Source organism: Methanosarcina sp. UBA289 (assembly GCA_002496565.1).
Classification (GTDB): domain Archaea; phylum Halobacteriota; class Methanosarcinia; order Methanosarcinales; family Methanosarcinaceae; genus Methanosarcina.
On record DAKJ01000018.1, the window covers coordinates 115,344 to 173,014 of the forward strand.

Below are 57,671 nucleotides of genomic sequence, written 5' to 3' on the forward strand. Positions count from 1 at the left end.
CCGGAGTTCCAATAATCCAGGCATCTGCCCAGATCATTTTGTCATAGAGCTCGGCTGAAATATCATCTTTGTGAATGCAGCCTTCCTTTGTCCTTATACAGAAGTCACAGTGGATGCAAAAGTTCAGCTTTTTCCCTTTGGACGAAAAGTAATCGGTTTCTGCGCCATATTTCTCCTCTGCAATCTTCAACGCTTCCCGGACCAGAAAATCAGTTGCCATATTCCTGGGACTTCCGGATATTCCGAGAATCCGTATCGGTTTGGCTTCGGTTTCTTGCATGTCCCCCTCCGAATTATAAGTAAAAATTAATTATATGCAAATATGTCTTTATACTGGTACGTTTTTCGGGCAAATAATTTTATCCCTGAATAAATTTATACTTAATCTTTTAATTTTTACTATTTATACTTTAAGCTTATGTGAACACTAGGGAAAAGAAGTAGATAATCTAAGTCTCAAGAATAGATCTATTCTTTGTGTAAATTGCCATGTCAATCAAGGTATGTTGAAGGCTCTTTCACCGAGAAGTTAATCTATATATTCATAAAGCTGACGTATTATAAATTCCGAAAACTGGCCGACTTGGTATTTCCTGAAATATTGGCTATAAAACGCGATACACATCAGAAAATGAAAATAAGTATTATGCAGTTTCATAAAATACGTTGTTTAGACACAATGCATGGTTCGAAAAAGGAGCATTACAAGAAATACTGTTAATGGTAATGTAAAAAGCCAGAAATCTTTATAATTATGTAAACCTAGAAATTCACGTAAAATAGCTAATTTTTAACTTCTGATCCAAAGACATAGAAAATAAATTGGTTAAATCCCAGTTAACGAACTGAGAGTTTTCCAATAAATAAAACTTCTTATCCACAATTTTCAATTCTGTTATTGTGGATATTTACGTTGGTTTCTTTTGTGTTTAAGCGTACTACTGCAGGGGCAGGTAGGTCATGGAAATAGTTGCCGGAAGCTTCTATATTTTTAAGAGATCCCTGCAATTCTAAACCTGCGTATCCGCCACCAGATGTTGTACATTCATTGTTCTTCATTACTCCGTCGGTAACGGAGTCGAACCGAACAGACGAATTAGTTCGGTTAATAAATTTACAATTTTTAACTGTAATACCATTTACATGATAGGCATATATACCATCATGCCCGCATTTGTTTACAGTTACGGAATCTATCAATACGTTGCTGGATTTTGAGATAAGCATGGCATCATTACATCCATTCTGGAATGTAACATTCTCAATTGTTAATCCGTTGCAGTTTATTATAGTTGCCATGTTATAGCAGGAAGTTCCGAGCCTGACGCTAGAATAATAATCGGACTGGCTACCATCAACAGTTATATCTCTGATTGTAACATCGTTTGCAGAACTGCCTCGAACCATGAGCATAGCTTTCTTTTCTGCAATACTGCTTTCACGCCCACCCCAGACTGGTAGTCCTTTGGCGAGCTTAATCTTTGTACCTGAATCTCCTTCAAGGATGGTGTTGCTACCAATCCGAAGAGAATCGGTTATATCATATGTGAATGGGCCTTTAAGGTGAACAGTTGTGCCAGGGTTCCGTGCAGCAGATTCAAGCGCCTGGTTGATCTGGACGTCATCAGCTTTTCCATCACAATTGAAGTCTCCACTTCCGTCTCCGGCAACAGTTACCACCTGTGTACTCGAAGCGCCTAAGGCAGCCGGTACAGTTGTTAAAATAAGGCATGTTACCAGGAATAGGGTTCCTAGTTGTCTTTTTAGCATCGTATCACCTTTGGGTTGGATTTTTATAGGGATATAAGTGAAATCAAAACGTATACAGTAGTACTCTTTCCCAAATAATTCTCAAAATTCCATATTACGTGCTCGTAATACTTACTTTTCCGAACTAATCTAATCAGGTAGGGATTTTAGAATTCTTCAATAGAATTCCCTGATCAGGTCGGCTCTGTACGGGTATTTAAGATTCCATTACGTCTGCGTAATATTTTTCGAACCTATCCAATTCGGTTCTCTGCGATTTAGTGGGGCGGACACGTTGCACACAGAGTCTCCACTCTCCAATCACTATAGGGATTAGTCACTGGAGGGAGCCGGAAACTAGAAGTTTTGGCTTCTATAAATCAAAACTTGCTATTGACCACAGGATAGCAGCCTTCTGGTCAATACTTTCCATTAATTACGGCCCTTAGCCAGATCAACTCTCTTTTTTTAAAAGATTTCATTCATCATTGTTGAATTCTTGAGTTGACACTTCTGGTTAAGTGGTCCTATTATAAAATATTTTGGGTACTTTATTAAATAAATTTACGTAGTGTGTTATTATTTAAGAGCTTAAAGTGATAAAGGAGTTAAATTTTGCTCGTGATTTTGTATATATTGTTATAATTACGATTAAATAATCAGTATCTAATTTAAAAGAGAGTGATAATTTAAATATATACGTATCTATTTTAAAAATGCACTGGAATAAAAATAGAAATATGGTCATAATATTAATGCTTTAATAAAAACGAGTTTGGAAGACATAGCGCATAGGATCTCAAAAACCTTGGAGACCATATTGGGATTTTTGCCTTGCTACTTAACTGAACTTCGAACATTAAAATATATACAAATAAGATAAAATAAAAATATTACAAATTAATTCTTTATATCAAGTTGTGTAACTTATGAATAAATTATGGAGAATTATCCAGAGTTAATTAGTCAAAATAATTTGGCAAAATTTGAATGAATACAGGTAGGAAGCAAAGCAAAAAATAGTTAATTATTGAGATGCCTTGGTTTTAAGGATATTATAATACAAAACATTTAATAAATATTTTATGACCAATTCATTAGAGAACCTCTAAAGATTTAGAAAGATATTGTTAAATCATAAGGAGATTTCTCAGCATGTGTGGGAGAGCTGAGTCTGGACAATTAATTCTCAGTTATTAACTTTCCTCTCTTTTAGCCATTTTTCTCTCTTGTTACTAACTTTATCTAATAATATTGACATAATTTTATTTTTAGATCTTCCTTACCAGAAACCCAGAAACAGCAAGACTTTAAATTATTTATCGCAAGCGATATGAAGGAAATTCTCATGAAAATAGATACAAAAAGTTTAGTTTGCCAAATTCTCAATGAACATTGATATGCAATTAAAATTAGAATACATTTTACTTCTATAACTATATATTGGGGAGCACTTTTAATTATATAAAAAATAACGCTATAAATCAATAAGTAAACTAGATTGTTACATATAAATCAAAGTCATATGAATTTGTGTTGTTATAATAAAATCAGAAAAGACTCAGGCTTTGTTAATTGCATATGGTGGGGTAAAATGAAAAGCAGATTATTTTCGATATCATTAGTTCTCATGTTTTTGATTCTGATATCAACAGTGGCTTCAGCCGAAAAATATACAAAAATTGGAAATGGGTCTGAGCCTGCTATCGATGATGGTAAAGTAGCTTGGACAAATAATGGTGTTATTCACGTTTATGACCTTACAACCAAAAAAGAAACTACAGTTAACTCTTCCTCAGCATCTCATCCAGCGATTTCAGACAACAAGTTAGTTTGGCATGACGATAGCAGTGAAGCCCCCAGGCTTACTGTGTATGATATAAAAACCGGAACTAGGTCTCACATTACAAAAGACGTAGACAACAGCAGCGTTCCTGCTATTTACGGAAGTAGGATAGTCTGGAGTGCAGATTCTTACATTTACGTACGCGACATATCTACATCCACGCAGACGAAAATAGCAGCTGGAAACAATCCAGACATTTATGCTAACAGGGTCTCTTATGATTCTTATTCTGCTGAAGATACCCCGCAGATTTACGTATATGATATTAACACTAAGGAAGCAATCGATGTTAGCCAGTATGGCGACAACATGTTTTCACATATTTATCGCGACAAAGTAATATGGTCGGATTTCTACACTAGGCTGGGTAATATCCGTATGTACGACATTACTACCGGGAAACAGACCGAAATTACATCAGGCGATGATAAGACTGGTTATGATACTGGTGGTCCGGCTGACATAAGTGGCAACAAAGTTGTGTATTTGAAACACAACGACCTTGCAAATATGGATTTAGGTGATCTATACGTATATGATATAGATACCGGAGAGAGCAAACAGTTGACCTCTGGAAATACCGCACAAACCCCGGTTATAGCCGGAAACGTTATAGTATGGTCCGATTCTGGCAGTATATATATGTTAAACTACTGACAGGAGTCAGCACTGAAGCGAGGAGAAAATAATCAAATAATCAAATAATCAAATAAAGTATCGACTTGACTGCTTGTATTTTGAATTATGCGCAAAGGAAGAAACAGCTTCTCTTTAACGCTTTCTTTCAATTTTCTTATAATAAAACTAGACCGTTCAACAAGTCATCACGGCATGCTTTTTTCCAATATAAACCTTTTGCCAGATTCAAAAGAATCATTTTCTTAAAAAACTCCTTCTCTTTCAAATGGTTAAAAACGGTATAACTTGAAATTAAGGTTGTCAATGCCAGTTTTTGGAGAAAATATTTAGGAGTTGATCTTTGTTAAGTGGTTCAGGCTTGAAAATAATGAAAAATACAAGGAAAAATGGACAGGAAAATGTTATCAAGAGAATTATATACAATTAGTTTAATACAGTTAAATATATATAGACTCTTAAATACTGTTATGTGAATTCAGTAAAGGATCATAATTAATATCCATTATAATGGATATTAATTATTATTTAAATGAAGTACTTTGGGGACAAAAACGGACCCATTTACCAATAGACAGTAATTAGGAGTAATTTGAGATGAAATTCGGAATCGAATTTGTGCCGAGCGATCCTGCCTTAAAGATCGCATATTACGCAAAGCTCTCAGAACAACAGGGATTCGACTATGTCTGGATCACTGACCACTACAACAACCGTGATGTGTATTCCACTCTTACCGTTCTCGCCCTAAACACTAACAGTATCAAGATCGGTTCCGGTGTTACAAACTCCTACACCAGAAACCCCGCAATTACTGCATCCAGTATTGCCTCAATTGCCGAAATCTCAGGCGGCAGGGCAGTTCTCGGTCTTGGACCCGGAGACAAAGCAACCTTCGATGCTATGGGCATCGCATGGGAAAAGCCTCTTGCAACCACCAAAGAAGCAATCCATGCAATTAGAGATTTCATCTCAGGTAAGAAGGTTTCCATGGACGGAGAAATGATTAAGTTCGCTGGTGCCAAGCTTGCCTTCAAAGCTGGAAATGTCCCAATTTACATGGGTGCACAAGGTCCCAAGATGCTCGAACTTGCCGGTGAGATCGCAGATGGTGTCCTTATTAATGCTTCCCATCCAAAGGACTTCGAAGTTGCTGTCGAACAGATTAAGAAAGGAGCCGAAAAAGCCGGCCGTGATCCGAGCGAAGTTGATGTTGCAGCATACGCTTGTTTCTCAATTGATAAGGACCCCGTAAAGGCAGTCAATGCAGCAAAAGTAGTGGTTGCTTTCATTGTAGCAGGCTCCCCTGACCTTGTTCTCGAGCGCCATGGAATTCCGGTGGAAGCAAAGAGCCAGATAGGTGCAGCCATTGCCAAGGGAGACTTCGGGGCTTTAATGGGCGGACTTGTTACACCTCAGATGATCGAAGCATTTTCTATCTGCGGAACTCCCGAAGACTGTATAAAGAGGATCAAAGACCTCGAGGCAATCGGAGTTACCCAAATTGTTGCCGGATCTCCGATCGGTCCTGACAAAGAAAAAGCAATAAAACTTATAGGTAAAGAAATCATTGCAAAGATGTAATTTTATTACATCTTCTTATATTTTTAAATATTTTATATTGAATATCTTGCCGTAAGGCAAGTAAATTGAGGTATTGGAGGGAACTGATTGCCACCAAAAATTGCAGAAGTCATTGAGCATGACATATGCGCAGCTTGCGGAGCATGCGAGGCCGTATGTCCGATAAGGGCTGTAACTGTAAAGAAGGCGGCAGAAATTCGTGACCCAAACGATCTGAGCCTGTATGAGAAAGGGGCTGGATATTTAGTCTGTGAAGGTTGTTTAACCTGCAGCAGAATCTGCCCAGTGGTAGACGGCTTCATCGAGAATGAACTTGCAAATGTGCGCAAGTTTTTTGCTGCCAGGTCCAAAGATAATATCGGCAGCCAGGATGGAGGAGTTACCAGTGGAATCCTTAAATCTCTTTTTAAACAGGGAAAAATCGATTGTGCCATAGGAGTTATTCGAAACGAAAAATGGGAATCTGAAGTAGTTCTATTGACAAGTGCTGAGGACGTAGAGAGAACAAGAGGAACCAAGTACACTTCTGACCCGGTTGTAGCAGCCCTCAGAGAAGCCTTACAAAAATACGATCGAATTGCAGTTGTTGGGGTCCCCTGCCAAGCTCATTCTGCACGGCTGATTCGAGAGAATGTAAGCGAAAAAATCGTTCTAATTATCGGATTACTCTGTATGGAAAGTTTCCATCATGATGTAATGCTTGAGAAAATAATCCCGGAGATTATGAAAGTCAAGATAGAAGATGTCAGGAAGATGGAATTCACCAAAGGTAAATTCTGGGTCTACACTAATGACGGTGAGGTTCACTCCGTGCCTATTAAAGATGTAGCCAAATACGCCCGCAACCCCTGCCATCACTGCTGTGACTACACTTCGGTCTTTGCCGATATTTCTGTAGGCTCTGTTGGTGCTCCAGAAGGATGGAACTCAGTCTTTATAAGGACCGAGATCGGAGAGGAATATTTTGAGATGGTTCGCGAAGAAATGGAGATCATGGAAGATCCCAAACCTGGCCTTGAACTTGTCGGAAAGCTTATTGATATGAAGCGTAAAAATAATGCTGAACACTTTAAGGAAGTCTGTAAAGAGTTTAGCTTTGAGACCGGAATCCGTAACGAAACGGTCTGAATTCATAATATTGAGAATATAAGGTACAATCAGAGGATGGGACCCGGGATGGTGCGAGCTTTTTATATTGGACGTTTTCAACCGTATCATTTCGGGCATCATGCCATAATTAAGCAGATTGCGGAAGAAGTCGACGAACTGGTTGTAGGAGTAGGAAGTGCCCAGAAAAGTCACGAACCCACTGATCCGTTTACGGCAGGGGAAAGAGTGCTGATGCTATACAACGCACTTGAAAATCTCCCTATTCGACACTATGTTCTTCCCATTGAAGACGTCAGGTACAACTCAATCTGGGTTCACCATGTCGCGTCTCGGACACCTAATTTTGAAGTGGTGTACTCGAATAATCCACTGGTTATTCAGCTCTTTAGAGAAGCCGGATTTTGTGTAAAAGAATCTCCTCTTTATATCCGGGAGAGATACTCAGGGACTGAAATTCGGAGACGAATGATTGCAGGGGAAAAATGGGAGCACCTTGTTCCAAAGTCAGTTGTTGAAGTTATCAAAGAAATAGATGGAGTAACTCGTCTCAGGAATGTGTCCGCCAGCGACAGCAATTCTTCGTTATGACATTTTTGTAATTTGATAATAAAGAGGGCTCTTTCTGTTTCCTATTCATTCCTTGTTGACAGTGTTACAATTTGCTGTAAATTTGAAGTCAAGTTTCTTGTGTATCTTGTGGAAAATTGAGCTTCCTTGGATAAAAAAATTTCATATGAAAGATCAATTTTCCACGGTGACATTTTGAAGTTAACAATTTACAGAAAAATAGGCACGCTGCCGATAAATAAACTGAATCGTTTGTGTTTATTTGCAGTACACTGAAGATATTTAGAATCAAATACTAGTTATAGCATGAGAAAGGACTAAAAATGTTCAAATAGTTTGAGAAATGTTTAAACTGGTTCACATAATAGAGAAAGTTTTTAATAAAAGAAGATCCTATTCCTATTTGTGTACTCTTGAAACTTTTTCATAAAATTTGGGACCTTAATTCTCTGTGTTTTGTGAAAATACACTTTAACATTTAACCTTTATTTAACATACTAGGTTAATTACTGCAATCAGTACTATAACTAAACACATTGACAAGTACCTGTTTTTAGAAAAGTTAAAAGTACATGAAATATCAGAACAAAAAGTTGAATATTAAACTGTTTGTTAAGAAATATCGTAGAAAGATCACTCAATCATATGAAAATATATCTTCCTGATAAATCGGGGGGTTTAATCCGGAAGAGCATATTTTCATTACCTGTAAGAATTGGATTTTAAACCAATAGCTTTGAAAATTTTATGGTTGAGTGAATACTATGGAGGATATATAATGCAAAGAAGTATATTCAAGACAATATGTATTTTTACGCTAGTCTTCTTTGTCATGTCAATGACAGGAGCTGCTGCTGCATTTGACACCGCATGCAGCAAGAACAAGTGTAGAACAGATGCAAGGAACGATGTATTTACATGTAATTGTAAATCTAAATCCTGTTGCTATAATGTGCTGAGTAATGACAAAGGATGCAACCTTAAAGTTACATCTACAGGATGTTTTACTACCAAACTGGGCGGCAAGGTCTGTATGCAGAGTAACGGTAAATTCTGCTACACAAAGCCAGCAAAATGCAGTAAATCTTGCACTGACAGTTTTAGATATTGTACAAAAGGTAAGGATGGAAAAACCGATTGTGCAACCGTTACGATAAAAGTCAGATGCTAAAAATATCCTTCAGGCGATTGTCCTGACTGTTGTAACTAAGTAGTTTAAGGGAAAAGGAAGTGTTAATCTTCCGGGGATCTAATCCCCACATCCCTTACCAATTTCCTTCTGTTCTTAATTCAAAAACAATTAAGTTAAGAATAATTAAGGAACCAAATCAATCCAATCAATTGATCCCGGTTTATACTCGGACAGTTCTTCTTCATTGCCGTTTAAAATATGATCTACTATTTTTTCTATATCCTGTCCTGTTTCTTCAATGCTTTTCCCTGTCGTATTTATTTCAAAGACTTTCTCACACCATTCAAAGGCTTCAACCAAGATAACATCGAGAGCTTCAGCCTCAATATTTTCTCTTATTTTCTCTTCCGAATAGCCGCGTGCTTTCAGCCTTCTTTCCAATTCAGGAGGGCATACTCTGAGTACAATCACAATGTCCGCGATGTAATGGGCAAGATGACTCTCAAGAACTATTACCTCATTTTCCTTTCCACCAATAATTTCTTCAAGGCGCTTCCTGACAAGTTCCATATCCGCAATAACCGCATCTCTCTCCACATCGATCTCGGTGTAAAGATGCTCTTCTTTGATCATTTCGTTAAGGTGGATTATTTTCCAGTGCCTTTTTCTTTCAAGAAACTTACTTACTGAGGTTTTTCCAGTCCCCGGAGTACCGGTGAGTCCTATTAACATGGGAGAAAAGAACGAGTTTATATCAATTATACTTAATGCAGCCATGAAAAATTATTTGAGAAAAATATTACTGAGTATTTTCATACAAATTATTTCATATGGTTAGATCATAACGATGTCTGTTGTCTTTTGCTTTTTCAAGTTGGAAGTCTAACCGTTTATTCTTTAACGGTTTTTCTACAATTTGATAAAGAATAAAAAAGAGTGTTTTAAAGATAAAACTTGAGAAAACGACCTCAATAAATATTTCCTATCAAGCTGTATTTCGCAATCCAAACCATTTTATTCTTTCAAAGTTCCGATAACAGGATAATCCTTAAATATTTCAGGTCCGTGAGGGGCCTCGTCCATTTCTTCAGTAAGGTCTTTTCCTGCATCATGAAGTCCCTGGTGAGTACCACCCTCCCATAAATAACTGTCTGAGACATCATAGACCTGACCCTGATAGGCAATGTACATCTTACCATTTTTACCATTATGTTCTGCAAGTTCTTCAAGTGTGTACTCTTTCATTTTCCATACCTCCATTTTAATATTAATAATTCATGACCAAAACCTTCAGTTTTAGCTATAGTCATACATTTAACATTCTTAACATCTCATTGATCTCAGTAGTAGGAAGCTGACATTGATAATTCTGGCAGACGTATGCGGTAGCTTTTCCCTCTATAGGGACCTGTTCTTTCGCATATTTTGCCAGAGTTGTAATTTCAGGGTCCTTTCCTTCAGGTCTGAAAACCAGCACTTTATTAGGAATGAAGTAAGCCCAGAGCTCTTCGAGCATGTGTTCAGTGTCCTGAGATTCATGCTTTCCAGTAATTACCACTTGATAAGTTGGACCTAAGCCAAAGTCAAGTGCTGATAAGAACTGAGTATACCCAGAGGGTATTTTTCCAACGAGATTTGAAAAAGCTCGTTCCAGCCCTTGAGATCTATCTTCCAGTTTAGGATTTGCAGTTATTCTAGAAAGTCTAAGAAGATTCAGCATCTCAATAGAATTGCCTGAAGGTATGGCTGCGTCCGCAAACTCCTTTTTCCTGAAAATAAGTGATTCGCTGTCATCAGCCGTAAAGAAGAAACCCCCCTGAATTGGATCCCAGAAATGTTCGAGAAATTCTCTGTTGAGGCAAAGGGCTGCTTTAAGATAATTCAGTTTAAATCCTGCCTCGTAAAGTTCAATGAGTCCATGTATGAGGAATGAATAGTCATCGGCAGTTCCGGAAATGCCGGATTTTCCTTCTCTATATCGGTGAAGCAATCGTATATCAGGACTGTAAAGACTCTTGAGAATAAAATCTGCAGCTCTTTCGGCAGCTTTCAGATACTTCTCATCTCCAAAGACCTGAAAACCTTTTGCAAGAGCTGCAATCATAAGTCCATTCCAATCAGTCAGAACTTTGTCGTCTTTTGCAGGTCTTTTACGTTTATTCCGGACTGATAGGAGCTTTTCTTTAGCCAGCTTTACCCGGCTCTCGACTTCATCAACTGGAATTTTTAATTCGGAAGCCAGGGCTTCGAGAGAATGGGACATATAAAAAATGTTAGTTCCGGTCTTTTTACCTCTTATTTCTTCTTCGAAGTTACCTACTTCACTGAGATTAAATACTTTTGTAATCAGTTCAGAATCCTCAGGGCTAAGAACACTTCGGACTTCTTCTAAAGTCCAGAGATAATACTTTCCTTCCTCTCCCTCAACATCAGCATCTTCCCCGCAATAAAATCCACCTTCCGGAGATGTAAGATCTCTTAATACATAATCGAAAATTCCCTCTGCTGCTTCCCTATACAGTTTCTTTCCGGTAACCTGATATACTTCTGTATATGCAGTTGCGATAAGAGCCTGGTCGTATAGCATTTTTTCAAAATGTGGGACAATCCACTTATTATCTGTAGAGTAACGGTGGAAACCCGAACCCAAATGATCATGGATTCCTCCCCTATACATATTTTCCAGTGTATATTCAACCATGTAAAGAGCTTCGGGATTCCCGCTGCGTCTCCAGTAGCGGAGCAAAAAGAAAATTTTGTGTGGAGTAGGGAATTTGGGAGCTCTTTCAAAACCACCGTATTCATTGTCAAAAGAAGTCAGCAGTTCTTCGTAAGCTTCCTCAATTATTGATTCTCCTATGCACTCTCCTGCGGATTCGGAAATCATATTCTGGATAGTAGATGTGATTTTTTCAGCTGACTCGAGGACCTCTTCGTGCTGTCTGTTCCAGATCTCTTCTATTCTGGGCACGAGTTCGAGCATCCCAGTCTGGCTAAAACGGGAATTTTTGGGGATATATGTTCCTGCAAAAAAGGGCTTCATATTAGGAGTCATAATAATATTAAGAGGCCATCCACCTCTTCCAAGAATTATCTGGCAAACTGTCATATAAATATTGTCAATGTCCGGCCGTTCTTCTCTGTCTACTTTTATGCAAACAAAAGCCCTGTTCATGAGTCTTGCCACCTCTTCATCTTCAAAAGACTCATGAGCCATTACATGGCACCAATGACAGGTGGAATATCCAATTGACAGAAAAATAGGTTTATTTTCTCTCCTGGATTTCTCAAAAGCTTCTTCTCCCCAGGGATACCAGTCAACAGGATTATAGGCATGCTGGAGGAGATACGGGCTCTTTTCATTTATTAGACGGTTAGGCTTTCTGTATTCTTCTCCCAGTAAAATCCCTCCGGCTTTTCTTCAGATGTATATTTCTTGCCAAGAAAGCATTCCGTTTTTAAGCACTTTGGCTTTTCCTATACATTCCCTTGGTAAGGAAGTGACAGTCACTATTGCCTCCGCGCCTGAGGAAAATGCAACAACAATTATTCTATCTCTTACACTCACAATTTCCAGTGATTTTAAACAATACTGGAAATAACCTTGCACCAAATTTGCAAGTATGAAATATTTTGATTCCCCGGCTCTCCGAAAATAAGTTCTGCAGGAACGCAGATTTAACTTGTTAATAGTATCCATTCTAACTCCCCTGATTTAAACCGATATCTATAGATTTCATTATAAATCAATGACCAATTCTGGAGTGAACTAGTTTATCCCCAATATAATGATAACCTACTCAAGCTTTCTGTAAAGCTTGCAAATTGAAAAATTAGGTATAGCCAAATTTCCCCACTTTAAATATTCATCCCCTGAATATCAATATATCGGTATTCTAAGAGATTATTGGTATTCTAGGAGATTATTTTTCTAATATATTAACAAGTTAGACAGGCTGTTTTAGAAAAAATGTAGTCAGGGAACTTGTTAAATATAAATATTCGTTTCATTTTGGGTTTCAATACTTTAGTTCAGAAGAAAATAATTTTACTGACACGGTACTTTCATTCGATATTCCATATAACTATTGATTTGCAGAATATATCAGGAGATTCCTTGCTTCTTTATTGACTGGAGCTGTCCAATTTCTTCGGTTTTTTCTTCATAATTTCTTACTCCTAAGAAATTTACAACCCTTAAAGCCCTATATGACTGCTCCTGCTTTTTCTCGGCTTTCCTAGCTTGATATACCCTTATAGAACGAAAAAGGTCGATTTTTCGGAATTCTGGCCAGAAAGGAGCACAGAAGTAAGCCGCACATTCACTTCCATTAGCCTGCCAGGGAAGGAAATTCGAAACCCTTTCATCGCCACCAGTGCGGATGACAAGATCTACATTCGGAACGGAGACTCCAGTGGCGGGATAGAGATGTTTTGAGATAAGGTTTTCATCCACATCTTCAAGAGAGAGTTCCCTACTGGAAATACAACTTGCAATATCACGGACTGCCTGAATGATATCCTGCCTGCCTCCATAGGCAATAGCAACGTTAAGGTGAAACTTCCTGTATTTTTCCGTAGCTTTTTCTATTTTTTCGATTGATTCATTCAGAAAAGCAGGTAATTTTGACCTATCTCCTATAACGCGAACCTGCATTTCTCGTTCATGTGTCCTTGGGTCAGAGTAGATTTTCAGGAACTTTTCATTGATGAGATTGAATAGACCGTCAACTTCTTCTTCGGAGCGCTGAAAATTTTCCGTAGAAAAAGCATAAAGTGTAAGCTGCTTTACCCCTATCTCATAACACCACTCAATTACCTTTTCGGTAACTTCTGCGCCCATTGCATGCCCGAAACTTCGAGCTTTTCCCAGCTGCCCCGCATATCTACGGTTCCCATCCATAATCACAGCTATGTGATGCGGAATTTCTGAATTCAGAATCTTTATTTTGAGTCTTCGTTCATACTCATCATAAAAAACACCGAAGATGCTGTTTTTCAAAGAGCGAAGTCCTGCCTTGAAGATTCCCTTGTTGCTGGGTATAATTCTTAAATTTCTAATACGTTTTCCTCCTGAGAATATCCAGAGGTGATAAATATCCGCGTAGATTTTTATTCTTAACGGAGACTCATATCCTCTCTTGTCCAAGAGATTAATATTTCTTTTGCTTAAAATTCTATTTTTCCGAAAAATATACCTAATATCTTATTCAGTTACATATGTTCTTTTGTTATATTTACACTATTAGGGTAGTGTTAAATCAACATGTCATCGAGAAATTATGTCATATAATGACTAGTTATTCGCAGAAAATTAAACTTGTGAGTATAAAAGGATTCTGCTGAGCATTCAAAGTCGATCAAGATCACCCAATTTAACCATTTCTAGTGAATATAAGATTCTTTTTAAAATAATATCACAGTTCATTCTTGGTTAATAATTGCCAGATATTTCAATAAAGATCACAGAGTCACTTATTCTACGAAAAAACAATCAAGTGACTAATAGATGAAATCTGGCACTAAAAAATACTCATCCTTTCTTTATGAAAATAGACAGAAAGTTTATCAAGCATGCACTCATTATATTAATTGGGAAGGAGGGGTATTAAATGTTAACATATCCTAAGCTAGATTTTACTCTTAACAAATTCAGGCAACTATGCTGTTCAATGGAGAAAAAATATAATTTTATCACTATGAACGAGTACGTGACTGCAGGTGATCAGCTTCCCGAACGTTTCATATTGATGCGTCATGACGTAGATAGAGCGGCAAAGAATGCACTCAAGATTGCAAGTATAGAAGAGGAGTTTGGCATACGAGCAACCTACTACTTCAGAACCTCTAAGAAAACTTTTGTTCCCAAGATTATAAAAGATATTGAAAAGATGGGACATGAGATCGGATATCATTATGAAACTTTGAGTAGGACAAACGGAGACCTTGGGAAAGCAATCAAATTATTCGAGAAAGATGTGAATAAATTTAGAAGTATCTGTAACCTCAAAACTATCTGTATGCATGGTGCCGTACTGTCTAGACATGACAGTAGAGATCTATGGAAATATTATGATTTTAGAGCTTATGGACTTACCGGAGAGGCCTATTTATCTGCCGGGAAAAATCTCAATTATTTCACTGACACAGGTAGAAGCTGGAACTCAAAGAATAACTTGAGAGACTTCATTCCCGGTAAAACCGAACAGATCTTTGCTGAAACAACTGATGATCTTATAAAATTGATTGAGAGTCAAGAAATAAGAAATTTCTATATTTCACTTCATCCGGAAAGATGGAAATCAAATGTTGTCAACTGGGGGATATACTGGTTACAGGATTTTGTATTTAATTCTGGGAAGAAAGTTTTGACAACGGTGAGAACATGACAGATATTGCATCTAACATTAGGTGCGAAGACTGGAAAAAATTTTTAGACAATTTTAATACGGCTAGTATTTATCATACTCCAATGTGGAAAAAATTTTTAGAAAATACATTTGATTATGACCCCCAATACCTTTTTGCAAAAGATGATTCTGGAAATTTAATAGGGTTATTACCTTTGTTTTATGTTAAAAGTAAATTAACAGCTAATAGATTATGTTCTGCACCTTTTTCTCATTCTTGTGGATGCCTTGGTTCTGAGGATTCCAAAAATGTCCTTCTCGATGAGGCAATAAATAGGTATTCAAAATTAAATGCTTCTTATTTTGAGATTAGGAATTTTGTAGAAGGATTAAAGCATCAAAATTCGTTCTCCACTTATATATTAGAACTATCCTCAGACATCGGAGAAACGTGGAATAAGCTAGATAAAGAAAGCGTCAGGAGAGCGATTACAAAATCGAAAAAGATGAAGGTAGAGGTTAACGCTGGGAAAGACTTAGAGGATTTAAAAGATTTCTATGAACTTAATTGTATTAATAAAAGAGAAAGTGGAGTACCCTGCCATCCCTGGAAGTTTTTTAAAAATATGTTTGAGTTCTTGGACGGAAATGTATCTCTTTACACCGCAAAATATAACGACATGCTCATTGCCGGTGGCGTTTTTTTGTATTATTCAGATACGGTGATTTATGGATATAGTGCCTCTCATCCTGATTATCTTAACTTTTATCCCAATAATGCATTCATCTGGAAAAGTATAGAAGATGCATGTGTAGATGGGTATAAATATTTCGACTTTGGCCGTGTGTCTTACGACAACAAAGGATTAATAAATTTCAAAAAAAGATGGGGAACAGTTGAAACAAAATTATATTACAGTTATTATCCGCAAACTCCAGAGACCTTAGCTGGAAATCGAGAAACCCTTAAATATAAATTAGCAACGAGCGCGATTCAGAAAATGCCATCGATATTTTACAAAAAGTTTAGTGACAATGTGTTTGAATATTTTGGGTGAAATTATGAGAATTGTTATTTGTATGAATCATCCTGGCCATGTACACCTATTTAAAAATTTTATTTGGAGTATGCGGAAAAGAGGACATGAAATAATAATTGCAGCAACTGAAAAGGATGTATCATTCAAATTATTAGACAACTATGACTTCAATTACATCAATCTCGGCAGTTATGGAACTTCCTTAATGCAAAAGCTAGTGAATTTGCCGATAATTGACTTGAGATTGTATAAAGAAGTTAAAAAATTTGGTCCAGATATATTTGTAGGAATGGGATCTATTTTAGCAGCTCATGTTTCCTTTTTACTTCGCAAAAAATGTGTAATTTTTGAAGATACAGAACATAGTACAGAGCAAATCAGGCTCTATCTACCTTTTACTGACGTTGTCTGTACCCCATCATGTTTCAAAGACAACCTTGGAAAAAAACAAGTGAGGTACAATGGTTATCACGAATTAGCATATTTGCACCCAAATTATTTCACGCCAAACTCAAATGTCCTTAGAGAACTTGGACTTAAAGAGAATGATGTATTCATAATTTTGAGATTTGTATCATGGAATGCAACACACGATCATGGACATACTGGCTTGACGTTTGAGGATAAAAGAAATGCTGTAAACGAGCTTAGTAAGTATGGACGTGTTTTCATAACTTCAGAAAAACCTCTTCAGAAAGAATTTGAAAAGTATCGAATCACAGTTTCACCTGAAAAAATTCATGATCTGTTATACTATGCAACTCTTCTTTATGGGGAAAGTGCAACAATGGCTTCTGAGTGCGCTGTGCTGGGGACGCATGCTATCTTCTGCGATTATGCAGGAAGGGGATATACGGATGAAGAAGAGAAGTATACACTTGTGTATAATTTTCACGATGAAAACACAATGGGAAAGGATTCTTTAGTCAAGGCCTCAGAATTATTGAATGATCCAAATATAAAGCAGAAATCAAGAGAAAAAAGCAAGAAACTAATTTCGGAAAAAATAGACGTTACTAAATATATGGTAGAATTTGTCGAAAAATATAACAACACATGATTAGCTCCTAACAATACAACATTTTTGAGGAAATGGTATGTTTCAAAGAGCTTTATTTATATTTGCCCATCAATTGGCAGAACCTAAATTTTATCCAACATATAAAAAGCTTGTTGATTCTCAATGGAAACCTTACTCTGAACAAAAAAGGGATCAGGAAAAACAGCTTAAAGAGATGATAAATTTCGCATATAAAAATGTCCCCTATTACCATAAATTGTTCAATAATCTGAAATTAGACCCTTCTAACATCAGGACTATTGATGACCTCGAAAAGCTTCCGATCCTAACTAAGGATATTATCAAGCAGAACTTAGAAGCTTTCAAGCCAATTAATCTGGACTCAATGAAATATTATCCAAACGCGACAAGCGGATCAACAGGTACTAATCTTCAATTCCGACTGTTAAAGTATGATCGATTCCTCCATGGTGCCTTGTTATATCGTGGATGGGGCTATGCAGGCTATGAATTGGGGGATAAGATGGTGTTCCTTGCAGGCTCCTCTCTGGATATTGGATACAAGCCTTTTGTTGTTAAAAGAGCTCATGAGATCTCAAGGAACATCCGGAAGTTCTCTTCATTTGATATGGGTATTGAAGATATGCAGCAGTATGCAAAAATTATCAATTCATTTAAACCCAAATTCATAAGAGGCTATGCTTCTTCGATCAACTTGTTTGCAAATTTTCTCGATGATAACGAGGTTGATATCATTAAACCTCAGGCAGTTTTTTCAACTGCAGAAAAATTAATGCCTAATATGCGGGAAAATATCCAAAATGTGTTTGGATGTAAAGTGTATGATGCATATGGATTGAATGATGGAGGTTTAGGTGCCTATGAGTGTTCTGAGCACAGTGGCCTGCACATTGACACGGAACGAAGTATCATGGAAGTTGTAGATGATAACTATCAGCAATTGGAAAATGGGGTTGGAGGAATACTGGCAACAAGCCTTCATAATTATGCGATGCCTTTTATCAGGTATGATACAGGCGATATCGGTCATATTATCAGTGATAGTTGTGGGTGTGGGCGTGGTTCTAAATTATTAAAAGAAGTTATGGGGAGAACTGCTGATTTTCTGTTAACTCCTGAGGGAAAATATGTACACGGATATTTTCTTCTATATTGTGTGGAAGATGGAAAAGGTATAAAGGAATTTCAAGTAGTACAAGAAAAAATTGACAAACTTGTCATTAAGATCGTGCCAGAAAAGGAGTTTAATGAGGCGCATCTAGATGCTATTAGGGAAGTAATCAGAAAGAAGTCTAATGGATGGGAAGTAGAATTTAGATATGTTGATAAGATTGAGAGGACTCAGGCTGGGAAGTATAAACTTGTGAGAAGTGAGTTGCAATTATGAAATCTAACAATTTACTCGTAATATCCAATGATTTTCCAAATGCTGATAATAAATACGTAAGAGAAATTTTCGTAAAAGAGCAAATCATGTTTCTCAAAGAGTACTTTGAGAATATATACGTAGTATCACCAATTGCAATCGGAATGGAATTTCTAAGAAAAACACATTATGAAAATTACAGATTTGAGAATATTCATGTATATTTTCCAAAATATTTTAATTGTCCCTTATTTTTTAAATATTGTCGAGATGGCTGGATATATTTTGAAGAGAAAGCTATCCAAAAATTAATTAGAGCAGAAAGTTTACAATTTGATTTAATTCATGCTCATTTTACATGGCATTCTGGAGCAGTCGCTGTCAAGGTAAAGGAAAAATATAATGTTCCTTTGGTGATCACTGAACATACTTCCCAAACATTCACTGATGCCATAGAAAAAAAAGAGACTCAGTTCATCCGATCATGGAATTTATGTGATGCAATAATCCGTGTTAGAAAAGGGGACATCCCATTATTCGAAAGGGTTGGAATTCCTTTGGATAAGGTGTACTATATTCCAAATGGTTATAGTCATAAATCTTTTTTAAATTTAGATTCACAAAACAGCAGAAAGCAACTTGGATTGCCTTCGAATATCAAAATAATATTGAATGTTGGGAATTTATATGATGAAGCAAAAGGGCACAAATATCTCATCGAAGCCATGAATATAGTTATAAAGCAGAGAAAGGATGTACTATGTTTCATAGTGGGAGGAGGAATATTAGAGACTAAGTTAAAAAAGCAAATTCTTTCGACAGGTTTGGAAGACTATATAAAGCTAGTTGGTAGCAAGCCATACACTGAAATTCCTTTATGGATGAATGCTTGCGATGTGTTTGTTTTACCGAGTTTAAGTGAAGGAAACCCAACAGTAATGTTTGAATGTCTGGGTTGTGGAAAGCCCTTTGTCGGCACGAAAGTTGGTGGAGTTCCAGAAATTATCGTATCAGACGACTATGGGCTTCTTAGCGAACCTGGAGATCCGAATGAATTAGCGAAGAATATTTTGTCCTCGTTAGATACATCTTGGGATACTAAAAAAATTAAAGAATACTCTATTCAGTTTACTTGGGGCGTCGTAGGCAAGAAAATTTTAAAAGTTTATTCTAAAATCGGCGCTACAAGTCTTCGGTTATGTGTGGACTAATGCTAAAATGCTCTATTTTCACAACAGTTACCCAAAATTATTTTTGAGATGAGGCTAGAATTGTGTCAACTTTTTTTGGCGTTCGAGAGATAGGTTAATTGTTGTCCCGGAATAATACTCAGGAAAGAAAATTCTTTTACCAGAGACCAATGAGAAGCTCCTTATTTACACCAGTTTCAGGCAATGAAGGTTATTATGAAACCAGGTATACAGTGGAACAGTAGTTAACAACGAAATTTGGATATTAAGCAAATTTTACTGAAAATTAGGCATACTACTCTAATGAATTGATTCTGATCATTTAATAAACGATAAGGGGAATTTTTGATGTTATTTATAGAGATCGCGCCAATAATCATATTATTGACTTTGATTATTTCGGCATTAATTGCGGTCAAAATTAAAATTTCAAGCTTCTCCACTATTGATGTAATTTTTGCGATTCTTGGGACGATATTAGGACTAATAATAACCTTCTTGAATTTGATCTATAGCAATAATTACCTTATCACAATAGGACCTCTTGTTACAATTGCATCTCTTCTGCATCTAAAATATCGAAGCAAATTGTTAGCCAATAGCATAGACCTAAATATGTACCTTAATAATCGGGCACTGAAAATTATCCAAACTATTTACTGGGTTTGTATTTTAATAGCATTAATAAGCTACTATCAAGCAAAACCCTACCACCGTCCTGCAATATTCTTTTTCAGTATATCACTCGCTGTCAGTTCATTAGGACTGGAAATTCTGTCGCGCACCTATGAAAAAGACATTCAACTCTATGCTTTGATTTCGAAAATACTTATACTATCACTTATTCTTAGATTCAGTGCTTATTTTATATCACCCTATCCGGTTGGTTCCGATCCATGGAGACACGCAGATTTGATAAAAGGAATCTCCATTTACGGGACTATTTATTTACCCCAGATAAGTGAATATTATAGTAATTATCCTTTGATGCACCTCTATGCATCCATCTCAGGCCTTATTGGAAACCTGACTACAAAAGATGCAATGTTTATCATAGGAATGGTTCTTACAATTAGTACTATTTTTATATATATAATTGTTAAAAAAATTACAAATAGTATTCCTCTTGCATTGTTTTCAATGTTACTCATAAATTTTTCAGATTTCCATATCCAATGGAGCATTCAAATAATAGCTATGAGTTTTGGAATTGCAATATACGCGATGACAATCTATCTTTTAATTGAGCAAAATGAGAAAATAACCCCAATATATAAAATATTAACAATTTTAGCTATATGTATCATAACTTGGACTCATACAGTGTCATCATTTATTTGTATAGTATCACTAATTTCGTTATACATAGGATCTTTCATTTATGAGCGTTTATATGCAAATAAATGCAATTATGCCAAACTAAGAGTAAATACTACTCTTTTTACATTTTTTTTATTAATATTGACCTGTCACTGGACGGATCCAAAATATCCTTTTTTAAAAGGAATAACAACAGTACTGATCAACTCATTATCAATGGACGCTGATTTCTTGGGAAGGGGACCAGTCTCGAATGTAGGAGACTCCTGGTTCTCGATCCTTGATATCCTTGGTTTTCTTATTTTGATCTTTTTTGGAGTTATTGGAAGCCTGCACAGTTTATCAAAAGAACATCAAACTAAAACTAAAGTCTCTTTAATCTTCATGCTTGTTGTACTCTTTTCAATCTTTTTTATATTTCCTGTGATGGGGATCCGTAATATATTACCATATAGATGGCCGGCTTTTATATACACGACTTTTGTATTGTTTTCCGGAATTGGAATATTCAAAATTAGCACCATTTTTAAATATAGACATCACAAAGTTGTTTTTATCTCGATGCTGCTAATACTATTTTCATTTTTCATGATAACGAACTCTGTTACAGATATGGATTCACCCGTTTACGGAAAAAATCTCAACCAAAAAATGATTTGGACTGAATCTGAAATGGAAATGTTTGCAAATATTAATAGTTCTTCCGATGATATCATTGTCTCAGATTTACAGACAACTGAGAATATATTCATAACATACTTGAAGAGAGATAACGTAGCGACGTATTTACTAACCCCGAGAGGAGTTTTAGATTGGGAGTATATGGGAAACAAAGTATTAACTTGGAGAAAAACAAGTTTAAACAGACCTGTGCAGGTTAAACCTTATGAAAGTCCAGATATGCTACTTGGATCTGATTTTAAACATAAACTCGACAATAACTATCATGCGATATATAACAGTGGAGAAGCTAAAGAGTACTTAGGAGTTAATAATAGATAAATTTCAACAGATATAGTTTTTAGAGCTGACTTCGTGTAGCATCAACGTAGATTTAGTATTTTCATTATTCAATATATAAATAATTGATAAGTTGAGATACTAAAAGATACACGAACTTTTTGGTTAAAATCACAAAGAAGTTATCTGTTAATTAATCTCTTGCATGAATGCTATCTATAACAGATACACTAACGTTATATTTTATATTATTTTTATGATCTGTTGTAAAAACGGAAAAATTCTTTAGATTCCTCATTTAACCAAAGGTGTATGGTAGGACTTAATATTACTGTCAGGTATTCCCAAGTATTTTTTAGACGTATATTTATTTACAAAATACATATTTGTCAAAGTTGTGAACACCAATGAAGCAGATGTGGCACATGCAGCTCCAATAAGGCCAAATTTTGAAATTAATATAACATTCAGGATTGTATTCAATCCTGCACATATGACACTTATCTTAAATATAATCTGAACTTTTCCAATACTTGCAAGACAAGTTCCTATAGATACATACGCTGCATAGATAGAATATCCTATTAACAGTATCAACAAAGGAGGATATGCAGGAATAAACTCATCTGTGAATATTATTCTGATTAAAGTCTTACCAAAAATAATCATTATTAAATCGATAAATAATATAATAAAGACAACTTTGGTCACTGTTTCTTTTATTAGACTCCTTATGCTCTCGATATCTCTTTTTCCGTAAAATGTCGCGATCAAAGGTGTTGTTACTCTCTGAATTGCATCTGGAATTAGCGTTAATCCTTGGATAAATATGATAGCAACCGCATAATATCCAACATCTGTTGCATTCATAAAATAACCAATCATTAAGCTGTCAATCTCTGTGCTAATAATTCCGATGGAGTTTGTAAGGACAACATAGAATCCAAACAAAGAAAACTCTTTGAGAATCTTATTCGCAAACTTTTGAGTTACCTTGAGGTAATTTCGGATAAATATAGGAGAGACCAAACCCACCAGTATTGTGGGAATAACAAAGCCAAGTACTGCACCCCTAACATTCATATCCAGTGAATGTACAAAAAAGACGGTAAAAATGAGTATAGATATACTCTGGGTAATGTTCATAATGGCGTACCGTTTCATATCCATCAGGCCATTTAAACTCCCGATGACAGCTTTCTGAACGGCTATAAATGGAAAGCAGAGTGCTGTAAATTTTAAAAGATTTATCATAGAAGGATTGTGGAAGAATAGAGTAGAGATTATATTGGACAAAATGTATAAAAATAAGCCCATAACAGATCCGCTTACTATGGATCCAAGAATTCCTGCTGAAATAAATTCTTTTATCTCTGAAAGGTTATCGCGATATTCAGCAATGTATTTGGTTAGAGCTGAACCAATCCCGAATCCTGCAAACTGCATGCCAAGCATGTAAATAGTAAAGATCAATGTATAAATACCAAGTCCTGATGGCCCTATCTCCTTACCAAGCATAATTCTTAGCATTAGATGTATAAAAGAAGCTGTGATAAGACTGATGAGCGACCACTGAAAATTCTTCATGGTTTTATTTAATTTCAGCTGGAACATAGATTTAACCTTGAAAAGTTAAAAAATAATCCTTTGAAAGTTTATACATATAATCGCTCAACGGGTAAAAAAACTTAACTCTGTTGGTTCAACTATTTTCCCTTATTATAGATGCTTCTTATGGAGGTCATAGTTTTATTGAAGAATAATTATTTCAACCCACATAAAACAACAAATATCCAAAAACAGTTTTCAGGCTTTCTTCTTCCGTGAGTTAATTTTGTAATGTCAAGTAAAAAAACTACAGATAACTATCCAACCAAAGGATAAATACAATGGAAAAATTCCCATATTTAAAGAGCTTTTTAGAAACTCCTGCCAGAGATTTGACTCTGAAAGCACGTATTTAAAACTTAGAAGTAAACCCAACTCGACTAAAGCTAAATAATAATATTCAGGAAGATAACATTTAGTGCCTATTAATGTTGTACTATATGACGATGTATTGTATGATATTATGGTTGTATGCATCAGATCCCAGCTTTATAAATAAAAATTTATTGAATTATAAACTTTTAACGTTACTTCTTTTGATTTTATTAATCATTAGTTGACTTCCAGAGCACTTATTTTTTCAAATTTAAGACCATATTAGAATAAAACAAACTCAGACTTTATATGTGGGATGATTCCGAAGGCAAATATATTTATGAAGCCATGCGTCATTGCAATAAGAGGAAGACTTCTTGTTTTTTGGAACAAATATCCAATTAAAAGTCCTACAAAAAAGGCGTAGAAAATTTTATATAGATTTCCGCAACCGGAGTTCATGAGTCCGAAGATTAAGCTTGCAAAGATCAGACCACTCCAAGATCCATAGATTTCCTCAAGTCTTGTCTGGAGGATCGACCTGAATATGATTTCTTCTATAACTCCGACAAAGAGGATCATTACGATTGTGAGTTTTAAGATATTTATAATAGAAAGATCTGGGATAAGCTGAGTTGCCGGTATGATAGAGTATTCTATCTGTCCTAAAATGAGGCCAATGAAAATCGAGAGTAAGAAATAACATATTATTTTTTTGGATTTCAGTCCTAGTTGATTATATGTAAATTTCTGATTAATTGCAAGAATGGTTATAGGAATTATCATTGAAGCATAAATAAATACAAAGGAGAGAAGGATGACTTCAGAGAAGACAGGTATTGAGAAGTTAATAAAACGAAGGATTGGAAGTAGCAACAAAGCTTGACAGACATTGCAGATTTCTTGATCTTTTAAGAATATGGAAATAAGAGATAAAACTGCTAGTATACCCGCATATAAAAATAGCGCATCTTCAATTTTTCCATAGTAAATCAAAAGTTCTGGAAGGAAGATTAGAAGAAGGATAATACTTGTAAAAGCTTTTTTTCTCAGAAATATTGATTTTTTCGGATTTTTTACTTCTGGGTTTTCTACTAATTTTTTAAAAAATTTGACTTCTTCGATACAGGTTGTCAAATTTAGCTTCTCCATAATTTCACCTTAAAGTTAAATGCCCAGATATAAAAGTACATATTACTCTACAAAGGGAATTTTTTGATCTCATTCTTTAAATATCAGAAAACGATAGACGTATTACTGCAAATAAATTAGTATTCAGTTATACATTTACTAAATTTAGATTTTTAGTTATCTGGTGCTCTTATGTTTAGGTACTATTCCAATAACTCCTACAACTTTTTATACTTTTTGCTTCTGTTGTAGGTTGTGGACACCTACCTTGCAGGAATTACCTATGATTTTGAGAATCTTTGTGTTATCTCACGTTCTAGGCTTCTCTTAACACATAAGTACTTGAAAAAGGAAGTTTTCGGACTCTCTTCGTGATAGCTCTCTTTAAAATCAGAGTCCTATTTCGGATATTAGAATAGAATTTATTTGATTGCATGAAAGAAACTACCTAGAATAATTAGATTACTTATATTTCATACATGAGAGTATTTAATATCAGTTAAGAGACTATGTCACTCTTTCCTAAATAAATAAGAGCCAATTAAGTGATGTAGCAAAAATTAGTATGCAATAAGAACAGTGTCTTCTCTGATTAGATTTTGAAAACCTTCAGATTTTCAACCTATTCAGTTTTTACTATAAGTAAATCAGAATATACCAAAGCAAGATTCAAAGCCTTGGTTACTTCATTCTTTTCGCGGTTTCAGTAAAACAGATAAATAATTAGAAAATTATCAACTAAAAACGGATAACAATAAATGTGGCTCAGTAGTTTTCAAGCACGGAGCCGACAATATTTTTATAATTTTCTTTAAGGGAATAGACGTTGTGATCTCCAGTGACATTTATGCTCAGAATCCCGAGCCTTGTGTTCATAAGCCCGACCATAGCCGAGACTCCACGGTAGCTTACTTCAAAATTTCCTTTATCCAGGTAATCGTAAACTTCACCGGTGGTGAACTTGTCTCCGGTCAGGAAGAGATTGAGCACAACCTTGCGTATCCCGTTTTCATCCCTGCCGAGATACTTAATCAATCTCGCTCTTACCCTTTCTTCCGCAGTTTGCAGTTTCGGACACCTCAGTTAATGATTGAATTATATTGATTTAGCATTATATTGCCCACTATTTTTTAGTTATAGAAGACATGCAACCTCATAGTAGGGGCGCTAAGGAACGAATACCCTATATCCTTATCGTTTATATATTTTAGGATTGCTTTTTTGTATTATTTATATAAAATATAAATTTAATATTAATACAGAGTTTTTAGCACACTGTTATCAGTAAAATAATCCACATTCTTTGCAGATTAAAATCCTCTGATCTCAACACCCAAGAAAGTTCGAGAATTGTAAAGTATGTTGAAGAAGTAAGAACTATCCATACTAAATTTAGATATATAAATTTTAGCATAAATGACAGAGGTGTATCATATAGAAAGCTAGAATTCCACCACACCTGAACTATATTTATCAACTCTAGAGTATTTCTCCGACAAGCTTGAGGTGAAAGAAGCAGAAGTTATTCTTGATCTTACCCTTCAATCCCTTGTTTAGCCGATTACCAGTAATTAGAAAAGAAGGAATTTTTATACAAAGATGTAACATAATGTAAGTGGACTGCATGTGCAATGAATATAACATTACCTTCTCCCATCTCCCTTGAGTCTATTCCTTATTTGTGGCAACAGAGTGATGTTCTTATTTTCCTTATTGACCTGGATAATTATGCTATGTTCAATACAAGTTACCTCAATAGGATAGAACTGGAATCTTTCGAGAAGCTACAGACAAATTATGTTAAGAAAAGGTATATTATCTCCAGAACGATTTTAAAACACATTCTACGCAATATTACTAATGAAAGATCCATTTTTGGAATATCCACATATAAAGACAGATATGGGAAGGTCTGCATCCTTAATCACAAAGAGCTGTACATTTGTATATCATATACCGAGAACCTTGCAGCCCTTGCAGTCTCAAAGGTTGAGGTTGGTATTGATATAGAGATTTTGAGAAAGATGGTTCTTAAAAGTAATTTGAAGAACATGAGTATAAAACCTTCACTCAGGGATGAAATCGAAACTGGAACTGATTTTTTAAAAATATGGACTTTGAAAGAAGCCTATTCAAAGTTTTCAAATAAAAACATGCATCTAATTTTTAATAAAGAACTGGATCTCAGCAGTGTTAACCATTCGACTTATTTTTTAGATAAAAAATATATATTCTCCATTGTAACCAATTCGGGTTCGCATATTATTGATATAAATCGCCTTCAAAAAATAGACTGTAACTGGGACTAAAGATTTTCGATAAAAATCTAAAGCTTAAAATTATACATCTATTCTAAGTTTTTCGGTCTTATCTATGTGCATATCAATATCAAATTATCTTGTTAGCATATCGAATATATTTAATAGATAAGGAAAATTGAACTATCCAGTGAATCAGGTACATCAGATTGATTTTACTCAAATCTCGTTTCTGTCAGGGCTTTTGTCAGCCACTAAGTTACTCAAATTATTTATATAGTTGTATTACATAATTACCACTGGAGACTCACGTTATTGTGAGCAGAAATACTTTATTCATGATCATTGGTTCGCTAAACTAAAACAGGGGGTAATTATACATGGAACAGATAAAGAATGACATAGTCAATTACTTGAAGGCTAACTCTTTTATGGACAATAACAGCAGTTTGGAAGATGATGATTCTCTCACTCAAAATGGCATTATAGATTCCATTGGTCTGCTTGAACTTATGGACTATATCTGTGAAAAATATTCTATAGAGATTCCTGAGGATATGCTGACACCGGAAAACTTTGATTCGTTGCAGGGAATTACTAATATGATAACAAAACTGGCGAAGTGAAAATGTATGCGAATTGATGCGTATATCACTGAGTACGCCAGAAAAACTCCTCAAAGTATTGCGTTGGAAGAAGGTAAAAGTTCAATTTCATATAGCTGCCTTGACAATGATATAAATGATATTGCTTCACCTTTAATGGATTTTAACCATTGCCGATTTGCGATACTGGCAGAGTCAGGAATACAGTATATAAAAATTCTTATGGCGGTGTACCGATCGGCTAACATCGCAATCCCTCTACCAATAGAATTTCCTAAATTCAGTCTTGAAAAGATCCTTGATGCTGCCCATGTAAACAATATCATTGCAACCGATACACAATACTCAAGATTTGAAGAGGACTTTTTTGAACGTTTTGGAACTGTAATAGTTATTTCCAGCAACACTTCAGAAGAGGTTTTTCATAAGAAGATTGAAACCGAAAAGAATAATCCAGAACTGAGGCTGGTCCTTTACACTTCAGGCACGACGGGCATCCCAAAAGGAGTCATGTTAAGTGACCGAAATCTGGTAGCAAACGCAGAGTCAATAATAAAGATATTTCGGATAACTTCCAGAGATAAAGGAGCACTGGTAATATCTCCACACCACGCTTTTGGAAATTCTATAATTAACTCCCATCTAATGGCTGGCGGCTCAGTCAGGGTTGGAAATATGAATTTCATAGACTCGGTTTTCAACCTTATAAGGTCAGATGTATCCATATTCTATGGAGTACCCAGTACTTACCGTATACTCCTCAAGTATCCGGAGAGATTCAAAAAGGCCTTTTCAAACGTTAGAACCGCTGCATCGGCAGGTGGAGGAATGGAGCGGACTATTGTAAAAGACATAAGGGAATTAGCTCCAGATCTGGAAATTCTACCGATGTATGGGCAGACTGAAGCTACGGCAAGGCTTGCCTACCTGCCAGCCGAGGACGTGGATGAGTTTGTTGACACTATAGGAAAAGCAATTCCAGGGGTTTTACTTGATGTCTTTGATTCCGAGAACAGGCCAGCAAAAACTAATATCACGGGGGAGCTGGTTGCCGCCGGAGATAATATTATGTTGGGTTACCTGGACGATGAAATCGCCACTAAAAACAGAATTATAAACAGCTGGCTGCATACCGGTGATCTTGCACAGAAGTTACCCAATGGATATATCAGACTACTGGGACGCAGAGATGACCTTATAAAAATTGGCGATCATCGAGTTAACCCAAGAGAAATTGAGAGGAGTATAGAGGAAAATAATGAGGTATTGAAGGTTTTTGTCGTACCTATTCACCATGAACTTATGGGAACTGCAATTAGCCTCATGGTCATACCTACAGCAGAGACAGAAATTGAAAAACTATTTGCGTTCTGTCGAAAGAGCCTTCCAGGCTACTTATACCCAAGAGAAATAATATTCGTCGATCATCTTCCTTTGAGCGAGAACGGGAAAATATCCAATCGATCCATTATAGAGGAATATCACCATGTCAAAGCTAGTATGTAAGAAATGTGTTCTGGACTCCGATATTCCAGGCATACAAATCAATGAGGACACTGGCCTCTGTCATTTTTGTGAAACATATACTCCTCTTACTGTACAGGAAAAGAATGAGTATCTGACAAGAATTGAAGAACTTTTTAATCAATATAGAGGAAAGGGCAACTACGATGTAATTTATGCACTTTCAGGTGGGAAAGATTCGTCATATACGCTTTACAAACTCAAAAAAGACTATCCTTTCCTTAAGATACTGGCTGTACAGTTTGATAATGGATTCACTTCAGAAAACGCAATAAAAAACGCAATAAAAATGTGCAATATCACAGGGTGCGATTATTTCCAGTTGACAATGGATAAGGAAATTCTATATGATACATTCCGAAAAGCTGCGGAATCATACGATGCATTTCCGAAATTCGCCAAATATAGAGCGAGTGACATATGTAACGTTTGCATCACTATCATTAAACAAAAGTTGATAGAGCAGGCTATTCTTCAAAAAGCACCTTTCGTCATATTTGCCTTTACAGCTGGACAATCTCCCAACCCCATAATCAACTTATCGGTAAATTTCATTCAGTGGTCCAGAAGCTTATTTGAGAAACAGCTTCAGAAAATAGGCATCGAAGATAAGGACGAATTATTCCTCCTGAGAAAAGAATTTCTTGAGAACATAGGTGAGAACGTGCCGAGTATTCTGCACCCGTTGTGCCTGTGGGATTACAGTGAAGAGAAAGTGCTTGAGACCCTGCTGGAAATCGGGTGGGAACTTCCGGGAATTAATGACAGCAATTCAACCAACTGTACATTGAATTCCTTTGCTTGTTACAACCATCTTGAGAAATATGGATTTCATCCTTATGCCTTTGACGTAGCAGGGCTTGTCCGAAGCGGGGAAATGTCAAGGGAAGAAGGATTTGAAAAAATTAACCAGGAACTGCCACAGCCATTAATAGAAGAAGCCGCAAGAAAGCTTAAACTGAAAGTAAAGGGCTCACAAAAGTTACTCGTAAAAGTTTGATTTTGAGATAAATAATATGCTGAAATAGTCTACTAAAGCTAATTATAAACTGATCTAATTTTAATAGTTTAATTATTCCGGGGGTAATATAATGCAGGTTGCAGAAGAACTGAGCATGAATATAATAGAAGAGCTCAATGGGAACATTGAGAATATAGCTTTAAAGCTCAGGGGTTTTATTAGAGATCAAGTGAAGGGCTTTAAGAAAAAAGGAGTGGTTATAGGAGTCTCGGGAGGAATTGACTCAGCTGTAGCACTTGCCCTGTGTGTACAGGAACTCGGAAAAGAAAACGTGTATGGACTCATCCTTCCTGAAGAAGAATCATCTCCTTCCAGCAAGATCCTGGGAACAGAAATCTGTAAAAGCCTTGGTGTGTCATATGAGGAAGTTCCCATATCTCCTATCCTGAAATCATTGAATATCTATGATCAGAAGGAACAGCTTATAAAGAGAAACTTCCCTGAGTATGATCCCAAAATACATAAAACATCTCTGGTACTGCCTGACTTCCTTAACCAGGGACTATTAAATGTTCCTTATATTCGGTTGATAAAAGACGGCGAAACCGTTGCTAGATGCAGATTAAGAGCAAATGACTATCTGGAACTGATAGGGCTACAGAATGTCAAGCAAAGATCCAGAATGATAGTTCAATATATGCACGCTGAAAAATTGAACTACGCAGTCTGCGGTACAACTAACAAAACTGAACTGGCCCTTGGCCAGTTTGTTAAATATGGGGACGGGGGCGCAGATCTTGAACCTTTGGCTGACTGCTATAAGATCCAGGTCTATTCTCTGGGGAAGCTGCTCAATGTTAACGAAGAAATAATAAAGCGTCCTCCAAGTGCGGATACATGGAGCAATTACACAACCGACGAGGAGTTCTACTGGCGCATGCCAATTCAGATTCTAGACCAGTTATTGTATGCCCAGGAACACCAATTACCTCTCCAGATAATTGAAAAGAACACAGGAATGTCCAGAGAGAAAATAGAAAAAACTCAGAGGCATATCAATAGAATAAGAGATGCTACGGAATATGTTCGAGCCGTGCCTCCGATTTGCTACATTAACAGGTAAACTTCGCAGATGCCTGTAAATAAATATAGTGGTTAAAATTAGGTTTTGCCTTCAGCAAACACCTGCCTGTAAACTACTAGAAGCCTTTCTACAGGGTACTGCCACAGAATATCATTATGAGAAAAAAACGAACTTAGAACTAACTCAAAAGTGCGATTATGAATACCAGGGTCTCAATTGTTCAATGCCAGGATTACTCGAATGCTAAAGAAAAGATAAAAGAAGCATTGAATTTGATAGGTGGGATTGATAAGATTATAGTTCCTGGCAGCCGTGTGCTTCTCAAACCCAATGTGCTTGCTATCAGACCGCCAGAGGATGCTGTTACCACTCATCCGGCAATAGTATACGCAATGTGCGAACTAGTCTCAGAAGTAGGAGGTATTCCGGTAATAGGCGACGGATCCGGCATTGTAAAACCTGGATCTACTGCCACTTCGCAGGCACTTAAAGAGTCTGGCATTGAGGATGTTGCATCCGATCAAGGAGTTGAGCTTATCAATTTTGAGACCTCAGGTTTTGTTGAAGTTGAGGTTCCAGGCGCAAAGCAGTTTTCTCATTTGCATATCTCAAAAGCTGTACTTGAAGCAGATGTAATAATCTCGCTTCCAAAGCTCAAGACCCATGAACTTACACTTTATACAGGGGCAGTCAAAAATTTCTTCGGCACTGTACCTCAGAAAACCCGAAAACAAGCTCATTTTCTAGAAGATCGCCACCGTTTCGGGGAGGCAGTTGTAGATATATATTCTGTCGTCAAACCCCGGTTTGCAGTTATGGACGGGGTGATTGGAATGGAAGGAAATGGCCCATCCAATGGTATACCTGTTTTTGCAGGCGTGATTATGGCAAGTTATGACTGCGTAGCCCTGGATATTGTAGCCTCTGAGCTTATAGGAATCGATCCTTTGAAGGTCCCTACAAATATAGCTGCACTTGAAAGAGGCTTCGGAACCAAGCATCCCGAAATTATAGGGACACCTCTGGAAAAGGTAAAGGTCAGGTTCAAAACCCCTGAAGGCGGAATCACGGCTTACATACCAGCTTTTCTTATGAAAATCATGCGAAAGCAGTTAGCTGTAAGGCCCATAATTAACGCTTCAAAATGTGCACTTTGCAAAGCCTGCTTTTCGAATTGCTCGGCGCATGCCATTGAAGAAATAGACAGAACACTCAAAATTAACGAGGAAAAATGTATTCACTGTTATTGCTGCCGCGAACTTTGCCCTAACGATGCGATAGAAATAAAAAAATCACTGCTTATGGAGCTTGTAAGTAGAAGCAAAAGTTAATGGGAGGTTGCAGTTAACAGAAGAGTTGTCTAAAAGTCTATTTATCAAGCATCCCGGAAATAAGCGTATTCGGCAGAATATCATGTTAAAATTAATTAAGCATTAACTGTATAAGTTAATTTAGTAAATAAAACGCCAATGGAAAAATAATTCTAAAACAATTTAATAGAAAAAATAGTAGAAAAAGATTTGATAGAATAGTACAAAAATTTGATATAAATCATGTAAAACAATTTGATAGGTAAATGGGGGGTATTAGTATGACTACCGTAGTGTCTAATAGAGATCAGGTAACTTTTTGCGAAATTGCGGATCATTACCACAGTAACAAACTTCTATTTGGCATTAAATACTTTAAGAACTGGATTTTGGAAAGACTTGCCTCAAGCATTCCTGTTCCTTCTTGGAGAGCTAAATTACATAGGATGCGGGGTGTAAATATTGGGAAAAATGTATATGTCGGTTATGACGTAGTTTTTGATAGAATACATCCAGAATTAATTACGGTAGGAGATTATTCTGAAATCGGGGATAGGTGCATCTTATCTGCACATACGAGAGGAAGTTTGACTACCAGACAGGCATATCCGAGAACTATGTCTCCCATAAAAATAGGACGTGGAGTCTCTGTGAATCCGGGATGTATAATCACACAGGGGGTTGAGATAGGGGATAACTCAATAATAGGCATCGGATCCGTAGTTAACCATGACATTTCTCCAAATAGTCTTGCTCTGGGTTATCCTGCCAAAGTAGTTAAAAAACTTGAAGGTGTAGGTGAACTTCAAACCCAATTTTAAATTTTTATAGTTATTTTTCTAGTTTGTATCTTAGTTCAAAACCGTATTTACTCAGGGCAAAAAGTGCCATCATTATTACTAAGCAAATGAAAAAGACAGATATAAAAGATGCTGTCAGGTAGTGGAAGATCCCAGTTCCCCGAAAACTTACGTCCATCATTGAAAATAGACTGACTTTGTTTTCATATAACGGATAAAGGTATTCGCAGCCGCCTTCGCTGATATCATCCAGCAATAGGTGAGAAGAAAACGCAGCCTCTGCAAGAAGTCCGAGATACATTGCCCTACCAGACTCTCTGTATTTAACATATCCTGCAATAATCCCAAACAGGACTGCGGGAAGACTGAATAAAAGCGAATGTGTTGGAATCGGGCCGGCCCAGCAATGCTCCATAGTACCGTTTACTAGCAGGCTGTGAATGACCACAATGTCCGGAAATAAAGAACATATACCACCTACGAACAACAGGAATAGTAAATGCGTTGAACTCTTAAGAGAGAGCTCTCCTCGAAAAAGCGATCTGGCAGCAGCATAGACAGCTACTGCACTGATACATAGTACGAAAAATAACACGTGTACAACCGGGTAGGGCATAAGGAAACACTTATAATTTCTAAAGGTAAAGATGGTTTTAAAGTTATATCCGAGTTGACCCTCAAACTATTTAATATTTTTTAAGAGTAGAAGGAGGGGAATATTTCTTCGCACAAAAATTGTTTTTTAGGAGTTAATTAATTTTAAAAACGTATTATGAATTCAGGTAAGAATTTTCCTTTCCCGCTTATTCGTCCCAAGCTCACCTTAAAGAGGAATTAGCTCGACAAGCATTCCGTCTTCGAATGGGTATCTTTCAATAATAATAAGCCTTGATCCGGAAGCTTTCAACTCTTCTTTAATGCCTTCTTTTAACTCTTCAAGCACCCACCAGGCGATCTCGATTTTCCCGTTTTTTATTTCAAATAGCTCGGAAGGGATTTCCATGCTCTTCAGAGTTTTTTCTGCAAGTTCCTGGTCTCCCTCTTCAATAACCCCATATACTAGAGTACCGTCTTCCGTGATTTCGTCAAAATCTCTTGCTGTATTCTTTGCAATCCGCTGAAACCTTTTGCGGAGCTGCACTGCGTCCTTATAGGTTGAAGAACAAAAATGGACTTTTTTACATGCCTGAAAGGCAATCCCGGCAAATTTACAGGATCCTGCGGCTGCGTTGGACGTGTCAGACTCAAGGCAAAAGCCGTTTTTTAAGAGGGCTTCGGAGTTATTATCTGAGAATTCCAGTTCATTCAAGTTAAGGAAAACTTCCATTTCTTCTGCAAAAGCTGCAACTTTTTCCGCTCCTTCAAGGGCAGGAACCTCGATTCCGGCTTCGATTCCAAGCTCTTTTGCATATTGCAGGGCATCTGCGTATTGACTGTTATTAAGATCATTCCAGCACTTCTGCGGCGGATGTAAACGAATTTCATCAAGGCCTGCATCTGCGAGCTTTTCAAGAATCTGCCTGTCAGGAGCCAGAGAAGTATAAAGATGGATATGGTGTTCTTTTCCAAAAGAAGCCTTGAGCACTCGGATGTAGTGCAGAACTCTTTCGAGCCTCAGCAAGGGCTCTCCGCCTGTAATTCCTGTTCCGAGAGCATTCATGAGCTCGGCTTCTGTAAGTAAATCCTCATCGCTGTTTATAGACATCTCATTTGCAAAAACGAGATCTTTTCCTCGCCTTTCATCCGAAAGTGGGCAGTAAAAGCAGCTTTTGGGGCAGAGACCTGTTACGAAAAGGACCATTTTGGCGCCTTCCTGGCAAAATCTGCACCCTTTCGAAAGATAACTGTAAAAGGAGCCGGTTTCGTCTTCAGTGAACTTTTCCATAACTGAACCTGCATATTCTTTTGTTATATATAAGGCTTGTTTTTGGTCTCCAGATGAAAGTATGGAGACACAATTATAAAGAAAGGGCTTTACTCAAAAAATGATATATCATAAGGTGCTAAAGGTTCATTAATGTCAGAGCAAAATGGATACGTAGTAGTTTTCGGCTGCAAAAGGTGCGGAAAATGCAAAGATATCTGTCCTGTGGGCGCAATTTATGAGGAAAACGAGCTTGCGAAAATTGACCCCAAAAAATGTACCCTTTGCATGAAATGCATAGATGAGTGCACTAACAGGTCAATTATCTATATGGAATAAGGTGTTAGGGTGGATAAGACTCCGGTTGACATGAAAGAAAGTCCTGTTAGAGTGGAAGAAATTCCAATTGATGTGAAAGGAATGCCTGTTAGCGTGGAAGAAGTTGAGGTTGATATGGAAAAACTCATAGCTCATGGAAAAATAATAGATATTACAACTCCGATTTCCTCTTTTACACGGACTTTTCCTGGAGACCCGATACCCGCAATTGAGAAGGTCTGTACTCTTGAAGAAGAAGGCTGTGTGGTCTCAAAGTTAAGTTTTGGAAGTCATACCGGCACCCATGTCGATGCTCCATCTCATATTCTGAAAAATGGCCGGACTGTTGACAAACTGGAACTCAAAAACCTCATGGGCAAGGCTCTTATTCTCGATTTTTCTTCACTATCAGGCGAACTGACTGCTAACATTCTTGAAAAGACCTTCCGGTGTATAGGAGCTTCTGAAAATATCCAGATCCTTCTTCTGAAAACAGAAGATTTTTCCCGAAAACATGAAATTGCAGGTGAGGTTAGTCCCTCTGGCGCAAAGTTAAGTTCTCAGGACATGGAAACCGAGAAGGAAGAATCCTGCCCTACATACCTTGATGAAAGCGGAGCAGCCTGGATTGTTGAAAAAGGTTTCAAGATAATTGGGACTGATGGCTTTTCCGTGGATAATCTTTATTCCGAAACTTTACCTGCTCATCACATCCTTCTTTCTAGTAATGTGAACATAGTAGAATGCCTTGAACTTAGTTCCGTAGAAACCGGAACCTATTTCTTCCTCTGTCTTCCCCTCAAAATTGAGAACTGCGACGGTGCACCTGCAAGAGCCTTATTGATTTCTTACACTTGATAAACTAACAGATATTGTCTTTGACTAACAAACAAGCTTTGAAGATATTAAAGAAAAAGGAAAACTCGAAGCATAAAGAACAGATTAAAACATAAACAATAAGGAAGAAAAGATTACCGAAAGATAAAAATATAGAAGATCAAGACTAATAAAGTACATGGAGGGTTTGGGATAGAAGAAGAGAGTACTGAAAACCTGCTCTGTATACCATTTACGGGAGAGCAACTTGCCGAAATAAAGAAATATGCAGGCATCAGTGGTATGGAAGTTGAAGAATTTATCAGAAGTGTTTGCCTGACTCACTGTCTCCAGCAAATGGAATGCCTTTACGGGGAAGAGTCAGAAGCGCCTGAGGCTTCAGGGGGCGCTGCAAAACCGGAAAGTAGATTAGAAATAGAGTCAAGGAAAGTTGAGTTTAAAGGTCAAAAGCTGGGCCCAAGCTCAAAAGAACAGCCTGCCTCAAAAGAGATTCTTGATGGGCCACTCGTTCTGGACCAGCAGTGTATTATGGATTTATTTGCAATCAAACGAGAGTTCGGCAATATTTCAAATAACAAAATTATCACTATCGCCCTGAAATTGGGTCTGAACCAGCTCAGTGTAGCCCTTGGTCTACTTAAAAATAAACTGAAAGAATGAAGAAGCGTGGGAAAGAGGGAAGGATTGATATAAACAATCCTTTCCAAGCAGTTCTTTTGCGATCGCAGTTTATTACGTCTTACTTTTACATCTTAATTTCATACGTGCTGTAAAATTTCACTGTTAAGTCTTGCTGCCAAATCTTACTGTCAAACCTTCCTTTCAGAGTTTTTCAAGTTCACCCTTGTACCATTCCAGAAAACTGTCAATAGCCCTGCGCCTGTGGGAGACCTTATTTTTTTCAGCGTCTCCAAGTTCCCCGAAGGTCATGCCCTGGTACTCGAAAATAGGGTCATACCCAAAACCACCTGTGCCTCTCTCTTCATACGCGATTTTCCCTTCAACTATACCTGGAAAAACCAGAGGCTCTTTTCCGGGCTCGCAATATCCGATAACAGTTTTAAAATACGCTGCTCTGTCAGTTTCCCCTTCCATAAGCTTAAGCACTTTCAGGTTTCCTAGTCTGTCCTCTACAAAACGAGAGTAAGGGCCTGGAAAACCGTTTAAGACTTTTATGAAGATCCCGGAATCATCTACCATTACAGGCATATTCAGTTTATTTGCGACATGCTTCGCCCCATAGGCTGCAATGGGCTCAAGGTCGTCCTCCTGAAGTTCAGGGTAGCCGTTTTTGTCCTGTATTACTTCAATTCCGAAAGTCTTGAGGATGTCCCTTACCTCGGCAAATTTGCCTTTGTTTCCTGTAACAAATACGATCTTATGCATAACGAGCCCTCTTTTTTATCTCTTCAACGCGCTTGAGTACATCCTCTGAATCTATAAAAGTGCTCTGGTATCCTTTTTTGAAGGCTTTGATCAGGGCTTCATGATTGCGGTGGGTACTCTCAAAGGTCTGGAAAAGCACATGGACATCTACCCCTCTGGACTCGAGGCCTTTGTCAAAATACGCAAGCCCGAAGTCAAGGAGATAAAGCCTCTCGCCTGCAAGAAGGAGGTTTGAGGTCGTAAGGTCACCATGGATTATACCCGCACTGTGGAGTTTTCCTACAAGTTCTCCTACTTTTTCGGAAAGCTCAGGAGTTACCAGGTATTTTATGGGAACGCCATCGATATACTGCATCTTGAGCTTGAAATCTTCCACGTCATAGATAATTGGCGTAGAAACCCCATTGCGCCGAGCTTCAGACATCAGGCGGGCTTCTGTCCGGTTTCTTTCAGTCCTGATCCTTTCATCAATCTCTTTATGCCTGTAAGCCTTTGGAACTCTTTCCTTAACAAGTATTTCTTTTCCTTCAGGTCCTTCTTCCAGGTAAACGACAGCCTCGGCCCCGTTATCCAGCATTTCCCCAAGCCTGAGGGAAGTTCCAGGGGCGATTTCAGGGACCCTTTTCATTGCTTCTTCCCGGATCCAGGTCACTTTCACATCATCAGTTCGGTAACTCGGGTTTACACGGGACTCTTCAAGGGAAAGGGTGTTTTCGGACTTATACATCAGAAGCCCAGTATATGCAATCATTGTCCCGTTATCTCCCATGAAGCGTTTTTCGGGCACATAGAACTTCGCACCTCTGGCTTCGCACATCTCGTTTAACATTTCCCTGAGCCTTGTATTTGCTCCAACTCCCCCTGCCAGCAAGACTTCTTTTTTTCCGGTATGAGCAAGGGCTCGCTCTGCAACCTCAACGACCATTGCAAAAGCCGTTTCCTGGTAGGAATAACAGACATCCTCAATAGAAGCTTTTTTCAGGGCTTCACTAGCTGCCGTGGAAAGCCCTGAAAAGGAGAGATCCATGCCTTTTATCACATAAGGAAGATGAATATACCTTTTCGCATTCTTTGCATAAGCCTCGATCTTTGGCCCTCCGGGATGAGGCAGACCAGCTCCCCGTGCAAACTTATCAAGGGCATTTCCAAGCCCTATATCGAGGGTTTCCCCAAAGACTCTGTATCTTCCCCCCATATAGGAAATAACCTGGGAATTGGCCCCACTTACGTAAAGGACGACAGGGTCAGTTGCAGGCGTTCTCCAAATTCCGACTTCTATATGAGCAATACAATGGTTGACCCCTATCAGAGGAACACCTAGGGATATGGAAAGCATTCTTGCTGCCGTTGCAACCGTTCTCAGGCACGGCCCAAGTCCAGGTCCCTGGGAGAAAGCTATTCCGTCAATCTCTGAAGGCTCGACTCCTTTTTCTTTTGCCTCTGCAAGAAGCCTTCTTATAACGCTGGCTGCGTACTTTGCATGGTGCTGGGCTGCTTCCCTGGGGTGAATCCCTCCGGTTGTAGGCTTGTAGGTCTCTGTGACCTCGGCAATAATCTCGGTCTCGGTCACGATTGCGGCACTCAGGTTCCAGGCAGTGCCCTCGATTCCAAGGATGAACGTGTTTTTCAAGGCTTACGGTCTCCTTCCAGTCCTTTTTGCTGTCACTGCCTTCGATAATACAGGAGAGAACTTATATACATTTGCATCCCGAGTTCCGTCACCCGAGTCCCGTCTCGGGAGGACGGTGCCCTTTTCGCTGCGCTCAAGAGGGCTAAAGTAGATTTTCTTAGAGGTATCATGTTTGAGGAGTCTGGGGAATATTTGATATTTAAGAGTTCCAGCATAATAACATGAGACATGACTACAAATCCGAGGGAAATAGAACCCTCTACATTATATAAAAATGGCTCTTCGCTGTTTCGAGTGGGTAACTTATATTCATTTCCGAAGTGTTGAATTATAACATATAAGTTTAGAAACAGCTATTGTTGAAAATCACATTCAAGCTTGGTGTTTCTCTTTTCGGCTTGGCTACATCTTAACTAAATAATTATCTTTTGATAAATAGTTGAAACATTAGATTTTATTTATTCATGCCTTCAAAAATTTCCTAGCTTTTGCACGCTTTCTTCCATGGGTTCAGGAGAAAATAGACTTCTCTCGAGCTTTTCACCAAACTCCTCAAGTATAGATGCAGGAATATCGAGATCAGGGTATGGAGGAGTAAGAGGTTCAAAATCTTCTTCGTTCGGCCTGACTTGCCTGAACTCGGGCAGGAACAGAATAAAAGCCAAAAATAAGATAAAGATTATGTACTCTCTGCCGTAAATCAGCCATGAAACGTTTCCTGTGAGAGAAAAAATGGAATTTATATAGGACGCGGGACAGGAGATGATTGGAAGAGATAAAGCTGCGGGATAGGACAATAGAAGGACGAATATAAAGAGAAAAATGAGACCGAAACCCATCTTTTTGAGCAGGCCGTATGTCTTGGAATAAAGCCACCATTCCCACCAGGCAGGCTTGAGAGGTCCTGTACGGAGATTTTTCAGGAGCCGGGCTGCAGGTTTCTTTACTTCGGCTGGAGATTCCAGTCTCAGGCATTCATCAAGTCTATCTACCGCTTTTCGGAAGTAGTGTGCCCGGTAGTAAAAAAGCCCCAGAAAATAAAGGGCATACGCTTTCAGTTCGTTATCTTTGGATCTCTGCAGAATGGCTGCTTTTTCAAGTTTTCCTGCAGCTGCAAGTAGCGTATACCTGAAACGTGCACTATTTTCGTCAAAAGATGTTTCTGCACACATATACCTCGCATACGCATCCCAGAGCAACAGTTTCAGGTCTTCCGAATTCAAGGCAAGAGCTCGCCTGAAAGACTCAAGTGCATCCTCACAGGCTTGCTCTTCAAGTTCTATCCGACCTTTTAGGTTTCTTGAGAATGCATTATCAGGGGCTTCTGCAATCGAAGCTTCTAGCTCTTTTAATGCGCCCCTACTGTTTCCGATCCTGAAGTAAAGCTCTGCAAGTCCGTTTCTTGCATGAAAATTTTTTGGATTTATATCAATTGCTTTTCTGTATGCCTTGATAGCTCTATCGAAATCTTTCAGCCTGAAATAGGCAAATCCCAACAGGCAAGAAGGAAAATCCGAGTTTATCTCGTTTGTTAGCTTTTCAAGGACTACAACGGCTTTCTCAAACTCCTGCAGCTTTATGAGAACAAAAGCTTTCATGACTGAAGCCTGTGTATTTTGAGGGTCAAAGGTAAGGATCCTATCAAACACTTCCAGGGCTTTTCCCCATTCTCCGCAGTGTGCAAAAACCAGGCCTTTTCCGGAATATGAAATTGTTTCTGCTTCGGAAAGTTCTCTGGCGCTTTCAAAAGCTATTAAAGCATCCTGATATCTGCCAAGGGCATTCAGAGCAAGCCCTTTAGAATTCCTGAGAATTTCCAACCTGAAATTTATTTCAGCGGAATTCAAAATTTCAGGTTCTTTATCTTCGAGAATTTTTGTGGATTTTTCTGCTCCTGTAGCTGCATAAATAGCTTCTTCTGCATCCTCGAGCGTTTTTAGAGCTTCCTCATACATCCTCAGGCAGAGAAGAGTAATTCCTTTGCAAATTTGAGGAAAAGAGCGTTCAGATTCTCTTTTCGCGGCATTGTCAAAGGCTTTAAGAGCTTCCGCATACTCTCCAAGCTCGGCAAAAGCAAATCCCCGATATTTCCAGCTTTCATCCCCAATTTCTCTTTCAGGAAGTCCCCCAGATAATTCCAGATATTTTTTAAAAGCCGTTTGGAGCTGACTGCCAAGAGTCTCTCCAAAATCTTTTTCCTGATGCCTGAGTCGGGAGAGAGTAACTCCTCGGTTATAACGGGCAGGCAGACTTTCATAGTCAAGCTCGAGGAGTGTCTCATAAGCGTCAAGAGCTTCCCTATATCTTCCAAGCTTATAAAGCGCGTTTCCTTTTCCATTCCACGCAAAAAGATTTCTGGAATAAAGACCGAGAGCTTCCTCAAAGCTCTCAAGAGATCTGGAATAATCCCCAAGCTGATAATATACTTCTCCAAGACCGCTCAGAATACCACTATCTTCAACTCCGGAAGAAAGGGCCTTTTCATACGCCTGCAGAGCTTCATAAGGTCTCTGCATGGCTAAAAAACAGTTGCCTACCCCTCTCCATCCCTCTAGGCTCAAAGGATTAGCTTCAAGGGCTTTCCTGAAAGCATCTAGAGATTCCTGATATTTTCCAAGTGCCAGCAGGGCTTTTCCTTTGCCAGCTTTTGCCTCTATAAGAGAGTTATCAAGTTCAAGTACACTTTCAAATATGTCAAGAGCTTCACGAGGCCTGCCCAGCTTTCCGAGAAGCCTACCTCTTTCGAGTCTGTTTTTTGTGTTTCTTGGCTCAATGATAAGACTTTTTTCAAAAGCTGATAGAGCCTCTTCTTTCCTTCCCATGCCTTCGAGAATTCTGCCCTGCGTTTCCCAAGCAACTGCAGATGCAGGTTCAAGTTCCAAAGCCTTTTCACAGGTTCTCAAAGCTTCTCTCTTTTTACCCAGGGCAAGGTATGCTTTTGCCTCACCTTCCCATGCTCCTGAATGCGAAGGTTCTAGCATAAGGGTTTTTCCATAAGCCTCAAGTGCCTCTTCATTTCTCCCAAGTGTGGAAAGGGTTATTCCTCTATAGTACCAGGCCTTCAGATTTTCAGGATTAAATTCGGCAGTTTTAGTAAAAGCCTCAAGGGCTTCCTCATTTCGTGAGAGCTGTTTTAAAGCAAGCCCACTGTAGTACAGAGCACCGATGTGCTTTTCATCTTTTCTGAGCACGCCGTTAAAAGCCTCAAGAGCCTTCTCTGGCAGGTTCAAATATCCTAAGGTAAGCCCTTTGAGGTATCGGGCAGGAACATTGTCAGGATCAAAATTAAGTGCCATTTCAAAAGCTTGAAGGGCTTCTTCCGGCCGGTCCAGGTAACGAAGTATGTTTCCCCTGTACTGCCAGGCAACGCTATCCTCAGGACTTACCTCAAGTACATCGTCGAAAGCCTCAAGCGCTCTCTCAAAGTTTTTCTCTGCCCCTATCTGGTTTTTCAGGTTCAAAAGAGCAAGGGCTTTACTGTACCAGGCTTTGGCATAAAGAGAATTCATAGGCCCTCGGAGATCTTTGAGTAAAATTTGGTTAATTTTAAAATTCATCTAAATATATATGATGTCTATTATAAATATGGGCACAGAAGATAGTTACTGATTTAGGAACTTGAATAAATTAAGTTCATTTCCAAAGATAAAATATCCTTAGTCATGTATTTTTAAACTCTATTTACTTTTTTAATAAATCTCGGAGATTAAAAAATAGTATGGTATCTCCAGTTGTGCTAGATTTGCTACTTATATCTCTTATGGGACGAGCATCCTCAAGATTAAAAGGAGGCATCTCTGGATAAAATTCTACAGCAGAGAACGTGGGCGATTGAATCTCTATAGATATATCTTTTCCTGCAATGCGAGTTATTGAAGGAGAAATGAGAAGAAAAATTAGAGCTATTTCAGCTAGTAAAAACTGGTTTAAATTCTCTTTAACATCATTCCAAATAGCATATACCATTAACAAAAGAATAAGAACAAAAATCAATAGGAAAATTATGCGTTTATGCCATTTATATAAAGGCGAATAAAGCCACCAAACATGCCACGGAGGTTTTATCTGGTAGGTCCAGATATTTCCTAGCAGTTTCTTTGCAACTTGCTGTGTATTTGTTAGTGAACTATTAAGGGAAATAAATTTTATCAACTTCTCATTACATAGCTTTAGTTTATCATATACTTTCAAAGGCTCCCATATTATCACAGTCCCCCGTACTATCCAAGGCTTGCGTACTATCCAGGGCTTCTCTTTTTCCATTCCTAAGTTAACACAGTCGATGAGTTTTTCTTTGGCTTGTAAATAATTTCCCATTTTACAGTAACATATCCCCAAAAAGTAAAGAGCATAAGCATCTACCCTGTTATTCTCATGAGATTTTATTTTCTCCAAGTCCCTAACAATAGTAATGAGTTCTTCTTGATATTTTCCAGATTTCTCTCCACAATTATATTTTGCTCTGAGGTATCTAGCATACGCATGCCAGAGAAGATATAAAGAAAACGTATTATCCCATTTAATAGCCTGGTCAAAAGATTCCATAGCGTCTCTATAATTATGTTTTTCAATGTCTATCTGACCTTTAAGGCACCACCCCCATCCCATTCTACGAGCATATCTATCAAACTCCCGAGTACCACGTCGAAGTTTCTCACCTGTCTGCTTTATATCATAAAAATCATTATCTTTAGTATTTTCTTCTATTTTGGGGTATAAATCAAGATAATCCTTTATTTGTGAATATGCTTCATCCAAGTTCCTAAAACTTAAAAGAAGCCATCCTAAATTATTGCGTGTGAATAAATCAGATTTATCTGTACTTAGAGCTCTCTGAAATGCTTCTTTTGCTTTTGTTGGTTCATTAAGCCTATAAAGCACTATACCTTTTAGATTTAGAATCTCAATATCATTAGGATTTTGCTTCAAAGCTTTTAAGAAGCATTTATATGCTTCTTTATAATCATTATGCGAGCCCAGTTTAAAATGTGAAAGTCCTTCCATACTCAGTGCATCAAAAATATTATTTTTTTTGTATTTTTCTTCATCAGTTTTTTTCGTAGTTATCTTCACCATTTTTTTCTTAGACTTTCCTTCGTTTTTAAGGGCTTTTTTAAAAGCTTTTATTGCTTTGGGGTATTCTTCAAGAAAATAGTAAGCCATACCTTCATTGAATCTTATGTTATAGGCTTCCGGAGCTAATTTAGTAGCTTTATCACATGCTTTATATGCTTCTTTTACCAATACGTCACAACATCTCAATTTAGCTAGTAATATTGCTTTATAAATATAGGGCAGAGGATCTTCGTTTTTATCATTTTCCTTCACTTTAATCGCTCTATCGAACATTTCACACGCTTTATCGTACTGCTTGCACTCGTAGTAAATTAAACCGGCACTTTTTAAAGTATCTAAAGTCTCTGAATCTTCAGGCTGAGGATTAATTATACTAAATGCTTCTATTGCTTTATCATATTCTTTAAGTAAATAATAGACAATACCCAGTTTTTTTAGAATGCTATTATTTTTTTGGTTTCTATTTTCATCTCTTATTTTCTCCAGTTTTTCTTTAGATTTTTTTAACATATCTTCTGCATGATTTGGTAAAATACAATATCTCTTCTGCAGTTCTTCTTCAAATTTCCTGAGAGTTATTCCTGCAAAACATAGTATTTCAGCAGCGTGTTCAGATCTTTCAGAGAGAAATGCAGTACTTACTGCATGTTGAGTGTGTTTCTGACAAGTATTTAAAATATCTAAAGCTTGACAAAAAGAATTATACGCTTCATTGTATTCTTCGAGGAAATAATGTGCTATTCCCTTGAACTTTAATGCTTGAATTTGATTTTTATTATATTTGGAGGACTCTTTTTTAAAAAATTGTATAGATTCTTTATACTGCCCTTTGAAAAAATAATTATAACCTATGTTATAGTTATCTTTTGCATCTAACGGATTCATATAAACACCTTGAGGATTGTAATATATGTTTATATGCTGAGATATATATTAGAGATATTATAAAAGATATCAGAAACTATTTTTCTAAAATTAAATATATTTTGTAAAAAAATAATGATTAACCTAATGTTATTACTGAAAATTAGCCACAGTACACTAGATTTTGAAATCATGAAGAATTTTTAACCTTTTGAGCCTATATAGGAGAACCTGAACTATAATACTGGAAGTCTTTGGAATCCAACCATTTAAAAGTCCTTAACCTTAATTTTTACATTAGAGATAGCCAATATTTACTTTCATTTCTTCTTTTCCGGCGGCAATCTGATAATGAATCTGACATTTTTCAAGGTCAGGTTACTGATGATAAGGGGCTTTTGCTTTAATCCTTCTATTTTCAGGCTTTCTATGTGCGCATCCTTTATTGTAATAGTTTTAGTTCTTGCGTATTTCTCAGACATTTTTCATCTCTTTCTTGCATTTTTGGCGTCAAGTTCATAAATATAATATTCCAAAAATAAATTAGTTTCCATCCACAGATCCAATTTTGAGAATTAGATTCTGGTTTTCCAATTTTTCGGCGCAGATGATCAGAAAGCTTGAATGAGGCAAAGATGAGAAAATGAAAAGAACCACAGGAAAATCCCTGCGGTTCGGGTTGAAAAAGAGTCAGATAAATTCTTGAAATGGGTTACTTCTTGAATTCTGTATAGCCGCACTTTCCGCAGGCGAGGCGGTTCTTGTGATCGGCGAGGAATGTACCTGGTCCACATCTGGGACAGAACTGTTTAATTCTGGTTACGGAGTCGCCCTGGACTTTATAGTAATCTTTTACTGCCATGTATATGCACCTCGCTTAAGCCTCTTCTCCCTCGGTCTCAGTTCCTGGAATAGCGTTTCTCTTCAAGACGTATTCCAGCTCTACCTCCTTCATGCGATCAGCATTCTCGTAGAGTTTGGCATAGCCCTTGCCTTCCTGTACTCCATATTCGGTTTTGATTCTCTGGATTACCAGCAGTTCAAGAGGGGCGTTCAGCATTGCAGCGAGTTTATTCTTTATGTCATTTCTGGAAGGAGTCGAACCTTCATATTTCACAATGAAATCCAGTTCCCTTCGATTTAAAAGTGAATTATTCTTGTCTTTAAGAATTCTTATATCCATCTAAAATTCTCCGTAGCTTGTCCAATTCGTAATTCTGATTTTTGCTGATGAGTTTCTCAAAGAGAGTTCTGATCTCCCCTTTTTTTTCCTCAGTGACCTTCACAAAGACCACACCCTCATCGGGCTGTCCATACAGGACCACAGCATTCAGAGGAGCCAGAAGGATTACAGGAAGGGTTGCCAGATCCTCTTCTCCTCTTACAAAGATCCTGAGAGGTTTTTCGGAAGCAAAAGCTTCACAAAGGGTTTTAATCAACTCATCGGTAATAATTCCTGCAGGGTTGTCCACAGATACTTCGTCGTAAACTTTGTCCATATTCCGGGCTGAGACATCACTGGAAACCGGTTTCCTTTTGGTGCGGTTGTCCACAATACAGATGTCTGGAATAATCCCGGACTCAAGCAGGTGGAAAGTAGTAACATCACCTACGGATATAAGTTTTGTGGGGCTTCCAAGCTCCCCTGCAAACTTCTCAATAGTATCCCTGCCCCTGCCTCTGTAGAGTGTACCCAGGGGTTTCTTCATCAGTGGACGAAGTTCTCTCGGAAGCTCAATATGAACACTCAAATCAGCGCACCTTCAGAGCAAATTTATCCGGAATGTCAACCCCAAGCTTTTTTGCTATTTCTGAGCGTTCAGCGTCCAGGATAATTACAAGCCCACTCCATTCCTCCGCAAGGTCCGAAGTCCCGCAGATGGGGCAGTTTTGCCCTTCCAGGACTCTCATGCAGTGTCTACATACTTTTTCTGCCATAAAAATCCTCTTCCTAATCAGGCGGCTCCTTCAGTAACAGCTTCATGAGACTGCTTCTTTTTACGAGCTTCTTCTAGCCACTGCAGCTTTCCGAGAGCAGTCTGACGCATGGTAAGGCCTATTTTGCTTTCCTTAGGTTCTCTTTCGTTGATACTGACAGCAACAACCCTGGCTCTTACATGGTCACCTTCAGCAATGGATTTGCCTCCATTCTTTGTCACAAGCCTTGCGTTCTTGGCGTCGTATGAAATAAAGTCATCCGTAATCTGGCTGACGTGAAGCAATCCGTCCATTGGCCCCATACCTACGAAAACTCCGAAACCAACGGCCTCAACAACTTCACCCTCAATAATCTCCTGGAGTTCAGGCACGAACATTATTGCTTCGAATGTTACATCATAATATACTGCCCCGTCTCCTACGAGGATGTGCCCTTCCCCTATCTCGACGATCTTGCAAATCGCAACGAGGGAACCAAGTTTTTTGTCAACCTGCCCCTCAAGTTTTTCTCTTAACGCGTTTTTAACAGTTTGCGCCACCTCTTCCCCTAAAAGGGTAGGAGGAATACGAACAGTATCAACGAGCTTCATCATTTTATACATCTGCTAATCACCCGTAAAAACAATTAATTTAATGCTGCCCGGTAAAATAACATGGTTCAGACAAAGTCCAGTTTGTTTTTCTGGCGTAAGGATATGGTTTGGATTCCTTTTTCAGCAAGCCTGCGCTTCAACCCGATGTCGTTTGTCAGGACAGCTGCTCCCATTTCCGTTGCCAGCCTGAGAATTACATCATCTGCAGGGCCTACAGCAGGAGTTATACGCTCGCATCTGTCCATCATGGACCTGGCAACCTTTGCAGCCGTTCTGTCCGAACCTCTTTCCCGCTTTATGAGTTTTTCTATCTCGAATACTACAGCCTCAGGCACAAAAAATTCGTCAAATCCCAGCCTTTTAAGTTCTTCAAAAATATCTACTCCGAACTGGACCGGGATCATGAACCCATTAGTATCGATTATAACTTTCAACTCTTAATTACCCCTACTCCAATAAGCCGCCACCGAGAGTCAATTCTCCTGCTGATAGCAACCCTTGATCCGATAGCTGCACTAATAGGGCGTTTAAGGGCAACCTGTGCTTCATTTTTCCTGGCACTTGTAACCACTCCAACTGTGGTTGCAGTTCCTATATTGAGCATGAGAGGTTCACTTGTCTTGATTTCGTTGATTTTTTCTTCCCTTGTAACTCCTACTACCCTATCGAGCAGGTGTAATTCCATGACGAACTGGTGCCTAGTGTCGGGAAGGGTCCCAGGTGCGCCTGCAATCTGTCCTGTTAAAGAGTCACCTTTTGTCAGGGTAGGGTCAAGATGAGTTCCAATAGCCAAAAGACCTCCGGGAGTTGCTTCATCCACCTTTGTCGTGCCTGCAAAGATAGATGAAATCGTTGTTAAAATCGGAACCCATCGTGTAACGCCTTCGGTTGTAACCTTAATTCCTGGCCTTATTTCCAGCTCGTCTCCCGGATGAAGGGCTCCTTCAGTCAGAGTTCCTCCGATAACTCCTCCGCGCATTTCATCAATTGAAGCCCCTGGTTTGTTAATGTCAAAAGAACGGGCAATCAACATGCTGGCAGGCTTATCCATTTTATGGACAGGAGCAGGAATCACGGTTTCCAGAGTATCGATAAGGACATCAATATTGATGTTCTGCTGGGCAGAGATCGGGATTACAGGAGCATTTTCTGCGACCGTGCCTTTAACAAATTCCTTTATTTGATGATAGTTCTCGAGAAGGCGCTCCTTAGATACAAGGTCGATCTTGTTTTGTACTATCACTATATTTTTAATCCCTATAATATCCAGGGCCATAAGGTGTTCTTTTGTCTGGGGCTGCGGACAGTCTTCGTTTGCTGCAATTACCAGCACTGCACCGTCCATAATCGCAGCGCCTGAAAGCATAGTCGCCATCAGGGTTTCGTGCCCAGGAGCGTCTACAAAGGACACAGTCCTGTGCTCTTCTGTCTTTTCTCCACAGTTAGGGCAGGTCTTTTCTACTGTGTAACATTGGGGGGAAGGACATTTGGGACACTTCATGAATAGGGAGTCTGCATACCCCAATCTGATAGAAATCCCTCTTTTTACTTCCTCACTATGTGTATCTGTCCAAAAGCCTGATAGGGCTTTAACAAGTGTAGTTTTTCCATGGTCGACATGGCCTACCATGCCGATATTAACACAAGGCTGACTCAAGTTGTAATTTCCTCCAGTAAAGTGAAGTGATCCGATATAAGGCAGGTCTTTATCCTAAACCTGAACCATAAAATTTGGAATTACTTTTTCCAGTAGGTCCGCAGATTCCAACCCTTAACTAATCTGGTCTGTAATTGAAATGAAACATATAAACTAAAATGGGACTTGGGGAGCGGAAATATTCTCCTGCCCATTCTTTAATCTGGATTTCCTGGATTGAAAATCCGGGTAAATTCTATTATTATGTTTTTTTATCGCTGTTTAAGGCTTGCAGATTCAGGCGATACTTTTAAAGTTTACGGTATCCTGCATAGTTAATATCTACTAATGCCGGAAAGCCTTAATAAATTTATGTGACGATGGCGTCAAGTTTCTCCAATTCCAGTGCACGCTTGATCTCAAAGGCCAACCTTCTTCCGGTACTCATTGGTTTTCTCCAGAGCGAGTTGCCGTAAGAATGACCTACTGACATATGAACATTGGTCCCACCGCCTACTCTTGGGGCCACATCATAAATGTAGAAGTTAAGATCTTTATCAACGCAAGTCTGCAAGCAGAAAGGCCCTATGATCCCAGGAGCATAGTGTTCCTGAGTAGCTTTTACATATTTTTCCCCCATTTCGAACACTTTCTCAAGAAGAGACTCGCGAAGGGTTGCGGAATTATGCCCGCAGACCGTATATTCGGGGGTTAACTGGCTTTCAGCCAGGGCCATTTGCTGAGGGGCAGGAAGCCTTACATGTCCATCAAGGCTGGTCTCAAAGCGCCAGTCAATTCCAAGAAGTTCCAGCTTACTCATTTTCGGTTCGATTGGAGAGTAGAACATATCAAGGTTAAACACAGGACCTATAATATAACGCTCTATTCTTGCGTTTTCAAGAGCTTCCTGAGTAATAACTCCCTGTCTTATAAGAGCCTCAGATTTCTCTAAATATTCCTTATAACTTGAAGCGGTAAAAAATCCCCTTTCGAGTTTTTTTACGGCATGAGGGAGCTTGACCATTACAAGTTCGTTAATATCCTTTGGAGACTCTATTTTTTCAGGGAAAGGAAGTCCTGCTTTTTCCAGAATCCAGTAATAACTCTGCTGCTCACTCCGTTCCTCGCTTCGAAGGAGGTTCCTGCTTCCTACGAGAGGCACTCTGAATTTTTCTTCGATCTCATCTATACTGCAGTAGGAGGTAAAGGAACGATTAGGGACAAAAAGTACATTTTCATCAACTAGTTTCTTCTGGTTTTCAGGCAGGAGAATCTCGTTATATTTTTTGAAAACAACGGTCTCGTCAACAATCCCCCTCTTTACCTTCCCATAAATGTCTCTCTGGGCCCTGAAATATTCACTATACGTTTTTTCCCTGCCAGCTTGGCAGACTGCAAGAGTCCTGAATTCCTCTTCAACTGCCCCGTCGCAGATGTCGAGCCCTGAATGAGAGCCTATAGTTCCGATTTTTATCTTATCAGCGTGAGTATAATAGCCTTCAACGATTTCCTTAATTTCTTTCCTGTCAATCATATTTGATGTTCCTTGGCTTTGGAAATAATCCTTTCAATGAGATTGATAATCGGTATAACTTTTCAAACCTGCTACTTAAGTAGAGATTCCTCAAAATGCAAGTCTTGTGACTATTTGCCAGGTATTATGAAGTAAAAATCCTGATAGGTTTTCCCCATTAACGGCTTTACCTATTAAATCCCTTCCTAATATAAGTAATCATTTATATAATGGAAGGAAAACCAGAAAAGCTCTAAAGCCAGGAAAAAGCAGCCCAGAACAGATATCTGAAATATTCCATTGGTTTACGGGCCCTGATTTTCCATAATTTTTGACGCTTTTTTAAATAAAACTCAATATAAAAGGCGTAATAAAAGCCTCAATTATAGCTGCAACCAGAAGAAGAGGCAGGATCCAACGGAAATAAAATATGAGTCCTTCTTTAAATTCTCTTTTGATCTGGGTAGGTCTGCCTATAAGGGCAGAAAATACCTGGTATCCGAGCCGAAGTCCTATGGCCGCGGCCAGGAAGACCATTGGCAGTTCCACTATCCCGTGGGGGAGAAGAGCAAGCAAAATGAAGAGCATACCTTTTTCCTGGGCTACAAGATAAGCTATCACTCCCACAAGATATCCATTGAAAGCGATAAAAAGTACTGGAAGAACGCCCAGCGCCAGCCCAAGTACCAGGAAAAGCAGGCTTACAAAAGAATTGTTAAGAAAGATTACGAGCATTATGAAAAGAGGATTCATCGTCATAATTGGTTCAAAGCGAGAACTGAAACTTTCTCTGAGAGAATCAGCCATAGAAGGGAAATATTCAGCTGAAATATAACCTGCAACTAAGGATCCAAAAAATACAAAGCTGATGATAAGTATATACGGCCAGATAAAACGCACATATCCAGTAAACCCTTTTTTCGGGTCTTTTCGGATACTGCGCCAGGTGCCTGCCGAACTGCTCCTGGGAAAAAAATCATTCTCCTCTGCAGCATATACCCTGTTTTCCATTTTTTCTTCAGGAGTTTCTGACATCTGTACTCCTGCTCTTATCTCTTCTGAATTATGATCGTCCTCTCTTTCCATACCTACCCCACCAATAATTCTGATTTATTAATCCTGATCCAAATACATATGGCGCCTGTCAAATACCTTTTTCTTAGATTCCCAACATCATCCGGATCGTATTCCGGGTTGCAGGAGAAAGCCCAAGGATCAAAATGACCATTTTGATTAACACTTTCAAGTTCAAGGAGCGTTCGTCATCCTCAAACTGGGTGTCAAGCACGTAAAGAACCCCTATGAAGATAATAAGCTTCAATGGATACATAACCAATGCGGTGCCAGTCAGATCGATAAGATAGCTGGGCACTACGTGTTTTTCATAGTATCCAAGCGTATCTATTCCTATGTACGTTGAAGAAGCATCCATCAGTTGAACCATCAGGATAGAAAGGTTCAGAGGATCGGTAAATATAGAAGACTTGAAATGGCGAGCAATTATATAAAAGATAAATGTCAGCCCTGTTCCTGCCCCGAGTACAAATAAGGGAACGTAAGGGGCCACTATATTCTCGAAATGCAGGAGTGTAACAAGATTTACGAAAAACCACAAGAGTCCGAAGCTTGCAAAAGTTAGATGAAAATCCTTTACCAACCCTGCTTTCTGAAGCCTGATGGAGATCCAGAGACAGCCTATGGTTATCGCAAATACCAAAAAATAAATATTGGGAGTTATGAGAAGATAGCTAAATGGCGGGTGGATAATACCTGCAGGAGAATCTTCAAGTACACGCAGAGAAGAACCTGCAAGTACGAAAGGCAGAACAGATGCGATAAAGCGTGGAGTTATTTTTACCTCAAGCTTTTCGAGCAGCTTGAAAATTCCAAATATGCAAATACCCAGTATTACTGCCCAGGTAAAGGTATTTACAACATTATACCCTTCATCACCTCTTATGGGCTCAAGATAATAGGTATTAATAAACTGTGATATTTTATCTATTAAAAAACTCATCTTATCACTCATTCGAAATGGCAATATCCTAATACAATTAAGTATACTATGTATACAGCGAACTTACTTCCTTAATCAAGAAGGTAATCTTCTTCTCCAGTGCGCAATGTTCGTTCTAATATATGAGATTTCTTTCCGGAAGGTCTTATCCCAATAAGCGTTAAAGATATTATAAATATTGAGCTTAGTATATTACTTTATTTTTATAATTATCCATATAACTCTAGCGTTATAGTCATACATATTATAATGGTATAGAGATGGAATTTAGAATAATGTAGACACAAAAATTATTCTGATATAAACACGGAAATGGTCTTAAATAAGTTCTGAATAAAAGAATTATGAATTATGATAATTCAGAATTAAAATATACTTGAAACATATTCCATACTTAATATAAACAATTATCTAATGAGTTAACATATTAATAATAGTACCTAATATGCTGCAGTCTGCTGATAATCAAAATTCATGACTTTGTACGTATATTGGGGTTTATAAGAGCCAATTTACCATCTATCTTTATCGAATAAATGATGTAGGTATAAAATTGACAATCGACAAAAACAGCGCAAAATGGATGCAGCTTCCAAGAGATGTACTTGTCGGGCATGGTGTGCTTGAGGAAATTGGAGATGTCTGCAGTGACCTGAAACTTAAAGGAAATGCGCTGATAGTAACCGGAAGTACTACAAGGGATATAGCAGGCAAGAGAGTCAGTAACCTCCTTGAAAGTGCAGGCAGTAGCACGGAAACGATCCTAACCTGCAAAACTACTACGGAAGAGGTTGAAAAGGTTATAGAGAAGTCACTTGAAATGGAAGCTAATTTTATCCTTGGAGTTGGAAGTGGTAGGTCTATTGACCTTGCAAAACTTGCCTCGACCCGGCTTGAACTTCCATTTATTAGCGTGCCGACTGCAGCTTCTCATGATGGTATTGCATCTTCCCGTGCCTCAATTGTCGATAATGGAAGAAGTACATCTGCACAGGCCCAGGCTCCTATTGCCGTTATTGCAGACACGCAGATTATATCAGCAGCTCCTTTCCGTTTTCTTGCGGCTGGCTGTGGAGACATAATTTCCAATTATACGGCAGTACTGGACTGGGAACTTGCAAACAGGCTCAGGAATGAATATTTTGGGGCATATGCTGCAGCTATCTCCCGTATGGCTGCCAGGGTTATTATAGATTGTGCAGATTCGATCAAGCCCGATCACGAGACTTCGGCAAGACTTGTGGTAAAGGCCCTTGTATCGAATGGGGTTGCGATGAGTATTGCAGGCTCTTCCAGACCTGCTTCAGGTTCGGAACATATGTTCAGTCATGCACTTGACAGGATAGCCCCAAAACCCGCACTCCATGGAGAACAGTGTGGAGTTGGCACAATTATGATGATGTATCTCCACGGAGGAAACTGGCAGGAAATCAGGGATGCCTTAAAAAAAATAGGGGCTCCTGTAACTGCTGAAGAACTGGGGATAGAAGATAAATATATAATCGAAGCCCTGCTACATGCACACAGTATTCGCCCGGAACGTTATACAATTCTTGGGAGCGGCCTTACCCCTTCCGCGGCTGAGAAAGTTGCAAAAATCACAAAGGTCATAAATTGAAAAGTTATTCTTATTCAAGCTAAAGCCAAGAATCAATGTTTGTTTAGGATATCAGAGTTTAAAGCCAAGTTTTGTAAAGGAATCAGCAATCCATATCTGGTTAAAAAGAAATCGGTTAATCCAGAGCCATTTAACTTCCAATCAAGTAGTCACTGAATTTCCAATTAAAGTATTATCAAAATTGAACCTGATAACGAGTTGCAAACTATCTCGGGATAAGCTTCAGGTATCCCCTGAGAAATGGGGCACAGGCGCGAAAAATAATTAAATGGAAGAATTATTATGACAGAAAGCGATACCAAAATAACACTTATCGGATCACGGCTTGCAAGGGAAGGGCTGGAATTCATATTTAAAGGTGAGATGCCAGAATGCAAGAAATGCCGGCTGAAAAATACCTGTCTTAACCTTGAACCCGGACGCAGGTACAAGATAGAGAAAATTAGAAGCAAGGACGTCCACGAATGTTTCTTGCATGATAGCGGCGTACTTGCTGTAGATGTGAGCAGGGCACCTATCCTGACCACGATGGAATCAAGAAAAGCAATTGACGGGGCAAAAATTATGTATGAGCCTCCAAAATGTGTCAAGAGAGAGTGCGGAGCATATGAGATCTGCCACCCTGAAGGGCTTTTAAAAGGGGATAAATGCAAAATTGTAGAGGTCCTCGAAAGCCTTGATTCCAGGTGCGAAGCCAACTATTCCCTGAGAAAGGTGAAATTGTCCTGGTGAACGTAAACGAACACATTTTAGTAATAGTAAGATTGATTATCATTAAATAAAAAAGGTTAGAAGCGGTGTTATAAGTGCCTGAACAGGAAATGAACCAGGTCCCCTATGAATTTTATACCCAAAAGCGCTGGGAAAACTGGCTCGGACGGGCAAGAGAGAGCGGTTTCCAGATAAAGGAGTCAGAAGAAGAAGCTGGAAAGGAAAGTGCCATATTCGTGAATATGGTTGATGATGTTATCCTTGCCTGCCTGAAAGTAACTGCACGCTTTGATAAAGGCATGCTTTCCAAAGAAAAATCTCTGGAGATCCTGGCTGAGATCCGGGACATTGTACTTTCCGAGGTCGAGCCAATTTCTGAAGATATCAACCTTATGATCGATTCCATCCAGACCTCTCTCATGGGAGTTATTGTCGCCTTCGAATGCTACATCCTGGGCGACTATGATGAGGAAGCCGATATTGTAGAGATTGTAAAATCAGCCATTGAGGCAGAATCCTCAGACAACCTTGAGCTTGCCCTTGACTATACTGCACAATGCGGTGCGCTCGTACTTAAAGGGAAAAGCCTACCTGAAGAGGTTATGGCTGATCTTCCCTACGGCATTGTCGCTGAATGGCTTGATGGAATTGATTCTATCTCGGCTGCCATGGTAGGAAGTGACAGCTACAAGGAATTTGATGAAGAGGACGAAGAAGATATAGTCTAAATAATTCCTGTACAAACAGAGGACTCCGTTTCCGATTTCTCAGGAATACGGAAGCCCTTTGAAAATTTGTGAAAATTAGTTAAAAAATGGATATCATTGAAAAAATAATTAAAAATTAAAATATTAAAGGTATTTCCGTCTTGGATACTTATGTCTAGAGTCCTTAGGCTTCAACTGATTTTTGCTACTTTGCTTTATGTATTTCAATCACTTTTTTATATACTTCAAGAGTTTTTTCAGCTATTGTCTTCCAGTTATACCTCTTTTTAAGAAGATCGTAACCTTTTTCTCCCATTCGGTTGTGGCCAAGTCCTTCAAGAACGTAGTTGAGCCCCCAAGCGATAGAAGATGGCTCCTTATGAGCAACAACGCCTGTCCTGAAATTTTCCACAAGGGCAACAGCATCACTTGCAACGACTGGTTTTTTTGCATCCCAAGCTTCAAGCACTACAATTCCGAAGGGCTCGTTCCTACTAGGCACGCACACAAGATCGCAAGCATTGAACCAGTCGATTACGGTATTATCAGGAGCGTATCCAAGGAAGTTGCATGAATCTCCTATGCCAAGCTTCTGGGCTTGATTTTCGCACCGCGAGCGCATATCCCCTTCGCCTATAAGTACAAATTGGGCATCTCTTTTTTTCAGGACTTTAGCCGCAGCTTCCACAAGCAGGTCAGGTCCTTTTTGATAGGACATTCTTCCCGTGAAAAGAACAACTGGGAGACAAGGATGAATGCCATAATGCCTTTTTACGTCTCCTGGATCTATTTGTCTTTTTATTTTACCCACATTTATACCGTTAGGAATTTCCCACAGCTTGTAATCGGGAATTTTGTAGATATGCTTAATTTCCTCCTTCAATACAGTCGAGGTCGTGATAATATCCGAAGATTCGTAGCCTCCAAGCCATTCCCTGTGCGAGATTTCCTTTGCCTCCCACCAGTCTCCATGACGATTTCCATTACGTCCCCATTCCGTACTATGGAAGGTCAGCACAAAAGGTAATCCAAACTGGGCTTTTATCCTGCAAAGAACATTTACGGGGTGCCAATCATGGCCATGTAGAACATCAAATTCTCCTGCACTTTCTCTTACTTCAAGGAACCGGCAATACATACCATCACACATCCGGTCCATCTGTTCTATAATTCCCCCACTTTGATCGCAGGCAATCTTGTGATAATAGACCCCGTTTATTATCTCATCTTTGTTTTCACGGTCTCGTGTAAACATGTGGACCTCATTTCCCTCTGCCGCAAGAGCATCAGAGAGTTCAGATACATGAGGTGAAATACCTCCCACACGTATCGAATACAGACTTTCCCAAGTAAACATTCCTATTCGAATCTTTTTCATAAGCTCACTTATCCCTTTTTGTCAAAATGGGAGTTAAGGAGTAAAAAGAATGCAGGCTCCCCCTTGCCTTTCTAATAATTACATTTTTTAGTTTGCT

52 protein-coding genes (1 of these 52 only partly in view) are annotated in these 57,671 nt (G+C 38.4%); 24 read left to right on the forward strand and 28 right to left on the reverse strand.

Going from position 1 to position 57,671, the window contains the following annotated elements; translation table 11 throughout:
* Positions 1-280, reverse strand: partial view of a flavodoxin family protein gene (locus BP549_RS08420; RefSeq protein WP_292379778.1) — the start only. It extends 404 nt beyond the left edge of the window; only the first 280 of its 684 coding nucleotides appear in the window; it begins with the start codon at positions 278-280; its stop codon lies off the left edge, out of view.
* Positions 281-873: 593 nt separating this feature from the next.
* Positions 874-1,770: a right-handed parallel beta-helix repeat-containing protein gene (locus tag BP549_RS08425; protein ID WP_292379781.1), complete on the reverse strand. Its 897-nt coding sequence runs from the start codon at positions 1,768-1,770 to the stop codon at positions 874-876.
* 1,573 nt (positions 1,771-3,343) lie between these two features.
* Here BP549_RS08425 and BP549_RS08430 point away from each other — a divergent pair.
* The 5 genes from BP549_RS08430 (at position 3,344) to BP549_RS08450 (ending at position 8,663) form a co-directional block, all read left to right on the forward strand.
* Entirely contained in the window at positions 3,344-4,252 is a 909-nt protein-coding gene (locus BP549_RS08430; RefSeq protein ID WP_292379782.1) for a TolB family protein, read from the forward strand.
* Positions 4,253-4,828: 576 nt separating this feature from the next.
* The gene (gene mer, locus BP549_RS08435) at positions 4,829-5,815 is read left to right on the forward strand and encodes a 5,10-methylenetetrahydromethanopterin reductase (protein ID WP_292371703.1); all 987 of its coding nucleotides are present in this window, start codon (positions 4,829-4,831) and stop codon (positions 5,813-5,815) included.
* An 87-nt stretch (positions 5,816-5,902) separates the two neighbouring features.
* The gene (gene fpoF / locus BP549_RS08440) at positions 5,903-6,943 is read left to right on the forward strand and encodes a F420H2 dehydrogenase subunit FpoF (protein WP_292379784.1); all 1,041 of its coding nucleotides are present in this window, start codon (positions 5,903-5,905) and stop codon (positions 6,941-6,943) included.
* Positions 6,944-6,991: 48 nt separating this feature from the next.
* Positions 6,992-7,513: a nicotinamide-nucleotide adenylyltransferase gene (locus BP549_RS08445; RefSeq protein ID WP_292371707.1), complete on the forward strand. Its 522-nt coding sequence runs from the start codon at positions 6,992-6,994 to the stop codon at positions 7,511-7,513.
* A 757-nt stretch (positions 7,514-8,270) separates the two neighbouring features.
* Complete coding sequence (locus BP549_RS08450; RefSeq protein ID WP_292379785.1) at positions 8,271-8,663, forward strand: hypothetical protein; 393 nt, start codon at positions 8,271-8,273, stop codon at positions 8,661-8,663.
* Between the two features lie 144 nt (positions 8,664-8,807).
* Here BP549_RS08450 and BP549_RS08455 read toward each other — a convergent pair whose 3' ends face one another.
* The 5 genes from BP549_RS08455 to uppS all read right to left on the reverse strand — a co-directional run bounded on the left by BP549_RS08455 (position 8,808) and on the right by uppS (position 13,626).
* On the reverse strand, positions 8,808-9,356 hold the full coding sequence (locus tag BP549_RS08455; protein ID WP_292379787.1) for an adenylate kinase family protein: 549 nt from the start codon (positions 9,354-9,356) through the stop codon (positions 8,808-8,810).
* A gap of 282 nt (positions 9,357-9,638) precedes the next feature.
* On the reverse strand, positions 9,639-9,869 hold the full coding sequence (locus BP549_RS08460) for a cytochrome b5 domain-containing protein (protein ID WP_292371714.1): 231 nt from the start codon (positions 9,867-9,869) through the stop codon (positions 9,639-9,641).
* A gap of 61 nt (positions 9,870-9,930) precedes the next feature.
* On the reverse strand, positions 9,931-12,024 hold the full coding sequence (locus BP549_RS08465; RefSeq protein ID WP_292380775.1) for a thioredoxin domain-containing protein: 2,094 nt from the start codon (positions 12,022-12,024) through the stop codon (positions 9,931-9,933).
* Between the two features lie 21 nt (positions 12,025-12,045).
* Positions 12,046-12,324, reverse strand: a complete 279-nt coding sequence (locus BP549_RS08470; RefSeq protein WP_292371716.1) for a hypothetical protein — start codon at positions 12,322-12,324, stop codon at positions 12,046-12,048.
* Between the two features lie 405 nt (positions 12,325-12,729).
* Positions 12,730-13,626, reverse strand: coding sequence for a polyprenyl diphosphate synthase (gene uppS, locus BP549_RS08475; protein WP_292380776.1), 897 nt, complete (start codon positions 13,624-13,626; stop codon positions 12,730-12,732).
* A 610-nt stretch (positions 13,627-14,236) separates the two neighbouring features.
* Between uppS and BP549_RS08480 the strand changes: the two genes are divergently transcribed.
* The 6 genes from BP549_RS08480 (at position 14,237) to BP549_RS08505 (ending at position 21,934) form a co-directional block, all read left to right on the forward strand.
* The gene (locus BP549_RS08480) at positions 14,237-15,013 is read left to right on the forward strand and encodes a hypothetical protein (RefSeq protein WP_292373444.1); all 777 of its coding nucleotides are present in this window, start codon (positions 14,237-14,239) and stop codon (positions 15,011-15,013) included.
* Positions 15,010-16,032, forward strand: coding sequence for a lipid II:glycine glycyltransferase FemX (locus BP549_RS08485; RefSeq protein WP_292379790.1), 1,023 nt, complete (start codon positions 15,010-15,012; stop codon positions 16,030-16,032). The genes BP549_RS08480 and BP549_RS08485 overlap by 4 nt, the downstream gene beginning before the upstream one ends.
* Positions 16,033-16,054: 22 nt before the next feature.
* Positions 16,055-17,074: a DUF354 domain-containing protein gene (locus BP549_RS08490; RefSeq protein ID WP_292379791.1), complete on the forward strand. Its 1,020-nt coding sequence runs from the start codon at positions 16,055-16,057 to the stop codon at positions 17,072-17,074.
* Between the two features lie 37 nt (positions 17,075-17,111).
* Positions 17,112-18,443: a phenylacetate--CoA ligase family protein gene (locus BP549_RS08495; RefSeq protein ID WP_292373440.1), complete on the forward strand. Its 1,332-nt coding sequence runs from the start codon at positions 17,112-17,114 to the stop codon at positions 18,441-18,443.
* Positions 18,440-19,633, forward strand: coding sequence for a glycosyltransferase family 4 protein (locus tag BP549_RS08500; RefSeq protein ID WP_292379793.1), 1,194 nt, complete (start codon positions 18,440-18,442; stop codon positions 19,631-19,633). The genes BP549_RS08495 and BP549_RS08500 overlap by 4 nt, the downstream gene beginning before the upstream one ends.
* Before the next feature lie 327 nt (positions 19,634-19,960).
* Entirely contained in the window at positions 19,961-21,934 is a 1,974-nt protein-coding gene (locus BP549_RS08505; protein WP_292379794.1) for a hypothetical protein, read from the forward strand.
* Between the two features lie 252 nt (positions 21,935-22,186).
* On the opposite strand, the gene BP549_RS08510 is transcribed toward BP549_RS08505, so the two are convergent.
* The 3 genes from BP549_RS08510 to BP549_RS08520 form a co-directional block, all read right to left on the reverse strand.
* Positions 22,187-23,506, reverse strand: a complete 1,320-nt coding sequence (locus BP549_RS08510) for a flippase (RefSeq protein WP_292379797.1) — start codon at positions 23,504-23,506, stop codon at positions 22,187-22,189.
* 591 nt (positions 23,507-24,097) lie between these two features.
* Positions 24,098-24,952 carry a CPBP family intramembrane glutamic endopeptidase gene (locus tag BP549_RS08515; RefSeq protein ID WP_292379800.1) on the reverse strand — a complete coding sequence of 285 codons (855 nt, stop codon included), beginning with the start codon at positions 24,950-24,952 and terminating at the stop codon, positions 24,098-24,100.
* Positions 24,953-25,711: 759 nt separating this feature from the next.
* On the reverse strand, positions 25,712-25,981 hold the full coding sequence (locus BP549_RS08520) for a DUF2551 domain-containing protein (protein ID WP_292373433.1): 270 nt from the start codon (positions 25,979-25,981) through the stop codon (positions 25,712-25,714).
* A 698-nt stretch (positions 25,982-26,679) separates the two neighbouring features.
* Here BP549_RS08520 and BP549_RS08525 point away from each other — a divergent pair.
* The 7 genes from BP549_RS08525 (at position 26,680) to BP549_RS08555 (ending at position 33,509) form a co-directional block, all read left to right on the forward strand.
* The gene (locus BP549_RS08525; RefSeq protein WP_292379802.1) at positions 26,680-27,255 is read left to right on the forward strand and encodes a 4'-phosphopantetheinyl transferase family protein; all 576 of its coding nucleotides are present in this window, start codon (positions 26,680-26,682) and stop codon (positions 27,253-27,255) included.
* Positions 27,256-27,584: 329 nt separating this feature from the next.
* Positions 27,585-27,830, forward strand: a complete 246-nt coding sequence (locus BP549_RS08530; protein ID WP_292379803.1) for an acyl carrier protein — start codon at positions 27,585-27,587, stop codon at positions 27,828-27,830.
* A 6-nt stretch (positions 27,831-27,836) separates the two neighbouring features.
* Complete coding sequence (locus tag BP549_RS08535; RefSeq protein WP_292379805.1) at positions 27,837-29,315, forward strand: class I adenylate-forming enzyme family protein; 1,479 nt, start codon at positions 27,837-27,839, stop codon at positions 29,313-29,315.
* A complete protein-coding gene (locus BP549_RS08540; RefSeq protein WP_292379807.1) occupies positions 29,296-30,333 on the forward strand; it encodes a hypothetical protein in 1,038 nt (345 codons plus the stop codon). Before BP549_RS08535 ends, BP549_RS08540 begins: the two co-directional genes overlap by 20 nt.
* Positions 30,334-30,424: 91 nt before the next feature.
* Positions 30,425-31,417, forward strand: a complete 993-nt coding sequence (gene nadE, locus BP549_RS08545; protein WP_292379808.1) for an NAD(+) synthase — start codon at positions 30,425-30,427, stop codon at positions 31,415-31,417.
* 158 nt (positions 31,418-31,575) lie between these two features.
* A complete protein-coding gene (locus BP549_RS08550) occupies positions 31,576-32,709 on the forward strand; it encodes a DUF362 domain-containing protein (RefSeq protein WP_292379811.1) in 1,134 nt (377 codons plus the stop codon).
* A gap of 245 nt (positions 32,710-32,954) precedes the next feature.
* On the forward strand, positions 32,955-33,509 hold the full coding sequence (locus tag BP549_RS08555) for an acyltransferase (RefSeq protein ID WP_394339073.1): 555 nt from the start codon (positions 32,955-32,957) through the stop codon (positions 33,507-33,509).
* Between the two features lie 10 nt (positions 33,510-33,519).
* On the opposite strand, the gene BP549_RS08560 is transcribed toward BP549_RS08555, so the two are convergent.
* On the reverse strand, positions 33,520-34,104 hold the full coding sequence (locus tag BP549_RS08560; protein WP_292379817.1) for a metal-dependent hydrolase: 585 nt from the start codon (positions 34,102-34,104) through the stop codon (positions 33,520-33,522).
* Between the two features lie 207 nt (positions 34,105-34,311).
* A complete protein-coding gene (locus BP549_RS08565; RefSeq protein WP_292379820.1) occupies positions 34,312-35,373 on the reverse strand; it encodes a radical SAM protein in 1,062 nt (353 codons plus the stop codon).
* A gap of 132 nt (positions 35,374-35,505) precedes the next feature.
* Here BP549_RS08565 and BP549_RS08570 point away from each other — a divergent pair, with 132 nt between their 5' ends.
* From BP549_RS08570 to BP549_RS08580, 3 genes are all read left to right on the forward strand, one after another.
* The gene (locus tag BP549_RS08570; RefSeq protein ID WP_292379821.1) at positions 35,506-35,691 is read left to right on the forward strand and encodes a 4Fe-4S binding protein; all 186 of its coding nucleotides are present in this window, start codon (positions 35,506-35,508) and stop codon (positions 35,689-35,691) included.
* Between the two features lie 9 nt (positions 35,692-35,700).
* On the forward strand, positions 35,701-36,528 hold the full coding sequence (locus BP549_RS08575; protein ID WP_292379822.1) for a cyclase family protein: 828 nt from the start codon (positions 35,701-35,703) through the stop codon (positions 36,526-36,528).
* Between the two features lie 261 nt (positions 36,529-36,789).
* The gene (locus BP549_RS08580; RefSeq protein WP_292379825.1) at positions 36,790-37,167 is read left to right on the forward strand and encodes a hypothetical protein; all 378 of its coding nucleotides are present in this window, start codon (positions 36,790-36,792) and stop codon (positions 37,165-37,167) included.
* Between the two features lie 162 nt (positions 37,168-37,329).
* Here the strand turns inward: BP549_RS08580 and BP549_RS08585 are convergent, their stop codons facing one another.
* The 15 genes from BP549_RS08585 to BP549_RS08655 all read right to left on the reverse strand — a co-directional run bounded on the left by BP549_RS08585 (position 37,330) and on the right by BP549_RS08655 (position 53,160).
* Entirely contained in the window at positions 37,330-37,893 is a 564-nt protein-coding gene (locus BP549_RS08585; RefSeq protein ID WP_292379827.1) for an XTP/dITP diphosphatase, read from the reverse strand.
* The gene (locus BP549_RS08590) at positions 37,886-39,523 is read right to left on the reverse strand and encodes a bifunctional N(6)-L-threonylcarbamoyladenine synthase/serine/threonine protein kinase (protein WP_292379829.1); all 1,638 of its coding nucleotides are present in this window, start codon (positions 39,521-39,523) and stop codon (positions 37,886-37,888) included. Before BP549_RS08590 ends, BP549_RS08585 begins: the two co-directional genes overlap by 8 nt.
* 470 nt (positions 39,524-39,993) lie before the next feature.
* On the reverse strand, positions 39,994-43,032 hold the full coding sequence (locus tag BP549_RS08595) for a tetratricopeptide repeat protein (RefSeq protein WP_292379831.1): 3,039 nt from the start codon (positions 43,030-43,032) through the stop codon (positions 39,994-39,996).
* Between the two features lie 172 nt (positions 43,033-43,204).
* The gene (locus BP549_RS08600) at positions 43,205-45,484 is read right to left on the reverse strand and encodes a tetratricopeptide repeat protein (RefSeq protein ID WP_292379832.1); all 2,280 of its coding nucleotides are present in this window, start codon (positions 45,482-45,484) and stop codon (positions 43,205-43,207) included.
* Positions 45,485-45,783: 299 nt separating this feature from the next.
* A complete protein-coding gene (locus tag BP549_RS08605) occupies positions 45,784-45,945 on the reverse strand; it encodes a hypothetical protein (protein ID WP_292373395.1) in 162 nt (53 codons plus the stop codon).
* Positions 45,946-46,175: 230 nt separating this feature from the next.
* Entirely contained in the window at positions 46,176-46,325 is a 150-nt protein-coding gene (locus BP549_RS08610; protein WP_048109017.1) for a 30S ribosomal protein S27ae, read from the reverse strand.
* A gap of 15 nt (positions 46,326-46,340) precedes the next feature.
* Entirely contained in the window at positions 46,341-46,646 is a 306-nt protein-coding gene (locus BP549_RS08615; protein WP_292373390.1) for a 30S ribosomal protein S24e, read from the reverse strand.
* Positions 46,627-47,214, reverse strand: coding sequence for a GTP-dependent dephospho-CoA kinase family protein (locus BP549_RS08620; protein WP_292379834.1), 588 nt, complete (start codon positions 47,212-47,214; stop codon positions 46,627-46,629). The genes BP549_RS08615 and BP549_RS08620 overlap by 20 nt, the downstream gene beginning before the upstream one ends.
* Before the next feature lies 1 nt (position 47,215).
* Positions 47,216-47,401: a transcription elongation factor subunit Spt4 gene (gene spt4, locus BP549_RS08625; protein WP_292373386.1), complete on the reverse strand. Its 186-nt coding sequence runs from the start codon at positions 47,399-47,401 to the stop codon at positions 47,216-47,218.
* A gap of 17 nt (positions 47,402-47,418) precedes the next feature.
* Positions 47,419-48,003: a DNA-directed RNA polymerase gene (locus tag BP549_RS08630; protein ID WP_292379837.1), complete on the reverse strand. Its 585-nt coding sequence runs from the start codon at positions 48,001-48,003 to the stop codon at positions 47,419-47,421.
* A gap of 56 nt (positions 48,004-48,059) precedes the next feature.
* Entirely contained in the window at positions 48,060-48,428 is a 369-nt protein-coding gene (locus BP549_RS08635; RefSeq protein WP_292373382.1) for a DNA-binding protein, read from the reverse strand.
* A complete protein-coding gene (locus BP549_RS08640; RefSeq protein WP_292373380.1) occupies positions 48,425-49,651 on the reverse strand; it encodes a translation initiation factor IF-2 subunit gamma in 1,227 nt (408 codons plus the stop codon). Before BP549_RS08640 ends, BP549_RS08635 begins: the two co-directional genes overlap by 4 nt.
* A gap of 349 nt (positions 49,652-50,000) precedes the next feature.
* Positions 50,001-51,164, reverse strand: a complete 1,164-nt coding sequence (locus tag BP549_RS08645) for a formate--phosphoribosylaminoimidazolecarboxamide ligase family protein (protein ID WP_292379839.1) — start codon at positions 51,162-51,164, stop codon at positions 50,001-50,003.
* Between the two features lie 321 nt (positions 51,165-51,485).
* Positions 51,486-52,229: a stage II sporulation protein M gene (locus BP549_RS08650; RefSeq protein ID WP_292379840.1), complete on the reverse strand. Its 744-nt coding sequence runs from the start codon at positions 52,227-52,229 to the stop codon at positions 51,486-51,488.
* Positions 52,230-52,302: 73 nt separating this feature from the next.
* Positions 52,303-53,160 carry a DUF63 family protein gene (locus tag BP549_RS08655; RefSeq protein WP_292380778.1) on the reverse strand — a complete coding sequence of 286 codons (858 nt, stop codon included), beginning with the start codon at positions 53,158-53,160 and terminating at the stop codon, positions 52,303-52,305.
* 547 nt (positions 53,161-53,707) lie between these two features.
* Here BP549_RS08655 and BP549_RS08660 point away from each other — a divergent pair.
* The 3 genes from BP549_RS08660 (at position 53,708) to BP549_RS08670 (ending at position 56,217) form a co-directional block, all read left to right on the forward strand.
* The gene (locus tag BP549_RS08660) at positions 53,708-54,778 is read left to right on the forward strand and encodes an NAD(P)-dependent glycerol-1-phosphate dehydrogenase (RefSeq protein ID WP_292373462.1); all 1,071 of its coding nucleotides are present in this window, start codon (positions 53,708-53,710) and stop codon (positions 54,776-54,778) included.
* A gap of 282 nt (positions 54,779-55,060) precedes the next feature.
* The gene (locus tag BP549_RS08665; protein ID WP_292379842.1) at positions 55,061-55,510 is read left to right on the forward strand and encodes a UPF0179 family protein; all 450 of its coding nucleotides are present in this window, start codon (positions 55,061-55,063) and stop codon (positions 55,508-55,510) included.
* Between the two features lie 74 nt (positions 55,511-55,584).
* Complete coding sequence (locus BP549_RS08670) at positions 55,585-56,217, forward strand: DUF2150 family protein (protein ID WP_292379844.1); 633 nt, start codon at positions 55,585-55,587, stop codon at positions 56,215-56,217.
* Positions 56,218-56,401: 184 nt separating this feature from the next.
* On the opposite strand, the gene BP549_RS08675 is transcribed toward BP549_RS08670, so the two are convergent.
* Complete coding sequence (locus BP549_RS08675) at positions 56,402-57,574, reverse strand: glycosyltransferase family 4 protein (protein ID WP_292379846.1); 1,173 nt, start codon at positions 57,572-57,574, stop codon at positions 56,402-56,404.
* Positions 57,575-57,671: the final 97 nt, after the last annotated feature.

Excerpts from the sequence above, each read along its gene's own strand:
- BP549_RS08495 (WP_292373440.1), top strand. The coding sequence starts at position 17,112 with ATGTTTCAAAGAGCTTTATTTATATTTGCCCATCAATTGGCAGAACCT.
- BP549_RS08560 (WP_292379817.1), bottom strand. The coding sequence starts at position 34,104 with ATGCCCTACCCGGTTGTACACGTGTTATTTTTCGTACTATGTATCAGT.
- BP549_RS08580 (WP_292379825.1), top strand. The coding sequence starts at position 36,790 with ATGGAAGTTGAAGAATTTATCAGAAGTGTTTGCCTGACTCACTGTCTC.
- spt4 (WP_292373386.1), bottom strand. The coding sequence starts at position 47,401 with ATGGCAGAAAAAGTATGTAGACACTGCATGAGAGTCCTGGAAGGGCAA.
- BP549_RS08510 (WP_292379797.1), bottom strand. The coding sequence starts at position 23,506 with ATGTTCCAGCTGAAATTAAATAAAACCATGAAGAATTTTCAGTGGTCG.
- BP549_RS08425 (WP_292379781.1), bottom strand. The coding sequence starts at position 1,770 with ATGCTAAAAAGACAACTAGGAACCCTATTCCTGGTAACATGCCTTATT.
- BP549_RS08535 (WP_292379805.1), top strand. The coding sequence starts at position 27,837 with ATGCGAATTGATGCGTATATCACTGAGTACGCCAGAAAAACTCCTCAA.
- BP549_RS08530 (WP_292379803.1), top strand. The coding sequence starts at position 27,585 with ATGGAACAGATAAAGAATGACATAGTCAATTACTTGAAGGCTAACTCT.
- BP549_RS08665 (WP_292379842.1), top strand. The coding sequence starts at position 55,061 with ATGACAGAAAGCGATACCAAAATAACACTTATCGGATCACGGCTTGCA.
- BP549_RS08650 (WP_292379840.1), bottom strand. The coding sequence starts at position 52,229 with ATGGAAAGAGAGGACGATCATAATTCAGAAGAGATAAGAGCAGGAGTA.
- BP549_RS08450 (WP_292379785.1), top strand. The coding sequence starts at position 8,271 with ATGCAAAGAAGTATATTCAAGACAATATGTATTTTTACGCTAGTCTTC.
- BP549_RS08490 (WP_292379791.1), top strand. The coding sequence starts at position 16,055 with ATGAATCATCCTGGCCATGTACACCTATTTAAAAATTTTATTTGGAGT.
- BP549_RS08565 (WP_292379820.1), bottom strand. The coding sequence starts at position 35,373 with ATGGAAAAGTTCACTGAAGACGAAACCGGCTCCTTTTACAGTTATCTT.
- BP549_RS08555 (WP_394339073.1), top strand. The coding sequence starts at position 32,955 with ATGGGGGGTATTAGTATGACTACCGTAGTGTCTAATAGAGATCAGGTA.
- BP549_RS08470 (WP_292371716.1), bottom strand. The coding sequence starts at position 12,324 with ATGGATACTATTAACAAGTTAAATCTGCGTTCCTGCAGAACTTATTTT.
- BP549_RS08615 (WP_292373390.1), bottom strand. The coding sequence starts at position 46,646 with ATGGATATAAGAATTCTTAAAGACAAGAATAATTCACTTTTAAATCGA.
- BP549_RS08525 (WP_292379802.1), top strand. The coding sequence starts at position 26,680 with ATGTTCAATACAAGTTACCTCAATAGGATAGAACTGGAATCTTTCGAG.
- BP549_RS08630 (WP_292379837.1), bottom strand. The coding sequence starts at position 48,003 with ATGTATAAAATGATGAAGCTCGTTGATACTGTTCGTATTCCTCCTACC.
- BP549_RS08605 (WP_292373395.1), bottom strand. The coding sequence starts at position 45,945 with ATGTCTGAGAAATACGCAAGAACTAAAACTATTACAATAAAGGATGCG.
- BP549_RS08585 (WP_292379827.1), bottom strand. The coding sequence starts at position 37,893 with ATGCATAAGATCGTATTTGTTACAGGAAACAAAGGCAAATTTGCCGAG.
- mer (WP_292371703.1), top strand. The coding sequence starts at position 4,829 with ATGAAATTCGGAATCGAATTTGTGCCGAGCGATCCTGCCTTAAAGATC.
- BP549_RS08455 (WP_292379787.1), bottom strand. The coding sequence starts at position 9,356 with ATGTTAATAGGACTCACCGGTACTCCGGGGACTGGAAAAACCTCAGTA.
- BP549_RS08550 (WP_292379811.1), top strand. The coding sequence starts at position 31,576 with ATGAATACCAGGGTCTCAATTGTTCAATGCCAGGATTACTCGAATGCT.
- BP549_RS08500 (WP_292379793.1), top strand. The coding sequence starts at position 18,440 with ATGAAATCTAACAATTTACTCGTAATATCCAATGATTTTCCAAATGCT.
- BP549_RS08430 (WP_292379782.1), top strand. The coding sequence starts at position 3,344 with ATGAAAAGCAGATTATTTTCGATATCATTAGTTCTCATGTTTTTGATT.
- BP549_RS08460 (WP_292371714.1), bottom strand. The coding sequence starts at position 9,869 with ATGAAAGAGTACACACTTGAAGAACTTGCAGAACATAATGGTAAAAAT.
- BP549_RS08480 (WP_292373444.1), top strand. The coding sequence starts at position 14,237 with ATGTTAACATATCCTAAGCTAGATTTTACTCTTAACAAATTCAGGCAA.
- BP549_RS08595 (WP_292379831.1), bottom strand. The coding sequence starts at position 43,032 with ATGAATTCTCTTTATGCCAAAGCCTGGTACAGTAAAGCCCTTGCTCTT.
- nadE (WP_292379808.1), top strand. The coding sequence starts at position 30,425 with ATGCAGGTTGCAGAAGAACTGAGCATGAATATAATAGAAGAGCTCAAT.
- BP549_RS08610 (WP_048109017.1), bottom strand. The coding sequence starts at position 46,325 with ATGGCAGTAAAAGATTACTATAAAGTCCAGGGCGACTCCGTAACCAGA.
- BP549_RS08540 (WP_292379807.1), top strand. The coding sequence starts at position 29,296 with ATGTCAAAGCTAGTATGTAAGAAATGTGTTCTGGACTCCGATATTCCA.
- BP549_RS08445 (WP_292371707.1), top strand. The coding sequence starts at position 6,992 with ATGGTGCGAGCTTTTTATATTGGACGTTTTCAACCGTATCATTTCGGG.
- BP549_RS08505 (WP_292379794.1), top strand. The coding sequence starts at position 19,961 with ATGTTATTTATAGAGATCGCGCCAATAATCATATTATTGACTTTGATT.
- BP549_RS08675 (WP_292379846.1), bottom strand. The coding sequence starts at position 57,574 with ATGAAAAAGATTCGAATAGGAATGTTTACTTGGGAAAGTCTGTATTCG.
- BP549_RS08655 (WP_292380778.1), bottom strand. The coding sequence starts at position 53,160 with ATGAGTTTTTTAATAGATAAAATATCACAGTTTATTAATACCTATTAT.
- BP549_RS08645 (WP_292379839.1), bottom strand. The coding sequence starts at position 51,164 with ATGATTGACAGGAAAGAAATTAAGGAAATCGTTGAAGGCTATTATACT.
- BP549_RS08600 (WP_292379832.1), bottom strand. The coding sequence starts at position 45,484 with ATGAATCCGTTAGATGCAAAAGATAACTATAACATAGGTTATAATTAT.
- BP549_RS08570 (WP_292379821.1), top strand. The coding sequence starts at position 35,506 with ATGTCAGAGCAAAATGGATACGTAGTAGTTTTCGGCTGCAAAAGGTGC.
- BP549_RS08485 (WP_292379790.1), top strand. The coding sequence starts at position 15,010 with ATGACAGATATTGCATCTAACATTAGGTGCGAAGACTGGAAAAAATTT.